We start from the raw sequence: 57,325 nt of genomic DNA, 5'->3' as shown, positions 1-57,325 counted from the left end.
TGATGCTTTTAATCGGGCATTTGCAAGTGATGATCGTGTCCTAACAGTTAAGGCAACAGTTGGCGATAGGTCATTTACCGCGGACGACATGGTTTCTGTGGAATATAATTCTGCTGCAATGACTGGCGAACAAATGGGGATTGGGTCAACTTTTGAAAATTCTGTCAAAATTTCGTTTGCCAATCTAGTGGAAGGAATTAAAGCGCAGGATAAAGTGACGGTCTCAATTGGTATTCAGTTACCAGATAAGAGCTTTGAGTATGCGCCATTGGGTGTCTTCTATGTTGATGGTGAGATTACGATGGATCGTAATAATCAGTTGACTTCAATCACCGCTGTCGATGGTATGTGTTGGCTTGAAGGGATGTATAGTCCTAAGGTTATAGTGCCAACTACACTGTCTGCTATGGCACTGGATATTGCCAATCAAGCAGGCGTACCTATTAATCAAAGTAACTTTGCAAAGCTTCCTAACATTACTATTAAGTCCCTGCCAAATGGTAAAACTTATCGGGTAGCGTTAGGGCTATTAGCAATGTTAATTCCAGGTTTTTCCTCTTTTGACCGCAATGGTCAGCTTTGCTTAAGAGATATTAATCAGAATAATTACCAAGTGGAACCGAGCAACTATGAATTCCAGGGACTCACTAAAAATGAAAATGCCTATACAATTTCAGGAATTACAGTCAATCCGCTAACCGAGACGACAGATTATTCCGCCACAAATACGGAGGTGACAGGGAGTGATACAGCAACATCCAATACGACTTTGCATGTTGGAAAAACTTCTGGTTCTCAGTTGGTCTTACAGAGTGATTTTATTGATGATCGTATCTTGAATAATATTTGGGGTGCTTTACAGGAGATTCAGTACTTTCCCTATACGTTGAATTGGTTTGGAAATCCTGCGGTAGAAGCAGGTGACTGGTTAACTGTATTTGACACCAAGGGTAACCAATTTATTATTCCTAATAATAGCTATACGCTGACTTTTTCGGGCGGATTAAGCGCCGTATCGAGTACAGGAGAAACGGTTACCTCACCGACTAATTGGGATTATCACGGTTCCTTAACGCAAACGATTAAGGATATTACTGAACGTCTGAACTCGACAGGAACTTATACCTACTACACGCCGACAACGCCAGCAACTGCGCATGAAGGTGATCTGTGGTATAAGACAGGGAGTACCAGCACGTCACTTTATATTTACAGTAATGGGCAATGGATGTTAGTAGTTTCCGATTTGACTGGTGCTCAAATAGAACAAAAAATTAATGCAGCACAAAATGACATCATTTCTGCTCGAAAGATTGCTGATGAAGCCAATGAATTGGCAAGTACGAATGCAAATGCGCTTCAAAGTAAAATTGGGACTGACGAATACAATAGTAAGATCTCACAGCTGACGAATGATATTAACTTGCGTGTTACAAAAGGGAACGTTATTTCTCAGTTGAATGTTGAGGCAGGGCAAACGTTAATCCAGTCTGGAAAGATTCTATTGGACGCACCAAGTGTCATTTTCTCTGGGAGTGCCTTTATTCCAGACGCAGCAATTAAAAATTTGTCGGCAAGTAAGCTATCGGCCGGTATATTGGATGCCAATGTAGTTAATGTAATTAACATGAACGCAAATAACATTACTGCTGGAATATTGTCAGGTAAAAATTTGAGTCTCAATCTTGAAACTGGAGAAGTAGAATTTCAAAGTGGAAATATTAAGAATGCTTCCAATAAGTTTAATATTGATATTGATAAAGGTACAGTTACGTCTGTAGGTGAGTCCGGAAGTGTTGTAACTCTTACGAATGGTGGGCTGAATTACTTTAAAAATTCCACAGATACAGAAATGGCAGGACAAGTTGGGTTGGGTTGGCATACTTTGAATACAGATATACCTAATTTAGTTTTCCAATCCGTGGGTAAAATTGTTTTAGCCGTTGAAAATCCAATTGTGACAAGCGGAACGCTGAATATTGACGAAGTATCAAGCCTTTCGATTAGTAAGGATACATTTGAAAGTAATTTAGAATATGGTTTTACTACCAGTAAAGCAAGTGTGTTCCATCCCAATATTCACTTCGAAAAATCCGGGTTCTCGGTTGCGACATATCCGTATTATTCATCAGTTATTGATTCTGAAGGTAATGCTCCTATTTCCCTTACTGTTTATAAAGGAGATGGTATTACTGATTTTGCGGGAATAACGATTAGCAATGGGACTCAAGCGGGGCCAATTGTTGATATAGTTGGAAAGGCTTCTATAACTGGTGCAACAAAAGTATATGGAGATACTCTTCTTATGGGCAAGCTTGGTACTCTGGGAGCTAAAAACGCCATTCATGTTACTCGCGATGGTGTACGTGCCACTCCAGCGTATGAAACTGCAGAAAGCTATCTAGGTGACATCGGAGAAGCTGCTACTGACGACACCGGTAAAGCTATTGTGCCAATCGAAGCTTTGTTTGGGGATACGGTAAATACAGCTATTGCGTATCAAGTATTTCTTCAGTCGTATAGTATCAATCATGTTTGGGTGTCATCACGTGATGAGACCTTTTTTACTGTTCAAAGTGATCAACCAAATGCACCATTTGTTTGGGAAATAAAAGCTAAGCGTCGCGGATATGAAAAGGATCGGCTGGTTAAATCGGCTGTTGATGTCAAAGAAATTGCAAAAGCGGAGGGTTATAAGGATGAATGAACAACAGAACCAAAAAGTAGACCAGAAAGATTTAATTATGAATCAAATTAGTATTAATGCAGGGAATGAGGTAGCTTCTCTGCTGAAACAAAATGCGCAACTAACTGTTCTTGCCGCTCAATTACAACAGGAAAATAAGAACTTGAAGGACGAAAATTCTACGTTAAAGTCAAAACCGGCAGATAAGGTTGTCTCTCCAGATGAAGAGAAGGAGGCTTAGCCATGGCACTGTCAATTACACAAGCTCTTACCATTTCTGCGACGACTAAGAATGAAGATGGCAAGGTGATTGCCAACTTTTATGCCAATGTCAGCCCTCAAGGCGCTAATAATAGTTTACAAATGACGGTAGTTGACCGAGATCTGTTTACGCAGAATATGGATACCGTTAAAGCTGACTTAAATACATTCATTGATGACTTCACTTCAAAATATACGACAGCTTAGGAGGTGACCGTATTGGCAATTGATTCTTCTTCTGGAATGGCCTCTGCTGGAACCAAATTGTTTTATTCTAAAACTGATGATGTTGCCCCAACTGAGGTCGCTGACGTCAAAACAACGCCAGAGGTTGGTGTACAGCCGCAACAGTTGGAAGTTACAAACCTTGGTGACGAAACGCAACAGTATGACTTAGGGATGAACAATTCCACTGCATTAGCATTCTCTGTCGTTTATAAGGGCCCAACATGGAATAAGATTTATGCTAATAGCGGGAATCGTGTCATTTATAATTGGAAATTAGTTTACCCTGATGGTATGTATATTACCTTCTCTGGTCCATTTCAGGTTACTGTTCAAGGATTGGATATTAATACACCACTTGCTTATACCATCAGCATTTCGCCGACCGTGGTTCCTAAATTCCATAAGTCAGCTAGTGACGAATCGAGTGGTGGCGAAGAGATAGGAGGTGATTCAATGGGATATCGGCCGATGTTCGTTAAGACGTTCAGCAGCGTTGCGGCTATGAACAGCTATGATGATTCAGATGATAGTTTAATTCAAGGAGACTTTGTTTTGGTCAATGGCACTGACGCCGACCGAGGCAAGGTCTACTTTTATAATGGTAGTAATTTTACGTTCTTTGCCAATATTATTGGTCCGCAGGGTGTTCAAGGCGTTAAGGGTGACCCGGGATTAAGCGTTCGAATGAAAGGTAAAGTTTCGTCATTGCCTGCGTTGGCAAACGAAGGCGAGTTATATTTCGTTGGGACGACGCTCTATTCCTATACAAATGGTCAATGGATTAACCTTGGGGACTTCAAGGGTGATAAAGGCGATAAAGGTGATATTGGTCCGACTGGTAAAGTAGGCCCGATGCCGGATATGACCGAGTATGCAACTGAAAGTGATGTTACTAAAGCAGTTAGTACCGCTACTTCTGATAGTGTTAAATGGGGTGACCAAGTGGGAGGACGGAACCTCCTACTTGGCACCGAAACATCGTATGTAGGTTCCTTTGCAGGTAGCGGCGATTCGTTCCCTGATTTGTACAAGTACAGCTTTGTTTCTGAAACAAATTCGGGGTTAACCACCGGTGACGTTGTAACTTGGCATTTCGACTGGTCAACGAATGCTACAGCCTATGGCGATTTTGGCCCTTATATCGTCGGTCAAAGCTATGACGTGATTAAATCGACAGGAATGAGCCATACAGAGGCTGTAACACCTAATTCTAGTATGAAAAGTGGGCATGCCTCAATTACTGTTAAATTGAAAGCACCAATTAATAGTAGCAGTTACCAGTTTATGCGGATGTATGTACGGAGCGGCTTTATTGGCACACTAACCATTTCTAATATGATGTTGGAGAAAGGCAATGTAGAGCATGACTATGTGCCAGCACTTGAAAACTTAATTGCCAGCTCGCAGACTATACCGCTTCCCAGTGGCACAGATTTGTACACATTGCTGGAAGGAGATAGAAGCTACTATGTTAACCAGAAGACTTTAGCTGCTACTATGATCAACTGTCCGACAGCATCAGCTTTTGTCTTAACGATACGAACGATTAGTCCAGGCAACTCTATTGGTGCGTGGAAGATTTTTTCACTGAGCCTTAAAGTATTAAATGGAGAAGAATGGCACGCAATTATTTCTACTGATGGTTCAGCTAAGCAGACAATTAGTATGCCATGGACACTAGAACCTAATGATGATAGTAAAGTCGTACATGTTACAGATACTTCTAATTGGCAAAAGGGTGGAAAGGCAACTGCTGATGATGGTAATCCGTACTTTGCGGTAAACGCTGGTGAAGACCTTTTTACGAAGTTATCGTCTGCTGGTAATGGATTTAGGACAGTCTATGTTAATGCTAGTGCAGTCAACAATCCTTCTGGTACCTCAATGCGTGGCACAACGTTGGCTGATAATAATGGAAATATTTGGATTGCAGATTTTACTACTTGGAGTGGCTACACATATCACATGGTGAAATGGGGAGCAACCAGCACTCCAATTGTCACTACGGTTGATTCCAGTAGCTATCAAGGAAAGATTTTAACCGCAACTGATGACATTTATAATCTTTCACCGGGAACATATTCAATCAACGGTTCGGCACCATTACATGCTCCAGCATTAATTGATAGTTCTGGAAAAATGTATGCGACGATTACAGTTAAGTTCACGGCAGGATATAAACAAGTTGAATATTGGGATGATTATGCAAATCATCGAATCATGATTAATTCTGGAAATTGGAACCCTTGGTTTGTTCCAAATACTTTCGGAAAGGATGTCATGATTGATCCGCACAACGGCACAATTCCAGTGAATGGAAAATATATCACGCCAGTATCATCCAATGATTTAACAAGTGCGATTGCGACAATGAAGGCATATGTAGATAGAAAAATTAAGAGTTAGGAGGGACTAGATGTTTATTTATATCACATATGATGCTGACGGCTATGTAACGGACTATAAATTAAAAGAGACAGACGGTTATACGCAAGTATTCATTCTGGATAGTTGGGTAAAGGATTTTGCAAGGTTTGCGACTAAGTATCGGTATGATTCTCAGAGTAAAGAATTGCTGGACCCAAAGAATCGACCAGAATCGAATACTATTGATATGCAAAAGGATATTACATCTTTGCAGACCACTAGCAAGCAAATGACGGCGTCGGCAACCACACTAGCTGTGGGACAGACAGATTTGAAAACAGGATTAGCTCAAGTACAGCAAGCGGTGACTGATTTAGCTATTCAGCAAGCTACTAACGCAACTGAAAAGCAAGTTTAGGAGGAGATGAAATTATGGTTCAACTTTATACATGGGCGTATAACGATTGGAAAACAATCGATAAGGACGGTCTAAAGAAGTTAGTTGGCATGATTGGTGGCATTACGGCTGCTGACTATAAAACGATTACGAATGAAGATTATGTGGCAGATACGGCGCCAACCGAAGCTACGACTGACACGAAGCGTGATACGTCGACAGCTGAAGCTTAGGTGCTTTCAATTTACAGTAAAAGGGGATGATAGCAATGCCGCCAGTACCTTTTGGGTGGGGACTTGTCTTACAATCATCAGCAAAAATGGTCAATAATCCGGTAGTTGAAGTATTTTTATGGGCTGTGATGGCCGACTTGCTGACAGGAATCGTAAAATCATTTTCACATCGATCTAAGGTTAAGGCCGATAGTTCGGTGGGGCTATATGGCATAGCCAAACATCTACTGATTATGCTGCTAGTTTTAACGATATATCCAATTTTGGACGTTCTGCAATTTGATTCTATTTCAAATGCGGTCGTCCTTTTCTATATCGCCGAATATGCAATCAGCATTATTGAAAACCTTGAAGTCATGGGATTTCCAATTCCAGAATTTCTTAAGACTCGGTTTGAAAAGATGGCAGAAAATGCAGGAAAGGAACGCGATGATAAATGAGTTATAAATTTGATTACACGTATTTGTTAGGTACCAGTCAAGGTTCCGGTGCCAAGGCACTACACAAATATATCATCGCCCATGACACGGGGAATGACAGTAACAAAGGACTCGGTTCGGGCAAGCGAGAAGCTTCTTATATGAAAGGTCATTGGCAAAATGCTTATACGCATGCTATTGTTGATGACCAAGGCATTTATATTGTTGGGACGCCAGGTTATGTCGCTTACGGTGCTGGGACCGTGGCTAATAATAATTCGCCGTTCCAAGTTGAGTTGGCACACGTTGATAGTCAGAAACGCTTTAACGAGTCTTACAAACGGTATGTATGGGTTCTACGGTTCTATGCTAAGAAGTATGGTGTTCCTCTGACACTAGATAAGTCTGGAGCTGGAATTAAGTCCCACAAGTGGGTGTCAGATAATATCTGGGGAGACCACCAGGATCCATATGGCTATTTAGCTAAGTGGGGGATCAGTAAGGCTCAATTTTCTAAGGATTTGAAGATCGGTATTGGCGGTTCTATTTTCACACCAGCAAAAAAGGCTACCTATTTAAAAGCAGCCAAGCAGGTAAAAGCTAAGACGAGTATCACGCGGTACCGCGATAAAGCCTTTAAGAATAAAGAATCGACCTTTAAGGCGGGGACCACTTTTGATGTTGCTAGTGTGGCTAAGTATGGAAAAATCACACGATTGAGACTAGCTAATGGGCTGTACATCACGAGTAACACAGACTACGTAAAGAAAACTAAGTAGCAGAAAAATCCACTCTGTCCGCATTGGATGGGGTGGCTTTTTCTAGTATCATGTATTGACGCTGCCCATTTAGTTTTTAAAATCTCCCACAGAATCTCCCACAGAGACGTGATAAACAATGATAAACAAGGAATATGAAAATTTAAGAATGCCCGTATAATAGGTTTTAAACGTATTAATACTTTTAAAGTTACCCCAAAATCAGTATAATATAAACATTCGATTATCGCCGTTAACGCGGTAGGCTTGGGGCGACTGAAACGTATGCAAAAGTTAAAATATTTAGATTATTGGCTATTGGTACCATACTTGGTACTCAGCCTCTTTGGAATTGTAATGGTGTATTCGGCTAGTGCCGACATCGGTAGTCAAAATGGGGGAAGTCCCGGAAGCTATTTGGTGAAGCAAGCCATTTATGTGCTGCTGGGGATGGTCATCGTGACCTTCATGTTTAAGATGAACTTGCGTAAGTTACGAGACAAAACAATCTTAAAATATGCTGGGTATCTGGCCTTGGCAGCGTTACTGCTCCTACTGGTACGCGGGCAGACGATTAATGGGGCAGCTGGCTGGTTTCGTTTAGGACCAATCGGGATTCAACCCGCTGAATTTGTTAAGTTTTATCTCATTGTCTGGCTCGCCAATGCGATTGACCAACGGCAGGATGAACTTATGGAAAATGGCTGGTGGGTAACGATGCTCCGACCGGTAATTATTTGTGCGGGAATCGTTGGCTTGATCTTTTTGCAACCCGACTTAGGTGGGGCGACGATTAATGGGGCCATTATCTTTGTGATGCTCTTGGCGAGTGGCTTTAACTGGCATCGGGCGGTCGCCTTTTTCGGCGGTGCATTTTTGCTGGTTGTCGCGGTGATCTTTCCCTTAGTGGTTAAAGTGTCTGAGCTGGGTTTTGCTAAAAACGTTTATCAGCTACAACGAATTGTGGCGTTTATAAATCCATTTAAACACTCACAAACGGTTGGTCAGCAGTTAGTCAATTCCTATTATGCGCTCAGTAATGGGGGTGTTTTTGGGGTTGGCTGGGGCAACAGTATTCAAAAGACTGGGTACTTGCCGGAGCCTAATACGGACTTCATCATGGCGATCCTAGCTGAAGAGTTAGGATTGATTACGGCACTCGGTGTAATTACACTGCTCTTTTTAATCATCGTGCGGACAGTACTTGTTGGTATCCGCAGCAGTTCAGCTTACGAGTCCTTGATTTGTTATGGGGCGGCGACTTATTTAACAGTTCAGACCCTATTTAACCTGGGTGGGGTTTTGGGCATGTTGCCAATTACTGGGGTGACATTTCCCTTTATCAGTTACGGAGGGTCCAGTACCTGGACACTGGCGCTGGTGATGGGCGTTATCTTAAATATCAGTGCCCGACAAAAACACTATCGAGCGACACGTTAGGTGACTAAACAGAATTTAATTAGGAGGTCAGCGAATGGCATTTGAAATTCAACCACGGCAGAGTTTGATCGTGTATACCTATAGTTTGAAACAGACACGGCAGTTGAAACGTTATGGCACAGTGATGTACGTCTCCAAAAAAATGCGTTATGTGGTCTTGTATGTCAACCGTGACGCTGTTCCAGACCTAACAGAGCAATTGAATCACCTACGTTTTGTAAAACGGGTGGTGGCATCAAAACGCCCAGAAATTAGTGAAACGTTCAACGGGGTCGCTGAAGAGGTCGCCCCAACAACGGCAGCAGAGGATGATGACGAATGAGAATTGTAGCGGGAGATTTTGGTGGCCGTCGGTTAAAGGCGGTTCCTGGAATGGCAACGCGGCCAACGACGGATAAAGTCAAAGAAGCACTGTTTAATATTATTGGACCGTATTTTGATGGTGGCCGGAGTCTGGACTTATTTGCGGGTTCCGGTGGTCTTAGTATCGAGGCGGTTTCACGAGGAATCGACCAAGCCGTTTTAATTGATCGACAGTATGCCGCCATTCAAACGATTAAAGATAACGTAGCCGTGACGAAGGCGCCGGAACGGTTTGACATTTTAAAACGCGATGCCAATCGGGCACTGGATGAATTAGCACAGCGGGGGGATCAGTTTAACCTGGTCTTCTTTGACCCGCCTTACGCGCAGCAGAAAATCGTCGACCAGATGACCAAACTACGCGAGCTGAATCTCTTGGCTACGGACGCTCGGGTCGTTTGTGAGACGGATCAGAAGGCACAATTACCTGACGATGTGCCTGGTTTTACGTTTATTGAACGCCGGGACTATGGTATTACCGAATTAACTATTTATGCATTAGGAAGTGAAACGGTATGACAATTGCAGTGTTTCCAGGAAGCTTTGATCCACTAACCAACGGACATTTAGACCTAATTGCGCGCGCAAGTCGCATGTTTGACCAGTTGGTCATCGCAGTCGGTCAGAATACGTCTAAGCAGGGCGTCTTTTCACCGGCTGAACGTGTGGCCTTTATTGAAGCTAGTGTGGCAACACTGCCAAATGTGAGTGTTCAGATTGAGCACGGACTGACCGTAGCCTTTATGCAAGAGATTCATGCGACAGTGCTGGTTCGTGGCCTCCGTAATAGCGTTGACTTCGAATATGAACAGGGCATTGCGGGGATGAATCGCACGCTGGATGCCAATATTGATACGGTTTGCTTGATGGCAGATCCCCAGTATCAATTTGTTTCCTCTAGCCTGTTAAGGGAAGTGGCCCGCTTTGGCGGTGATTTGACAAAGCTCGTCCCACCAGTGGTTGCCCAGGCGCTAAATGCTCGTCTAGAAAGAGAGGGGTAGCCATGCGCAGATGGAACCGGTGGGCTTGGCGGGAGATCATCTTGACGGCCGCTATCGTGGTGGCAATTTTAGCCTTTTTCTTTCTGCCCTTACCGAAGTACATTGAGGGACCGGGAGAAGCTAATGATTTAAAAACATTTGTAACGATTAAAAATCATCCCGATAAAGATAAGGGGAAGTTTATGATTACGTCCGTAGCGCTATCTCAGGCGCGACCGGCGACGTATTTGTACGCTAAATTTAATTCTTACTACAGTGTGGAAAGTGTAGATAGTGTGACTGGCGGCGAAAGCAACGCCACTTATGATCGTGTTCAGAATTTTTACATGCAGAGTGCGATTAATGAAGCTATCTACACGGCATATCGTGCAGCCAACAAGCCGGTTAAGCGGCAATACTTGGGTATTTACGTGTTGAGTGTTGATGCTAAGTCACCGTTTGCGAAGAAATTGAAGGTCGGCGATACGGTCACTAAAGTCGATGGTCACCATTTCAATTCGATGACTGGTTATCAACACTACATTCAAAAGCAGCGAGTTGGCAAACGGACGACGATTACCTATCAGCGTAATGGTCACGACCATGAGGAGACTGCTAAGCTGATGAAGTTGCCAACAAAGAAGGCTGGAATTGGCATTATCTTGACTGATAACGTCAAGGTGACTGCTAAGCCGAAGGTCAAGGTTGACCCTGGTGAAATTGGGGGACCTTCTGGTGGACTAATGTTTAGCCTTCAAATTTATAATCAGGTGACGGGCAAGAACTTACGTCACGGGCAAAAGATTGCTGGAACGGGGACCGTTGATGGTGACGGTAACGTTGGTGAAATTGGTGGTATTGATAAGAAAATTATTGCTGCCAAGCGGGCTGGTGCGACCGTTTTCTTCGCACCGTACGTGAAACCATCGAAGTTGTTACTCAAGTATGAGGAACACCACATGACCAACTACCAGTTGGCTAAGGCGACAGCGAAGAAGTATGCGCCGAATATGAAGGTTGTTCCGGTGGAGACGTTTAACGATGCCGTTAAATATCTGGAAGCCCATCAGTAGTTGAATAGGTTATCAAAAGTTAGAGCTGTGATTTTGGTCACGGCTCTTTTGCTATGATTATTGAAAAAAATCGTAATTAAAAAAATATTTGACTACCTTTTACGGAGTTAAACGTAAAGGGGGCAAATTCGGATGGCACGATTGATTGACTGGTGGCAGGAATTTTCATGGAAGCAACGTATTTTGGTGGTAGCGATGGGACTGGCGATTTTGAGCGTGGGATGGTGGCTAACGGTGGCACGGGCAAGTCCAGAACCAGTGTCAGTAGCAATTCCCCCCGCGACGACTAATAGCGTATCTGACAAGAGCGAGCGTCACTCAGTCCGCGCAACGGCTAGTTCTGGTAGTCAGGTCAGTTCACACGATACGCAGGTCTTTGTCGACGTCCAGGGTGCCGTGAAGCACCCTGGACTCTACCAATTTGGGCCGGAGATGCGGGTGGCGGATGCCATTAAGACCGCTGGTGGGCTTAACGGACATGCTGACCGCCAACAGATTAATTTGGCGACCAGACTGACGGATCAGCAGCAACTTTATATCCCGGCTAAGGGGGAGAAGGTGACGGAAGCGAGAGCAACAACGGCGACAAGTTCGGCCCAAGCCGCTGGCAGCCAGTCGGCAAGTCAGACCACGGCAGTCGTGAATTTGAATACGGCGACGGTGGCAGATCTGCAGCAACTGACCGGCATTGGTGAGAAAAAAGCACAGAAAATTGTCGACTTTCGAACCGCACACGGGGCATTTAAGACGGTCAATGATCTAACGCAAGTTCCAGGATTTGGTGAGAAAACGGTTGCTAACTTACAGGACCAGCTGACGACATAAAGCCGTGGTATACTTGAAAATAAATTTAGAAATGAGGGCGTTAGCATGAAACGAGAGAGAATTCCTTGGGATCAATACTTTATGTTACAAGCACTGGTGATTTCAACACGTAGCACCTGTAATCGGTTATCGGTCGGAGCAACCATTGTACGGGACAAACGGATCATTGCAGCCGGGTACAATGGCTCTGTTTCGGGTGATGACCACTGCCTGGACGAAGGGTGTTACCTGGTAGATGGTCATTGTGTTCGGACTATTCATGCTGAGATGAATGCCGTCCTACAGTGTGCTAAATTTGGTGAGGCAACGGATGGTGCTGAGATTTATGTCACGGATTTCCCTTGCTTGCAGTGCACGAAGATGCTGTTACAAGCCGGTATCCGAAAAATCACTTACTTACGTAATTATCACAATGATCCGTATGCTCAGAAGCTGATTGCGTTGAAACACGTGGAATTAAACCAGGTTGAAGTTGATCCGAAGCTACTCACGACCTTGTCATTTGATCAACCACAACACGATTAGTGACGCCGAATCACTTTTTCTTTATTAGTCTTAGTATTGCTGCTGTCAGCATCAGCGCCGGTGGTCATCTTTGGGGCGGCCTAGTGTTATTAGTCGTACTGTTAGTCCGGACTGCAAGGTTGGGTAATCGGGTGACCTTGGTGGTTGCGCTCGTAAGCCTGCTAATCTTTAGTGGGCATTTATGGGGAAGCAACCAACGACTTAATCGACGGCAGTTACCCTTATTGGCACCGGCACAGACGACTGAGCTGGCCGTACGAGTCCAGCCGGATGCAATCGTGATTCGAGGAGCGCTGTATAACGTGGTCGCCACTAAGGTGAGCAATGGAGAACGGGTGTTACTACGTGGTCGGTTGACATCGGGCGAGCAACTTCACCAGCTACAGCGGGTGCACCATGCCGAAATTTGGCAGATTACGGGCCAACAACAGCGTTTGCTACCGGCCACCAACTTCAATCAGTTTGATTCGGCAGCCTACTGGCGGCATCGTCAAGTAGTGACGGAAATTAAAGTGACTAGTTTGGCAAGGCGCACGCCAGCAGTGAGTCATTGGTGGCAGTGGTTTAATGACTGGTGGCATGCGCGTCGGTCACGGCTAATTCGCTACTGTGAGGAGCTACCAGGGGCTCTGAAGGTCTATGCGTTAGGCCTGCTACCGGGAGCTAAGGCGGCGGAGTCTATGGCGGAATTACAGGGGATGCAACGACTGGGGTTGCTGCATTTGTTCGCCATCTCAGGACTCCACGTAGCGTTATTGTTGACGGCCGCAGAGTGGCTATTAGTTCACTTACGTTTGCAACGAGAACATTGGGAATGGCTGCTCCTACTCAGTCTACCAGGATATTGGATTTTAGCCGGTGGGAGTAGTGGCGTCTTGCGCGCTTGTTTGATGCGCGGTCTACAATTAGCTGGTAAGCGGTGTGCATTTCATCTAAGTACGTTGGATACGTGGGCAGTGGCACTCGTGGTCGGCCTGTGGCTAAATCCAGGACTTCTGTTTGAACTAGGTGGTCAGTTGAGCTACGGCCTGTCTCTGGCGCTTATTTTGCTCCGTACAGAGACCTGGTGGTGGCGTCAGGCAGGATTGACGCTGCTAGGATTACCGAGCCTGTTAACGGGTGTTTTTCAGTGGCACAGCCTGACATTATTGGCAAATTGGGTCGTGGTGCCACTATTTCCAGTGGCTATCTTGCCAGTTACGTTGCTTGGTACGATCAGTAACGCTTGGTTCCCGAAAATCAGCCGTGGCTGTGCGCAGGTACTGAGCGGGGTTGATAGTGGCTTACAATGGATTGCGCAGTTACCGGGAAACGTGTTGTTTGGACGGCCGCTTTGGTGGGTTGCGTGGCTCTGGGTCGGTGGAACGTGGTGGCTATTTAGCCGACCAGCGAGAGCAAGACATCACTGGTTACAGCTGCTGGCGGTTAGTTATGTGGTGATGTTCGGTGTGATTCATTATCCGTTGACGGGAGAAGTGGCCTACTTTGACGTTGGTCAGGGCGACAGTATTCTGATTCGGGAGCCGTTCAACCGCCACATTTCTTTGATTGATACCGGTGGCAGGCTAACTTTGCCGCAACCCAGGTGGGCTGTCACACCACCAGTAACCTATAACGCAGAACGGACGAGTATTAACTATTTAAAGAGTCGTGGTATTGATCACGTGGATGACTTGTATCTGACACACCATGACGCGGATCACATTGGTGACTTGCCGGCCTTTTTGAAGAACATGCGAGTGAAACGGCTACTGGTTCCGACAGGAATGGCCGAGGAACCGGGGTGGACACAGCTTTTAGCAAATAGTGCAACACCAGTGCAGGTTCAACCGATTCAAGTTGGTAGCTTAGTTGGGTTGCGTGTTTTACATCCATTTGAAATGAAACCGGCAGATAATGCTGGCTCACTAGCTTTACAGGGAACCTTTGGCCACTTGAACTTTACGTTCATGGGCGACTTAGACCGTGCGGGTGAACAGAAAATTCTGATGGCGTCTCCGCAGCTGCGAACGGACGTGTTAAAATTAGGACATCATGGGAGTAAGACTGCTACGGCGCCGGCATTTATTTCGCAGTTACAGCCGCGTCTAGCGATAATTTCGGCTGGCCGCCAGAATCGGTATGGTCATCCCAATCCAGAGACCTTGGCAATACTTCAGCAAGCAGCTGTGCCGACAGTGAGTACCCAGACGAGTGGCATGATTCGCTACGTCTATACCAGTGGTCGACCAGGAATTTGGCAAACAAAATTGATTTCGAAGGGGCATACTCGTGACAATTAATGAACTCTTAAAAACGTTAGCAACGGGCGGACATTTGGCTAACGTTTACCTGATTTTAGGTCAGGCAGATTACTTACAACGTCGGCTCAAGGCGGGCTTCAAGGCCAGTGTACCGGTCGATGAACAGACAATGAATTTTGCAAGTTATGACATGGATACTGTGCCACTGGCGGTAGCCTTGGATGATGCCATGGCAGCGCCGTTCTTTGGCGAGCGGCGGGTGGTTTGCGTGGACAACCCGCAGTTTTTGACCGGGGAGACGAAAAAACAAAAAGTAGAGCACGATATTGATAGCTTGCAGACATACTTGGGTGCGCCAATGGACAGCACGGCACTAGTTTTCTTTGCACCGTATGAAAAACTGGATGGTCGTAAAAAAGTCGTCAAGCAGTTAAAAAAAGTGGCGACGACCATTGAAATTGGCAATTTTTCAGAGCGTGATGTCCGTCAATTTATTAATGACCAACTGAAACAGGACGGTTATAGCATGGCACCAGCGGCCTTAAATGAATTGATTCAGCGAACGGATGCGGATCTGACCCTGATGATGAGTGAACTTCCTAAGTTAGAACTTTTCACCCACCCTGAGAAGACAATCGACATGGCGGCGGTTACTGGTCTAGTGACGCAGACGTTGACCCAGAACGTTTTTGATCTGGTGAACAAGGTGTTGGCCAAGGACACAGCTGGGGCAGTGACCCTCTATCGGGAACTCTTGCAGGCTAAGGAGGAGCCGTTGAAGATCAATGCCATCTTACAAGGCCAATTCCGGCTATTGATTCAAACCAAGGTGTTGGCTAAGCAAGGCTTCAGTCAGGGACGTTTGGCGAGTGAACTGAAGGTTCATCCATATCGGATCAAGCTGGCCTTACAGATGCATCGGCGCTTTAAATTGACCGACTTGAACCGCGCGTACTTAGGTTTATTTCAGGTGGAACGACAGATGAAATCGACGGCGATGGCGCCCGAGATGCTCTTCTCATTGTTCATGACGCAATTTGCTGGCTATCGTGTACCGGCTTGATTTTTAAAATTAGACAAAAAAGGGGGTCGACCAAATTCATGGTCGACCCCCTGATTGCATCATCTAATCGCGTTGATTAATTGATTACTTAGCTAAACGTGCAGCCATCCGTGACTTGTCACGGGCAGCCTTATTGCGCTTGATTAAGCCCTTTGAAGCGGCCTTGTCAACTGCAGCACTAGCAGCGCGGAATAAGTCTTCTGCGTTGTCGGCGCCAGCCGTCTTGGCTTGTTCGAAACGCTTAACGGCAGTACGCATCGTACTCAGTTGAGCTGAGTTACGTTCGTTTGCCTTGACGTTCGTCTTTGCACGTTCGATTGCTGATTTGATAATTGGCATGAAAATTTCACCTCCGAATGAGAAATCCTAGTACCGGAAATCTTAATTTCAACGTATGTTATTATACAGAAGCCACGGGGGGAATGCAATAGGTTAGCACGATAAATGTAAAGTAATTTTACTTGATAGGCAATGTAGCGAAAACACTTGCTATTTAATCGTGACTCCCGTATGATAGATAACTGTGCTAAGCACAAACCCTTAACTTAGTTTATCTGGCGGCCACCGCCGACTTACTCAGTTTCGGGCACTTATATTGAAGGGTGGTATATTTACCATGGCTATTAGTCAAGCAAAGAAAAACGAAATCATCAAGCAATACGCACGTCACGAAGGCGACACGGGTTCTACTGAGGTCCAAGTTGCTGTTTTGACCGCTGATATCAACGAAATCAACGTTCATATGCAACAACACCGTAAGGACTTCCATTCCCAACGTGGTTTGATGAAGAAGATCGGTCACCGTCGTAACTTATTAGCTTACTTACGGAAGACTGACATCCAACGTTACCGTGAATTAATCAAGAGCTTGGGTCTGCGTCGTTAATTTGCCGCGCCACTCGGTCCATTTCCTTTATTGGAAATGGACTTTTTTGTTTGCCTTCAAGCAAGCTTGCCGTCTTGGTTCTTTAAAATGGCAAAGTATGGTAGAATGTAAGAAGTTTAATCATGGACGAATTTAGGCTATTTGGCCTACAAGAAAACGCTGATCAGTTACTGGTCAGAGATTGAATTGAAACTATCAAAGATACTTGAGGTGAACTTATGAGTGCAAAGATCAAGATTATCCCGTTTGGCGGTGTTCGCGAAAACGGTAAGAACATGTATGCCGTTGATGTTAACGGTGGAATTTATATTTTAGATTGTGGGTTGAAGTACCCGGAAAATGAGTTGTTGGGAATTGACGTTGTTATCCCAGACTGGGCCTATTTACGTGAAAACAAGGACCGAATTGTTGCGGTCTTTCTAACTCATGGCCATGCTGATGCAATTGGGGCACTCCCTTACTTTTTAAGTGAGTTCAACGTGCCCGTATTCGGTTCAGAAATGACGATTGCTTTGGCGAAAATCGACGTTGCAGCTGAGCCTAAGGTGAAGGACTACGATGACTTCCACGTCATCGATGAAAAGACGGAAATTGACTTTGGTGACGTGGTCGTTTCCTTCTTCTCTACGACCCATTCGATTCCAGAATCATTGGGGATCGACTTAAAGACCGACGAAGGCCAGATCATTTATACTGGGGACTTTAAATTCGATCAGACAGCTAAGCCAGGGTACCAAACCGACTATGCCCGTTTGGGTGCCATCGGTCAGGCTGGGGTCTTGGCGGTATTAAGTGATTCTGCTAATGCCGAAAATCCAGCGATGAATGCCTCAGAACAGACGATTGCGGAGTCTATCGAAGAAACGTTCCATTACCGGGACGGTCGGGTCGTTGTCGCCTGTGTGGCATCCAATATCTTGCGGATTCAACAGGTCTTTGACGCAGCCGCCAAGACTGGACGCAAGGTTTGCTTGACCGGACAGGATCTCGAAGCTATTGTGAATACGGCAATGAAGCTGGGAAAGTTGTCCTTTGACGACGATCTGTTGGTGACTACAGAACAATTGGATCAGTTATCACCGTCTGAAATCGTGATTTTGCAGACGGGTAAGATGGGTGAACCAATCAAGGCAATTCAACGGATGGCTAACAAGCAAGAAAAGGACCTGAATATCCAAGAGGGAGATTTGGTCTACATCACCACGACGCCTTCACATGCCATGGACACGACGGTTGCCCAAACGCGGGACATGATCTACCGAGCTGGTGGGGAAGTTAAGGCCATTTCTGATGAACTGAATTCATCAGGTCATGCCTACAAACGCGACCTTCAGTTAATGTTGAACCTCTTGAAGCCAAAGTATTTGGTGCCTATTCAAGGGGAATACCGGTTGTTAAATGCGCACGCTAATGCGGCCATGGAGTTAGGCATGCCAGCCGACCACATCTTCATTTTGGCTAAGGGCGATGTCTTGACCTATGCTAATGGTGAAATGGGCCTTGGCGAAGGTATCGATGTGAGTGATACCATGATCGATGGTATCGGTGTCGGTGATATCGGTAACATTGTGTTGCGTGATCGGAAGGTCTTGGCCGACGACGGAATCTTTATCGCCGTTGTCACGATTGATCGGAAAAAGAAACAGATTGTCGCTGATCCTAAGATCACGTCCCGTGGCTTCGTCTACGTTAAGGCCAATAAGGATTTGATGCAGGAAAGCGCCCAGATCATTCGCAAGGCCGTTCAAAATAACTTAGACAATAAGGAATTTGATTGGGGCCACTTAAAGCAGGATGTGCGGGAACACTTGAGTCACTATCTGTTTGAGCAAACGCACAGACGGCCAGTAATCTTGCCAGTTATCATGGAAGTTAACCAGCATCATCGGCGAACGAGTGGCAAGGAAAAGCCGGTCACTAATCAAGAGACACCCGTGAAGACATCAAAGTCTAAAGACAAGTCAACGCCTAAGAAAGATAAGAAAGATACGACAGATAAGGCCGCACATAAGCCACGTCGTAATCGGAAACGTCGTCGGACACCAAAACCAACGACAACGGATAAAGCATAATTAAATCTGACGGACCGAAAGCCATCTAGGCCTCGGTCCGTTTTGAGTCAAAGAAAAGAGGAGACGGTCATGTCAGAATTTACGAGTCCAGCTGCCCGTGAAAAAGCGTTTGCAGCCGCACAGACGGACTTTGCCGCCAAAAATTGGTCGTCAGCCGCTGCAGGCTTTGAACGCCTGTATGAAGATCAACAGACAGCTACGGTGAATCGCTATTTAGTTGCCAGCTTGTATCATGACCAACAGTATGCTGCTGCTGAACAGGTGGCCGCTGAACAGGACGGCATTTATTTGCAATCGGCTAAGACTTTTCAGCTCCGCTTAGATGTGGCTTTGCAAAATCAACAGTTTATTTTTGCTAGGGAATTTTGTGAACTCCCGGCAGCACAGGACTGGCGTGCCGGTGGCTTGGCCCAAATTGAAGCAGCTGAGGTGGCTAGTCAGGCAACGTTAGGCCGCACACAACGCGTGATTGCGAAACAATTTTATCACTTAGGGGACGTCTCATTTGCCGAACAACGACAACGGTTGGAACGGGCGCGTCAATTGCCGCTATTGCAGTTCATGCAGGGCGTACAGTATCTGCTGGTTGATCCGTTTTTACATCCACTAATGCGGGCGACCTTGCTTGAAGAATTATTACGATTACGAACAACCCAACCGGTTCAGTTGCATTGGTTGGATGAACAGGTTTACACTATACAGACGAAGGATCTGCGACCAGTAAATGCGAGTCAGGCTGCTGCTGAGATTCAACATTTCCTACAGGATCAGTTAGGACAAAGCGACCCGGTGTTGGCTGCCAACGTTCAACAGGTGGTGACACTTCAATTAATGATGCTTTATCCGTTTATTGATCGTGTTATCACCAAACCGGTCTTATGGGTGCGAACTTTAGCAGGGTTGCCCTTGCCTGATGAGGTGTCGGCGGATGATTTAAATCGAATTTCTGACTGGCAGAAACGATTAAATCACTATTCGGCGGAACTTTTTGGGGCAATTGGGGACGAAAAACACGAAAAACCGTAAATTCAGCGATTTTTTAGTTTACAAATAATTCTGCAGCATATATACTGGTCAAGGATTCTTTTTTGGGAGGGTTCCAGCTTTCCCTTTCCGAAAAGAAGTAGTATAATTTTACGCAAAGGGTGATTAATTTTCGTTAGAAGGTTAATTACGCTTGCGATAAAATACAGGAGGGTTTCATTAATGGCTGAAAAAGAACATTATGAAAGAACTAAACCCCATGTAAATATTGGTACTATTGGCCATATTGACCATGGGAAAACGACGTTGACTGCTGCAATCACTAAGGTACTTGCTAGCAAAGGTTTAGCAAAAGCCGAAGATTACGCTGACATTGATGCTGCTCCAGAAGAACGTGAACGTGGTATCACGATCAACACTGCCCACGTTGAATACGAAACTGAAAAGCGTCACTATGCGCATATCGATGCCCCAGGACATGCTGACTACATCAAGAACATGATTACTGGTGCTGCCCAAATGGACGGTGCTATCTTGGTTGTTGCCGCTACTGATGGCCCTATGCCACAAACGCGTGAACACATTTTGCTTGCTCGCCAAGTTGGTGTTGAATACATCGTTGTCTTCTTAAACAAGACTGACCTTGTTGACGATGACGAATTGGTTGACTTAGTTGAAATGGAAGTTCGTGAGCTGTTGTCTGAATACGATTACCCTGGTGATGATATTCCAGTTATTCGCGGTTCAGCTTTGAAGGCTCTTGAAGGCGACGAAGAACAAGAAAAGGTTATCCTTCACTTGATGGACGTTGTTGATGATTACATCCCAACGCCAGTTCGTGAAAACGACAAGCCTTTCTTGATGCCAGTTGAAGACGTCTTCACGATCACTGGTCGTGGGACTGTTGCTTCTGGTCGTATCGACCGTGGGACTGTTAAAGTCGGTGACGAAGTTGAAATCGTTGGTTTACATGACGACGTTTTGAAGACGACTGTTACTGGTCTTGAAATGTTCCGTAAGACGTTGGACCTTGGTGAAGCCGGGGATAACGTTGGTGCTTTACTCCGTGGGATTAACCGTGAACAAGTTGTTCGTGGACAAGTTCTGGCACAACCAGGCTCGATCCAAACGCACGAAAAGTTCAAGGGTGAAGTCTACATCTTGAGTAAAGAAGAAGGTGGCCGTCATACGCCATTCTTCTCAAACTACCGTCCACAATTCTACTTCCACACCACTGATATCACTGGTGTTATTGAATTGCCTGATGGCGTTGAAATGGTTATGCCTGGTGACAACGTGACGTTCACTGTTGAACTGATCCAACCAGCTGCCATTGAAAAGGGTACGAAGTTCACTGTCCGTGAAGGTGGCCACACTGTTGGTGCCGGTACCGTTACGGAAATTGACGACTAATTAATCTAATTAATTAATTGTACCGCGAGGCCCGAAAAGCTTATCTTTTCGGGCCTTTTTGTTTACCATGATTCAGTCGTGGTGGACTGGCTAAAATTCCTGAAATCGGGGCCGCTTTCATTTTCAGCCGATTTTAACTGGAAATTGGAAACAATCCCCCGTCATTCACGGACTTTCGGCAAAAACCATTTTACAATTTGGATAGCATAAGGTACACTAATACAGTATGCAATTGATAGAATTGTAAATAGTAATATCTTTCATTTCGGAGGGAAAATAATGGCTGCAAAGTGGGAAAAAAAGGGCACTAATCAAGGCGAACTGACCTTTGAAATTGCTCCTGATAAGATCAAAGAAGGCTTGGACAAAGCTTTCCAACAGACCAAGAAGAACCTGGCTGTTCCAGGATTCCGTAAGGGCCGTGTACCGCGTCAAATTTTCAACCAAATGTACGGTGAAGAAGCACTCTACCAAGATGCTTTAAACATTGTTTTACCAGAAGCTTACGATGCTGCTATTAAAGAAGCTGGCATCGAACCCGTTGACCAACCCCAAGTGGATGTTGAATCCATGGACAAGGGTAAGGCTTGGGTTCTGAAGGCCGTTGTAACGGTTAAGCCAGAAGTTAAGTTAGGCGATTACAAGGGCTTGAGCGTGACTAAGCAAAACACTCGGGTTTACCAAAAGGACATTGATGCTGAATTAGAAAAGCAACGTCAACAACAAGCTGAATTAGTTCTGAAGGAAGACGAAGCTGCTGCTAAGGGCGATACTGTTGTGATCGACTTTGATGGCTACGTTGATGGCAAACAATTCGACGGTGGTAAGGCTGACAACTACTCCTTGGAATTAGGTTCTAACTCCTTCATTCCTGGCTTTGAAGACCAATTAGTTGGTCACAAAGCTGGCGAGAATGTTGACGTTAAGGTAACCTTCCCTAAGGATTACCAAGCTGAAGACTTACGTGACAAGGAAGCAACCTTTAAGGTTACCATCCACGAAGTCAAAGAAAAGCAATTACCTGAATTGGACGATGAATTCGCTAAGGACGTTGACGAAGAAGTTGACAGCTTAGAAGAATTACAAGCCAAGACGAAGGATAGCTTGAAGGAACAAAAGACGACTGCTGCACATGACGCAATCGAAGACGAAGCCATCAGTGAAGCTGTTGACAACGCTGAAATTGCTGAAGTACCAGAAGCCATGATCAAGGAAGATATCGACCGTCAAATGGATCAATATTTGGCTAACATGCAACAACAAGGTATCGAACCTAAGATGTACTTCCAATTGACTGGAACGACTCAAGACGACTTGCGTAAGCAATTCACTGACGGTGCCGAAAAGCGGGTTAAGACTAACCTGGTTCTGGAAGCCGTTGTTGAAGCCGAAAAGATCGAACCAACGGAAGACGAAGTTAGTGCCGAAGTCAAGGACTTGGCTAGCCAGTACGGTATGGAAGAAAGTGCCGTACGGAGTGCCCTTTCTGATGACATGTTGAAGCACGATATCGCTATCAAGAGCGCTGTTGACTTGATTGCTGATTCCGCTAAGCAAGACAAGAAGAAGGATGCCGAAGACAACGAGTAATCGTTAACTTACGACAACTTGACCGGGATGACAGACGGCTGTTGTCCCGGTTTTCGTATAAATAAGTCCAGATTATCCGGGCCGAGGCGAAATAATTTTCTCGCGGCGTCAACTGTGGTATAGTACACGATTGATAGGTAATCTAGTTAGTTCGATGGGTTTACTGACCAAAGTAATGTGTCATTAATTAGGCTTAAGCCTGGAGAGAAAGGGTGAGTTTATTGTTTGAAAACACCGAAACGAATGGCCCAGTAACTTGTTCATTCTGTGGGAAATCGCAGGATCAAGTGCAAAAGATCGTTGCCGGACCGGGTGTTTACATCTGTAATGAATGTATTGACCTGTGTAAGGAAATTATCGATGAAGAGTTCAGCCAAGATACCGCGCAAGAAACTTTAGAGGTACCGAAGCCGGCAGATATCGTCAAGACACTTAATCAATACGTAATTGGCCAAACCGAAGCCAAGCGGACCCTTTCCGTTGCGGTTTATAATCACTATAAGCGGGTCAACGAAATGGCGCAGGCTGACGATGATGGTCCTGAATTACAGAAGAGTAACATCGCCGTTATTGGACCAACTGGTTCTGGGAAGACTTACCTGGCGCAAAGCCTGGCAAAGATTCTCAATGTCCCATTTGCCATTGCGGATGCGACGACATTAACTGAAGCCGGCTATGTCGGTGAAGACGTTGAAAACATTCTTTTGAAGCTCCTGCAAAATGCCGATTACGACGTTGACCGGGCTGAAAAGGGTATTATCTACATTGACGAAATCGATAAGATCGCTAAAAAGTCCGAAAATGTCTCGATTACGCGAGATGTTTCTGGTGAAGGGGTGCAACAAGCACTGCTGAAGATCTTGGAAGGTACGATTGCTAACGTGCCACCTCAGGGCGGTCGGAAGCATCCCCAACAAGAATTCATCCAAATTGATACGACCAACATCCTCTTTATCGTGGGTGGGGCGTTTGATGGGATTGATGGCATCGTTAAGCGTCGCTTGGGTGACCAGACAATCGGGTTTGGTGCCGACACCAAGGAACAGAATGTGCTGGCTTCAGGCGACAGCATGATGCAGCACATCATTCCAGAAGACCTCCTACAATTTGGGTTGATTCCCGAATTTATCGGGCGGTTACCAATTTTAACAGCCTTGGAGAAGTTAGACGAAAACGATTTAGTTCGAATCTTAACGGAACCCAAGAACGCATTGGTCAAGCAGTACGAAAAGCTGTTATCCTTGGATGGGGTGGAACTCCAATTCCAGCCCGCTGCATTGCGTGAAATGGCCAAGTTGGCAATCTCACGGAACACGGGTGCTCGTGGATTACGGTCGATCATCGAAGACGTTATGCGTGACATCATGTTTGATCTGCCAAGCCGTAACGACGTGGAAAAGGTTATTATTACCGCGCAAACGGTCACAGATCATGCGGAACCAGAATTGGTTTTAAAGGATCAAAAGGCGTCATAATTTTTGTGTCGAAAAAGATCAGCTGCGGCTGGTCTTTTTTTTAAATAATAATGACCAAATGAGTTTTCCCTTTTAGAATTAATTTAAAAGCAAGCCAAATACCGGATACACTGCTTTTGAACCGTTTTCCGAAGCAGCTGGGACGAAGAACGGCCTGCTGTGACCGGAAATTCTGTGTTAGAATGGTGAAAGATATTTTGGAGAGGATGGCACAACTAATGGAAGTAAATCACGTGGAATTAGTCATGAGTGCGGTTGATCCCGCGCAATATCCAACAACGGGGTACCCAGAAATCGCCTTTGTTGGGCGGTCGAATGTGGGAAAATCGTCATTGACCAACGTCCTCATCAACCGGCGTTCGTATGCGCGGACCTCAAGTCAACCGGGGAAGACGCAGACCCTCAACTTTTATAACGTGGAGGATCAACTCTACTTTGTCGATGTTCCCGGCTACGGTTACGCGAAGGTTTCCAAGTCGGAACGGGAAAAATGGGGGCAAATGATTGAAACGTACCTGACGCAGCGCGACCAATTGCGCGGGGTAATCTCGTTAGTTGATGCTCGTCACGCACCGACTGCAGATGACGTTCAGATGTATCAATGGTTAGCCTACTACGACTTGCCAACCTTGATTGTTGCCACTAAGAGCGATAAAATCGCGCGTGGTAAATGGAATCAAGCTGTGAGCCAGATTAAGAAATCTATGGGCCTACAGAACACTAACAACATCATCATGTTCTCCGCACCCAAAAAGATTGGTAAGGATGCCGTCTGGAATTGGATCGAAGAACAAGCCTTTGGGGAGGAATAAATTTGGAATTTAATGATTATCAAAAAGCTGCTAACCGGACACTGTATGGTAATGAGCAGGTGCTAACGAATTGTGCATTAGGTTTAGCGGGTGAATCCGGCCAAGTCGTTGAGTTGGTCAAACGCTATACCTTTCATGGGAAGGATCTTGATCACGACGCGCTCGTCAAGGAAATGGGCGATGTGTTGTGGTATCTGAGTCAGATCGCCCAGTGGGCAGACATCGATTTTGATGAAGTGGCTCAAGATAACATTAAGCGACTGAATGAACGTTACCCACACGGTTTTCAACCAACGCGCTAATTAAAAAGGGACCCACGGCAATGTTGTCGTGAGTCCCCTTTATTTAATCTGTCGCGTGGTCTTTGTTGAGTTTGGTCTGGTCTTCCTTAGTCAGACCTTTGGGCCGCTTGTCGTCCTTGTGGGCGTCTTGACGCTTGAGAAACTTGTCGCGTTTGACGTCGGTAGGATCCATTTGCGCAAATTTGCCGAACATGGAGTCCAGATCATCTTGTCGTTTAACTTTAAGTGCCAATTCAGCCACCTCCTTGCTTGTTTGCAGTTATCATAGCAGAATTACGGTCGTTTGTCATTTTTCAGTTTAATTTTGAAAGGTGGCCGGTTAAATTTGCAGTGTTGCTTGGGTAGGTAGGTTAGGGAGTGAATTGCTTGCACCAAACACGCATTCGGCTTATACTTTATAAGCTATTTAATGGACGAAACGGGAGGGATGCGCCTTGGCATCAGAGTATTTAGAACACAAGCTGGCATTATTGCCGGGACTTCCCGGCTGCTACCTCATGAAAAACATCAACAGTCAGATTATTTACGTGGGGAAGGCTAAGAATTTAAAAAACCGGGTCCGCTCATATTTCAAGAGCAGTCATACCGGAAAGACGGCGCAGTTGGTCAGTGAAATCGTGGACTTTGAAACGATTATCACCTCGACTGATAAGGAAGCCTTTTTACTTGAAATTACGCTGATTCAAAAGCACCAACCGTACTTTAACATCAAGCTTAAACGAGGAACTGGGTATCCCTACATTAAAATTACCAACGAACGCGATCCACAACTCATTTTGGTCAGCAATATCAAGAAGGATGGGGCGTACTACTTTGGGCCTTATCCCAACGTATATGCGGCCGAAGAGACGATTCATTTTCTCCAAAAGGTCTATCCCTTGCGGCGATGCACCGGTTATCAAGGCCGACCGTGTCTGTACTATCACATGGGGCAGTGCTTGGGCGCCTGTTTTAAGGAAGTTCCAGAAGAGGCGTACGCCAAGCAGATTCGTAAGATCAAGTCCTTCCTAAATGGTAATGTGGGCCGGGCTGAGAAAGAATTGACGACCCGAATGAACAAGGCCGCGGCCGATATGGCCTACGAACGGGCCGCGGACTTGCGAGACCAGATCCGCTATATTGAGGCTACGGTCGAAAAGCAGAAGATTATTTCCAACGACAGCACGCCACGGGATATCTTCAACTTTTATTTGGACAAGGGCTGGTTGTCGATCCAAGTTTTCTTCATTCGTCAAGCGCGGTTGATGAAACGAGAGAAGCGCTTGTTCCCAATCGTGAACACTGCCGAAGAGGAATTGGCTAGTTTTATCGTGCAATTTTATCAACGTAAGAACACGGTCTTGCCACGGGAGATTTTAGTGCCTAGTAGCATTGATGGGGAGGTCATTGAAGAGATTCTGCACGTCCCCGTGCGAACGCCACAACGGGGCACCAAGCGGGACTTGCTTGAAATGGCCGGGAAAAATTCGCGCCTGGTTTTGGAAGAGAAATTCCGTTTGCTGGAGCTAGATGAAAGCAAGACCACGGGGGCCATGAAAGAAATCACCGATGCCTTGGGCATTGCACCAGGGCATAAAATTGAAGCGTTTGACCACTCACACATTCAAGGGGCTGATTTGGTTTCGGCAATGGTGGTCTTCGTAGATGGTCAACCCAATAAGAAGTTGTACCGAAAGTATAAATTGCGAACGGTCGACCATGCCGATGAAACGGCTAGCACATTGGAAGTTATTCGGCGCCGGTATACACGTTTGCTGAAGGAACACGGTCAGATGCCGGATCTGATCTTGATGGATGGTGGCGACATTCAGATGAACGCGGTTAAGGAAGTGCTCGAAGACGAGTTAGACCTACACATTCCGGTCGCAGGGATGGTCAAAAACGATCATCATAAGACAGCTGACTTACTGTTTGGTCCGGACGACCATCATATTCAGCTGGATCCCAAAAGCCAAGGTTTCTACCTGGTCCAGCGAATTCAAGATGAGGTTCACCGATTTGCGATTACCTTCCATCGTCAAGTGCACTCGAAGCATTCGTTAAGTTCACGCCTAGATTTGATTCCTGGTGTTGGGCCAAAGACGCGGAATAAGTTGTTGCGTAAGTTTGGGTCCACTAAAAAGATCAGTGCGGCAAGTATTGATGATTTACGCGGCCTAGGCATTAGCAAAGAGGTTGCCCAGACCATTCACATTACGTTAGCAGCGGAGACGGCGGAGATCAAAAGTCCGCGCACCCCATCACAACTTTGACGTAGCACCGATTTGTCGGTATACTAGCAGGAGTCGAATTGAGAAAGCAGCGTAGGCTGGTTTAGAAAACGAGGAATAAAAATATGTTTGTAGATCAAGTTAAAATTAGCGTTAAGGCCGGTAACGGTGGTGACGGAATGGTTGCCTTCCGGCGTGAAAAATTCGTGCCCAATGGTGGCCCAGCTGGTGGTGACGGTGGCCGCGGTGGGAACATCGTTTTTGCCGTTGATGAAGGCTTACGGACGTTGATGGACTTCCGGTATCAACGGAAGTTTAAGGCCAAGCACGGTGGCAATGGGGGCATCAAGCAGATGACCGGCCGTGGTGCTGAGGACACGATTATTCACGTGCCCCAAGGAACGACGATTATCAATGCCGAGACAGAACAAGTCATGGGCGACCTCGTAGCACCCGATGATTCCGTCATCATTGCGCATGGTGGCCGTGGTGGTCGTGGTAATATTCACTTTGCATCACCAAAGAACCCCGCTCCAGAAATTGCGGAAAACGGGGAGCCAGGACAAGAATTTGAAATTCGTCTGGAATTAAAAGTGTTGGCCGATGTTGGTCTAGTGGGCTTCCCATCTGTTGGTAAGTCAACGTTACTGGCGACGGTTACTAGTGCCAAGCCAAAAATTGCGGAATACCACTTTACCACGTTAGTCCCTAACTTAGGGATGGTGCGGTTACCAGATGGTCGTGACTTTGTGATGGCTGACTTACCTGGATTGATCGAGGGGGCCGCTACTGGTGTCGGATTGGGTTTCCAATTCTTACGGCACGTTGAACGGACCCGGGTCATCCTCCATTTGATCGATATGAGTGGGCTGGAAGGCCGTGATCCGTACGAAGATTTTGAAAAAATCAATCAAGAATTGATGACGTACGATCCAGATATTCTCAAACGGCCCCAAATTGTGGTGGCAAACAAGATGGACATGCCGGATTCAGCGGATAACCTAGCTAAATTCAGGGAAGACTTGAAACAAGATGAGTTATTGGCTCAGGCACCAGAGATTTATGCGGTGTCCGCGTTGACACATGAAGGCTTGACGCCCTTACTGCAACGGACAGCTGACATGTTGGCTGAAACGCCACAGTTCCCAGTCAAGCAACCAGAGGTGGCAACGAAGGCTGAGTATGACTTTACGCCAGAACCTGAATTTACCATTACGCAGGATGCGAATGGTACTTGGGTCTTGGGTGGTGAAAAGCTCTTGAAGCTGTTTAAGATGACTGACATCAACCACGATGAAAGTCTACTACGGTTCACACGCCAGATGCGTGGCATGGGCATTGACAATAGCCTACGGGACCATGGCGCCAAGAACGGTGACCTGGTTCAAATCGATGATTTCACCTTCGAGTACATGGCTTAATGTGCCGTTTAGGGTATTAAAAAAGACGTTTCCAGTTGGTAAACTTGGAAACGTCTTTTTATACGCCTACGGAATCATGATGGTTGTATTTGGGCAATCCCTAGAGATCCAAATTGAGCCACCCAGTAGGCTTTACGACTTGCTTCTGCTTAGCGTAAGCACCGGCAAACGCAATCTTAACGCTGCTGAAGCTAGGCTTGGTCTTTTCACTGGCTAGGCCGGTAGCGAAGGTGGCCAACTTGCCCTTAGCGGGGATCGTCTTCCCGGCGCTGGCATCACTCAACTGGTTAGAGGCGTTCAGCTGCTGACTGGCTGATAAACGGATGGCTTTGATACCGTCGGTGGTTAAACTCTGTTTTCCACGGTTATAAATGGTAAACTTAACTTGAATTGTGTAATAAGGGCTGTCGAGCTGGGCTAAGTTTAGTGCCTGTGCTGCCATGCGTTTAGCGGCGGCGGTTTCGGCCGTATTTTTAATCACGCGCACCGTAGTGACCTTATAGGTTAGTTGGCCACTGCGAATAGTGGTCTGCGGATGGGTGACTTGGTTTAAGGTGAGCTTAGTGCCGACTTTGTCATAGGTGTATTGGCCGCTACGGGTCAGATTGCCGGATTTGACGTAACTGGCACTTTTGGTCTGCGCGGTATCTGGGTGATACGTCTGGGCTTCCTTGGAGGAAGAGGCGGCCGTAACCGCAGCATCTGGGTCGGCTGCTTGGTAGTGGCTGGACTGACTACTACTATCCTTAAAACTAGCCGTACTCTTCTGTGCACCGGATTGACAGCCAGTGAGGCCGAAGGCGAGTAAACTTAATCCTAGGACTAATGAAATTTTAAATAATCGCATGAAAAACACTCCTTTTAACCGAGTAAAATTTTGTGAGGAACTAGTCGGTAACCATATAACCGTAAGGGTTCGGGGTCAGTAGCCATAAACAGATTAGTTTGAGGATCTACCTGCTGGCAGCGCGTGCGAAATTGATCCAACGTGAGCGCCGGCCCAGTACCTGACAGTAAGCGTAATTGGTTGGTGCTAGCCACGACCTGCAGATCCGTAATGGGGATGGTCGTGGTGCTCTCCCAGTAGAGTTTTAGTGCGGGATGTAGATCAATCGTCGAAAGGTTAAAATCAATAAGTCGCATGTTGAAGCCTCCCTCGTCACCTCGATTATACCGAACTTTGTCGCGGAACCCTAATGATATTCACACGGGGGTTGGCGAAGATGCTAGTTGCGGTTTGCACGAAAATCCCCTAAAATAGTGGACGGACTCTAATTATAGAATAGGAACGAAAAAATATGGAAATTGAATTTTTAGGAACGGGCGCCGGTTCACCAGGAAAGTTTCGAAATGTGACCAGTACTGCGTTACGCTTGCTAGATGAACGTAACTCGGTTTGGTTATTCGATGTTGGTGAGGCCACGCAGCATCAAATCTTGCGGACAACTTTGAAGCCCCGTAAGATCGACAAAATCTTCATTACACACTTGCACGGTGACCATATTTTTGGCTTACCTGGGTTATTGAGCAGTCGGTCATTTCAAGGGGGCAACGCGCCACTGACCATTTATGGACCTAAGGGAATTCGGGATTTCGTTGAAGTGAGTTTACGCGTCTCCGAAACTAAGTTGTCCTACAAGATTCATTACCAAGAACTGACAAACGATGGGTTGATCTTTGAGGACCCTAAGTTTCGGGTCTACGCCCAGCATCTGGATCACCGCATCACGTGTTTTGGCTATCGTATCGTGGAGAAGGATCACCCCGGCGAATTGCAGGTTGAAAAGTTACGGGCCGCCCAGATTCCATCCGGCCCAGTCTATGGTCAGCTGAAGGCTGGTCAGACCGTGACCTTACCGGATGGCCGGGTCATTAATGGTCAGGACTTCTTGGGCCCTGCACAAAAAGGCCGCGTGGTTGCTATCTTAGGTGATACCCGGCAGACGCCAAATGCGTCGCGGTTGACGCAAGACGCCGATGTCTTGGTTCACGAAAGTACGTTTGCGAAGGGTGAAAGTAAGTTAGCCCGGTCGTACTATCACTCCACTAACATTCAGGCAGCCGAACTGGCAAAGCGCACACACGTTAAGATGCTGTTGCTGAACCATATTTCAGCACGGTATACGGGTAAGATGGCTGTTGAACTGCAGCAACAAGCACGTGAGGTCTTCAAGAATACCCGCGTGGTGAAGGACTTTGATCTCGTCACGATTCCGTTTCAAAAAATGATTCCAGAGGATGCGAAGTAGCATGAAAAATCAATGGCGTATTGTGGTTACCCTGTTATTAGTCATCGTGGTGGCAGTCTTTGCCATCCTAAACGTGGAAAGCGTGCCAGTTTCGTTTGGCTTTACGACGGTCCGCTGGCCGTTGATCTTACTGTTACTGGTCTCCATCTTAATTGGGGCCGTGCTCATGATCTTATTTTCAACGATCACGACCTTTCGGCACAATCAGGCCTATAAGGAATTGGAAAAAACCAGCGATGAGCAATTGCGGAAACGCAATGCAGAAATCGAGCGGTTAACGAAACGACTACAGAATTCGAATACGAAACAAGAAGTCGGTCAGCAGGCAAAACGGATTCAAGAACTGGAAGCACAGGTCACTGAGCTCCAAAGTAAGTTAACAGCTAAATAGAAGTAGAACTAGAAGAGTGGCGCGTGACGTACCGCTCTTCAATCATTTTAGAGAGGATGGTTTGCTGGTGATTGCTGCACAATATCAATGGAACATTAAAAACGTTGACCAGCCGTCAGCGGATGCCCAACAGGTGGCCCAGGCGGTCGGAATTTCTCCGATTGTGGCGCAAATCTTGTGGAATCGGGGCATTCGGACGGAAGCAGATGTGACGGCCTTCTTGAATCCCGGGCCCGAACAGTTACACGACCCCAGTCTGTTACATGATATGGCCAAGGGGGTGGCACGAATCGAGGAAGCCATCGGGGCTGACCAGCAGATAACAATCTATGGCGACTATGATGCTGATGGTGTGACCAGCACGTCCATTTTATATGAAACGCTGAATGAGATGGGGGCTAAGGTCAATTACTACATCCCGAATCGGTTTAGTGACGGGTACGGGCCAAACGTGGCTGCTTTTCAGAAGTTGATTGCGGCTGGTACCCAACTATTTGTGACCGTAGACAATGGGGTGTCGGGAAATGCGGCCATTGCCGCTGCGAATGAAGCGGGCGTGGACGTCGTCGTTACGGATCACCACGAATTACCGCAAGAATTGCCCGCTGCGTACGCCATTATCCATCCCCGATATCCAGGAGCCGAATATCCCTTTGGGGGCTTGTCGGGCGCAGGAGTGGCATTTAAAGTTGCCCAGGCTTTACGTGAGGAAATTCCCCAAGATGTTTTGGATCTTGCCGCCATTGGAACGGTTGCCGATCTGGTACCGCTGGTCGATGAGAATCGGGTATTGGTCTACTTTGGCTTGCAACTGTTGAAGCAAGACGAACGGCCAGGGTTACGTTCGCTGATGGCGGGCGCTGGCATCAAACCGGAGGAACTTACCGAACAGTCGATTGGGTTTGGAATTGCGCCACGGTTAAATGCACTGGGTCGACTAGATGATGCGAGTCCGGCCGTTGAGTTGCTGACGACCGTGGATGACAGTCGGGCGTCTGAGCTGGCCCAACAGACGGAGCAAAAGAATCGCCAACGTCAAGAGCTGGTGCAACAGATCAGTACGGCCGCGTTGGCTCAGGCAACGGATGACCAGCATAAGAATCGGCCGACCTTGATTATTAGTGGTCAGAATTGGCACGAAGGCGTGTTGGGAATCGTAGCCAGCAAGCTCGTGGAAGCAACTGGAAAGCCAACCTTGGTCTTGAATGTGAATGCAGATGGTCGAGCCAAGGGGTCCGGTCGAAGTGTGGATGCGTTTAACCTCTTTACGGCTTTAGATGGCCACAGAGACCTGATGACGGCTTTTGGCGGCCATCACATGGCTGTGGGGCTAACGGCGCCAGCGGACCAATTAGAGGCCTTAGCAACGGCTCTGGATCAGGAAGCAGCCGCCCAGAAATTGACGGAGAGTGGTCCCAGTGAGTTGCCAGTGGCAGCTTCACTTAAGGTGGGGGCGGTCACGCCGAAGCTTTATCAGGAATTGGCTAAGTTGGCACCGTTTGGGACGGATAACGTGCAACCGCTGTTTGCTTTTGAAACTGCCACGTTGGCTCAGGTGAAAACCATCGGTCAGGATCACAGTCACTTGAAATTCCAGTTGCAAGAGGATGGTGCCAGTTTAAACGCCATTCAGTTTGGCGCCGGCAAGTTTGCGCCGCAATTGATGGCAGCGCCAGAACAAGCGGCCATATTGGGTGCCATTGAAGATAATGTTTGGCAGGGACGGCATTCGTTACAGCTGATGGTCAAGGACCTACGGCTGACGGAAGAGCCCGTCACGGATGCCAGAACGATGCAACTGCATCAAGCGATGTTCAAGCAACCCGGAACGTACGTCTTTTTCCATCAAAAAATCTATCAGCAGTTAGTTCGGCAACTACCGGTAACGGCAAAGACGGTCGTTTACGATGGGTCAGCCTTAGCACCGTTGGACACCGAGACGCCACTGTTTATCGTGGATTGCCCGGATACGACCGGCGATTTGACCGCCGTTTTACAGCAGTTGCAACCGCAAAAAGTAACGGCTTATCTCTATAAGAAAGAAAGTCTTTCGCAATTAGGGATGCCAACTCGCGCGCAATATGCTAAACTGTTTAAGTTCGTTGCTACACATCAACAAGTCGATGTGGGACACCAGCTGACGCAACTCGCAACCTTTTTGCAAATTCCACGGACGCAATTAGTCTTCATGATCCAGGTCTTCTTCGAGTGTGGTTTTATTACCATCGCGCATGGGATGATGAACGGTGTGGCGAACCCGGCGCATAAGGAGCTTTCTGCAGCACCGAGTTACCAATTACGACAACAGCAGATGCGGACGGAACAGGAACTCTTATTCTGCTCGTCTGCAGAGTTGATCCAGCGTCTGCATGCCCCATTGAACTAATATAAAGGAGCTACTTAAACTTATGGCAACTGATTTTACGAAATACATTGCAAGCGTTCCTGACTATCCCGAAAAGGGCATCATGTTCAGAGACATTTCCCCATTGATGGCTGACGGCCAAGCCTTTCATGCTGCTACCGACGAAATCGTCAAGTATGCTAAGGGCATGGGTGTTGAAATGGTTGTGGGACCAGAAGCACGGGGCTTCATCGTTGGCTGCCCAGTTGCTTATGACATGGGAATTGGGTTCGCCCCAGCCCGGAAGCAGGGAAAGCTCCCTCGCGAAACGGTCAAGGCGACCTACGACTTAGAGTACGGCACGTCCGCGCTGTACATGCACAAGGATGCCATCAAACCAGGCCAAAAAGTCTTGGTCACTGATGACTTACTGGCAACTGGTGGGACCATTGGTGCTACGATTCAGTTGGTCGAAGACTTGGGCGGTATCGTTGTCGGAACAGCCTTTCTGATTGAATTGAGCGACTTACACGGCCGCGACAAGCTGAAGGGTTACGACATCTTTAGTTTGATGAAATACTAAAAAAATAAGCGACTGTTCTCTTTGTTCCGGTAAACGGATGGGAGACAGTCGCTTTTTGAGTGGTGTGGTTAGGGAAAATATTAAAAATTATCGTTTTGATGGCTGATTTTGCCGGGAAATTGGCTATTCTGCAATTAGTCCACGTCGTTGAATTATTAGGCCAGAGAGGGTCAGGGCGACCGCAAACAAAGCGAGTAGCCAAATGACTGGCGTCCAGGAGTGGGTAAATTGTTGGAGATAGCCGAAGAGGATGGGCCCCACCGCAGCTAGCAGGTAGCCGGCTGATTGGGCCATGCCGGAAATAGCGGCAGTTTGGTACGGGTTCGTCGTCTTTTCCGTGAAGAAGAGGATGGCGAGATTGAAGGCGACCCCGGATCCCAGCCCGGTAATGAGACACATGATGGTTAGAAAGACTAATGAGTGTGTGGGCAGGATAAAGGTCAGTGGGGCAATAACGTAACCGAGGGTCATGATGGCTAAGAGAATGCTGACACCATGTTTTTTACTGAAGAGGTAGGGCACCATAAAGGATAGTGGCAGTCCGCTAAGTTGGAGTAAGGTGAGTAGGTTACTAGCGCTTAGCGTTGAGACACCGTGAGTCGCTAAAATGCTAGGTAGCCAAGTAATGATGGCATAATACACGAGTGATTGTAGGCCAAAGAAAAGGGTGATCAGCCAGCCTAGGGGTTGATGCCAAACACTCTGGTAGTGGGGAACCTGCGCCTTTTGTGCGGCAGTTAAACCAGCTTGCCGTTTGGCCTTTAAATTGGGAAGCCACGTCAGCAGAGCCAGAACACTCAAAACGGAAAGAATGCTCATGGTGGCGCCGAGACTGATGTGCGAGATCAGGAGTCCGGACAAGGCGGTTCCAATCGCACCAATGAGTAACATGGATAGCGTGTATAGACTGGTACCGAGCCGTAGATTGGTTGCCATGTGGTCCTTGATAAGTGCGGGCACGAGAACGTTTCCACTGTCAATCCCAATGCCGATGAGAAAGGTCCCAACGAATAAGGCGGGGACGGTGGGGATAATTCGTAGGTAACTCCCAATAATTAGGAGGAAGAAGAGCAGAAACACCGTTAATTCGTTTCCCCAACGTTGGGCTAGCCGGACGATGATTGGTGAGAAGACGGCAAAGGTGATGAGTGGAATCGACGTGAGCAGGCCGGCCATAGAGCTAGGTAGCGCAAACGTCTTTTCAATGTGGGTCAGTAGTGGGGGGATGATGGTGATGGGCAACCGCAAGTTTGCGGCAATCATCATCATACTAAAGAGAAACCACTGACGATGAGGCTGTGTATCATTCAAAAGAAAGTCCTCCTAAAAAAGTCAATACTCCATTATAAGCTGGTTAGGCTGGCTTTGAAAAGAGCAGTCCACGAAAAAACAGAGTGACCGGGATCACTCTGTTTCCGACAATTAAGCTGTAGCTGGTTTCGGGGGGGATAAATCAAGTTAAATGAGATGCATGTGGTCGAGGCGGTGAGGATGAGGGCCCTCACCGAGGATGGTCGACCGACAATAGAATAATCCGTAGTGGTGGCGGGCGGCCCCAGCGAACGGGGTCGTCAGGGACGGACAGTGTGAATCTGAAAAAAGAGAGCGGTACCGGTGACATTAGTCATGTTCATGGCAACATCTCCATAATTATTAACTAATTATATTGATTAGTTAATAACTGAATTATGCCTGAACTTAGACGGATGTGCAATGAATATGCCTATGACTAAAAAAGCCGACAACTTGCTGAGCTGTCGGCCAGGTGAGCCATTATTGATTCTTACGTGAGAGATAATAGCTGTAGAGTGCAATAACTAGGGCGACCGTAATGATGACCAGCAAAATGATGCGCAAAGTAACGACCTTCCTTCACGATAAAAAATAAGTTGATCTTAGCAAAGAGTTAGGGGCGACGACCGAGGTAGTGAAAATCAGGGTCCCGGCCATTCTTGTAACAGGCAAATGATTTAGCCAACTCGTTGTGAAAGATGACCAGTATGGCTGGCGTTGCCCAAGTTGAAGCCGCCCAAAAGACGGTGTCATCGGGCTCACGATTGTCATTGGGATAACGATAGTATCCTCGTTGGTCGTCCCAAATGGTACCTTGCGTGTTTAACCAGTCTTCAGCTAAGCCAGCTTGAACGACTGCAATGACGTCTTGATTGTCGTGGATAAGGGCGGCTAATGTCTCCCAGTCAAGCTGCCAGTCATGGCGCTTGGGTGTCTGCTGGCGAGTGCCTAGGGGGGTATGCCGCAATGCAATTGGGGTGAGATCAATAAAATCCATGTGTATCTGACCTTCTTTAGGATTATACTAAGATTAGTGTAACCGATTACAGAATAAGCTTGCAACTATCTTAGTGACTCTCAGCCAAATCACTGAATTTGAAACTAACAAACGGTGATTTCGTAGGTCGAATAGAGAATCGAAGGAACAATTAAACCGACAATAGATGCCAAATAGCAACGACGCATAAAATTTTGAAACTGCCTAATTATTATAGTATTCATAAGAAATAAACATTTTTGTAATGGCTTTGTCTTATTAAGAGTTTACACTGGGGCTAAGTTAAAACAGAAAGGAGTTTTACACATGAGCGATCTTTTTATCAGTTACCAGTCTAACGACCCGCTAGCTCGTTCGTTTCAGGTTCAACTCCAGAAATGGGCGCAGCAAGAATGGGAGTTTCCAACGATCAGTTTTCATGAACAGCAGCCACCAGTTAAGTTTAACGGTCGACAGTCGGGACGACTCCGCCGAGAAGTCCATCGGGAAATCAAACAGTCGCACCAACTGTTAATCATCATTAGTCGGGGAACATGGCAATCAGAATGGACGGATTGGGAAATTTTAATGGCCAGAAAAGAGGACAAACAAGTTTTAGCGGCCAAGTTGGATAGTACAAACATGATGCCACTGGCGTTGATGGACAGTCAGCCCATTTGGATTGACCCCTTTCGACCGGAAGATTTGGTGCAACGGATTATTTAATTTATTCAACCACTTGCATTTATAGTCATTATTGGTAAAATATATAGAGTAATGACTTGGAGAGTTGGCAGAGTGGTAATGCAACGGACTCGAAATCCGTCGAACCGGCTAATACCGGCGCGCAGGTTCAAATCCTGTACTCTCCTTAAATTGAAGAACTTTATCTTTCCAAAACGTCGTCAACCGTTGAGTTGGCGGCGTTTTTGTTTTGCTGAGGACGCTTTAAATTGGTGTAAAACGATAATTCGGTGCACTTTTTGGTGCACTTTTACGAAAATAACGCTAAAATTACTTATTTGGAGAAAATAAAGTGCACCATTTGGGTGTGAAAAGTGGTGTCAATCCCTTTGATACCAAGGGATTACCAGAGTGCACCAAAAGCACATTTTAGCCGATTTTTATCGAGTTGATGAGAAAACAATTCGGCGTGACGAACGGAAGGAGATTGATGATCTCTCAATCATGATGTTTGGCATTGATGCTTTAAATGACATATCCAAAACGCGCCGAATGAGTGTCCACAAATAGCCGAATAAAAGGATTACTATAGTAACATTGAGATAAATTAAATTTGATTGCGTATTGCGGTGGCGGAATAGGTAGACGCAACTGGATTTAGGGATAAGAGGCTTTGATGGTTCCTATGTTCGGTCTGAAAACTGTAAGGTGCAAATCCTTACCCGCGATGTTGCTGTGATTAAATCACGGTAAAGAGTAATGTCAAGTTGAGAAGGCCCAAAACAGGCTAGAAATACCACGACGGTGAGAATTAAGTCTTGGCACTATCTGTATGGCTGTAGTCGGTATGCGGAAGGTTCGAATCCTTTCAGTCATATTATGTTTAGTCTTTGAGACTGGACGTTACAATAATTAATATATATCTCCTTCAGACTGACCCTAGCAGTAATGCTGGGGTTTTGTTATGCTTAAAATATAATATGTTTGATAATTGGAGGAGATAGTATGTCAAATTTAGTTCAGCGTCAAAAGCAAATTGCATTTTATGAACTTCAACAAGGAAAGCACAAGTTTGATTTGAAAAGTAAAATAGACCATATTTTTCAGCTATTCGTTAAGAAAAGTTATGACGACATTGATGAATTGACGATTGAAGATGTGCGGTATTATATTTCAGCAATCCAAAAAATCCCCATGAATAAGCTTATTAATTATGGAGAAGATACAGTAGATTATTATTGCTTCGCAATTAATATTGCAAAGGTTGACTCCGCCCAGCAGATTAAATACGGAGACTTATCAAAAGTGGTTAGCGATAGAGAAGAAGTCGTGGATTTGTCGGATGATGATGTGGATATGAATCAAGTTGGTCCACTAGTTGATTCACAGTTTATAGTTGACCCATTCTATTCTGTGGTAGCGGCCGGGAGAACCTCTGGAGGGGTCAATTTGTGGGCGTTAAAGAAGTTCTCACAACAGATATTTGATACACAAGGATTAAGGTTAGCATTTATTCCTGATAAAAAGGGGATAAAGGATTTAGACGATATGACAATTATTACAGCTGTTGACTACAAAGTATCTAAGACTGAGGATGCGAATGATCAGAAAGACGATGCTAGGTCAGAAATGGGAGATATAGCTCTTGCGAATGAGCTGGAAGCAGATGAGTTTGAAGTTAGAATGAAGTCTGTTAGTCTAAATAAAGAGAAGACAAAAAGCAGAATTAAGCGTTTTGTGGACTCTAAACTTGGGGTGGATGAGTTTGATGACGTGAAGTCAATTAAAGTCGAAGGAATCAAAAACGGCCAAGAAGTACTTTTTGATTTGATTACGAATAAATTGAACTATAGAGGTTACATTGAGTTTGATGCAGCTGTGGGAATGACGATTCGTGATAACTTTAATTACTTAGCTAAGGCTTTTGCAAGTGAAGTTGAATTCATCCAGAAAACAATAGCATTGAAGGTGTACGAGGATGATGATAAAGGCACGGATTCGTAGAAATAAATTTTCTATTTTAATTTTCGTAGTAACATTTTGCGCAATACTGATTTTAAAAGTGTCACCAAGTAAGATGCCAAACTATCAGGATTCTATTTCAAATGTAGTTTCCTTCTCTAGTTTGGCTACGGCCATATTCATGGCAGCACTAGCATTTGTCCCAAAATTGAGTGCGGGTTGGTTACGTAAGCTGGGTACTGATAGGAAGTTTTTGGAGAGAATAATTATTGCAACTTTTCTATACTTTATTACATCTGTACTGGCAATCATTATAATTAGCGTTTTCCCAGATATGGCAAAGTCGTACATAAGTATAATGAGCGTTGCACTTATGTTTGGCTGCTTGTCAGCAGCAATTAGTGAGAGTATATATATTTTCAAAATTATTTTCGTTACCAATTAATTTTTCATTGAAGGAGGCCTGCAAAATGCAGAAACTAACAGTAAAACAGCAGAAGTTTGCTGACGAATATATTATTAGCGGTAATGCAACGCAGGCCGCTGAACTAGCAGGTTATGCGAAACGAAGCGCCCATTCAATAGGAGCTGAGAACCTGCAAAAACCTGCAATTGCTACTTATATCGAATCGCGTCGTAAAGAGATATCCGATGGCAAGATTGCCGACCGGTAGGAGATTCTGGAGTATCTTACTGCTACAATGCGTGGCGAAGAGACGGAATCGGTTGTTACGGCCAAGGGAATCTACATTGATGTGGAAGTTGGTGCTAAGGATCGGGTTAAAGCGGCTGAACTTCTCGGTAAGCGTCTAGCTATGTGGACGGAGAAACGCGACGTAACCGCAACAGTCGGTCCCATGCAAATCACCGACGACATCCCCGCTGGGAGTGATGAAGATGGCTAGAATCAGCCTTGCTAATTCGATGGCACCGAGCTTCTACCAGCTGCACCAAGACATCAAGCACCGTCAACATTCGAATTATTGGTTATCAGGAGGACGTGGGTCAACCAAGTCCTCCTTTATTTCGCTCGAAATTGTGTTGGGTGTCATGAAGGACCCGGACGCCAATGCAGTAGTCATGCGACGGTACGCTTCTAACCTACGTGAGTCAGTCTACGACCAATACCTTTGGGCAATTGATACTCTGGGCGTCTCTCATCTGTGGTCAGACTCAGTGAGCCCTATGCAGCTAACTTACATCCCCACCGGGCAGCAGATACGGTTCAAGGGGGCCGATAAGCCGGAGAAAATTAAGTCACAGAAGTTCCGGCACGGTTACACGAAGTTTAAGCACTTTGAAGAAGTGGCCGACTTCAAGGGATTCAAAGAAATCCGGAATATTAACCAGTCACTTAACCGGGGTGGCTCCGATATCGTGACTTTTTACAGCTACAACCCGCCAGCTTCAGTCAATTCATGGGTCAACCAGGCTAGAGAAGAAGAGGGACACCGTGAGGACACTTTGGTACACGAAAGTGATTACTTGTCAGTACCAAGAAGCTGGCTTAGCAAGGAATTTTTAGCCGATGCTGAACAGCTCAAAAAGGACAATCCGAAGGCCTACGCTCACGAATATCTGGGTGAGGTTACTGGGACGGGTGCCGAGGTCTTCAACAACTTAACTATCCGAGAAATTACAGACGAAGAGATTTCACATTTTGATAAAATCTATCACGGCATGGACTTTGGGTTTGCCCATGATCCATTAGCCTACGGGGATGTGTACTGGGATTCAGCACGTCGCCGTATTTTTCTGTTTAATGAAATTTATCAAGTCGGTATGACTAACCGAGAGGCAGTGGAAGCTATCAAGAAGCTTAATCCGATGAATGAGGTTATCACCGCTGACTCTGCTGAACCACGGACTATCGCTGAGTTCCGGGACTATGGATTGAACGTTGTTGGTGCTCGCAAGGGACCTGGTAGCCGTGAACATGGCTTCAAGTGGCTGCAAGACTTACGAGAGATTGTGATTGACCCTGTGCGGTGTCCAAACACAGCTCGCGAGTTTACCAGCTATGAGTTGGCCCGTGACCCTAACGGCAACTTCAAAGCTGGCTACCCTGATGGCAACGATCACTCAATTGATAAGACTAGATATGAACTCGAATCACTTATGAAGAAGGGAGGTTTCAGACCTTGGAAGTAGAGACAATGAAGAAGCTACTAAAGAACACCGACGGCCGGCGAGTTAAGTTTGCCAATCAGTTCGACAAGTCCCTTCACTATTACTTTAATAAGAACGACATCACTAATCGTAACAACGGCGAGTCTAAGTTGAATGAAGCTGGCAAAGACGAGCCGTTACGACGGGCCGATAATCGCGTATCGAGCAACTTTCACCAACTATTAGTGGACCAGGAGGCTGGTTATGTGGCTACTGTGCCACCAACTATTGATGTGGAGAATGACACGCTCAACGATGAGATTAAAGACACACTAGGAGACAACTTCAATCTCCGTCTTAACCAAATGGTAGTGGATGCCTCCAACGCCGGAGTAGCTTGGTTGCACTACTGGATTGATGAAAGTGACCAGTTCCGTTATGGTATCGTGCCGCCTGATCAAGTAGTGCCAATCTACTCCAGCGATTTAGACCGCAAGCTATTGGCCCTACGACGCAGTTACAAGCAACTTGACCCCAAGACAGGTAAGTACTTTAAGGTTCATGAATATTGGACCGACAAGGACGTGACCGTGTTTAAGTCCGAAGCCAATGACTACAGCGACCTGTCTCTGTATGATGATCGCTTCACTCTCTATGATGTGACGAGTGGGGATGAGACTGGCACCGGTGCTGTATTGACTCATAGCATGGGTCGGATTCCCTTTATCGCTTTCCCTAAAAACAAGTATCAACGTCCAGAATTGCTGAAGTATAAAGGTCTGATTGACGTTTACGACAATGTGTACAACGGCTTTGTGAACGATGTTGATGACATCCAACAAGTTATCCTAGTGCTTACTAACTACGGTGGTGAGTCACTCTCTGACTTCATGAAAGCACTCAAAGAAGACCATGCTATTAAGATGGACAGTGTAGGTACCGGTGATAAGTCAGGCGTTGATAAGCTGACCATTGATATTCCTGTGGAAGCCCGCAATGCGCTGCTGGAAGTCACCAAGTCAGACCTATTTGTTGAAGCACAAGGGATTGACCCCGTGGACTTCAAAGAGATTGGCAATGCTTCAGGGACGGCGATTCGAGCGCTCTATGGTCATTTAGAGTTGAAGGCGTCTATTACTGAATCATACTTTAGAGACGCTCTCACGGAGTTAGTCCGGGCCATTCTAACGTGGCTTAAAGTATCTGATGCTGATAGTCGGAAGATTAATCAGACTTGGACACGAACGGCTATCCAGAACGACTTGGAACAAGCACAGATTGTGGCACAGCTTGCTCAATACACTAGTGACGAAGCCATTGCCAAGGCTAATCCGATTGTGGATGATCCACAGCAGGAACTCCAAGACCGGCAAGACGATATCGTTAAGCATGATGGCTACGATAATCCCGACGCTCTCGATAATGTAGGCGGTGAGGACGATGACGAAGCTTAGTTACTGGGAACGGCGCCACCTTCAAACTAAAGCCAAAGAAATTAAGAATGCTGAGGCCTATGAAAAGGCGCTTCAACCAGAGCTTAATGGCTTATACCGTGAGCTACATGCTGAGATGGAAAAGTGGTACGTCCGGTATGCCAACACCAAGGGTATCGACAAAGAAGAAGCCAAGAAAGCTATGGCTGGTATTAACACCAAGCATTGGCAACTCACTCTCAAGCAATTTGAGGAACGAGCCAAGTCTGGTGGATACCAAGACCAGCTGGATGCCGAGTATTTCCGCAGCCGAGTTGCTCGATTACAAGACTTGGAACAACAATTGCGACAACTAACGCAGTCGTTTGCCAATCATCGTACCGAGGTTATGCGTGAGGCGTTAGCTGACCAGTATGACGACACATACATGCGGACCACCTACAACATTCAAGCTCAAAAGGGTGCCTTTACCGCGAATTTCGCTCACTTTAACGAGGCACAGTTATTGATAGCTACTTCTCAACCATGGGGGGAAGATGGCAAGGACTTCTCTAAGCGAATCTGGAAGGACTACCAACAAGAACTTCCGAGTTACCTAATGGACACTGTTCTTCGTGGTACGGTGTTTGGCTGGAGCCCACAGAAGGTCACTCAAATGTTTCATGCTCGTTTTCAGGATGTTAAGCGAAATGATATTCATCGATTAGTGGTTTCTGAAATGGGACATGTTGCTGAAGAAGCAGCTTTTCAGAGTTACGAAGAAAACGAAATTGAACAATATGAGTATATGGCTACGCTCGAAAGCCATACCTGTGACACTTGTGGGCGCTTAGATGGTCAGATATTCAGAACGGATAAGCGAATTGTTGGTATCAACTACCCACTGATTCATGCGCGGTGTCGCTGTACGACGGTTCCTTATATTAAAGACTTACCCGGTGTTACTGAACGTTGGTCACGGGACCCTGAGACTGGCAAAGACAAGATGATCAAGGACATTAAGTTCAACGAATGGAAGCGGATGGTCATTCGTGAACGTGAAATGGCTTCCAGCTCTGGTGAATATGGGGCTAACCTGAATTATGTTCGCAGTCAAGCCTTTGCAGATAAACTAAAGCGAAGCCCTAGAACGGCAGCCATAAGCGATTCAGTGGCAACAGTTGCTAGACATATGCTTCAACATCGTAATGGGACACCGTTTGAAGATTACTACTTGCTAGATGGTGAGACTGGAAGAACAATTGCTGTGTCTAACCAAGCAAGAAAAACTAAAGGTGTTGTGTACAACGGCCAAGTCAAACAGGCTTTCAAGGATGGACGAAATGGACAATATGTTTCCATTCACAACCATCCATCGGGTTTTCCGCCATCGCTAAGTGATATTGCCACTTTATCGTTGAAATCAAAGGAAGGCACAGTTGGTTTAGGATTAACGATTGGATACGATGGGAGCGTTTATTGGTATACGAAACCAGGAATAAAGATGCCTGTTAATGCTAATACTAGGTACAACAATTTGGTTAAAAAGAATATCAAATTAGGGTATAATGAAACCAAGAGTCAAGAGATAGCTTTAACTGAATTCTCTGATAAATATAAATTCAAATTTGGAAAGGTAGGGGATTGAACATGATTAGTGAGGATAGAAAACGATGGATACTAGATATGCATCATAAAACTAAATTAACTGATTTTCCTAGCTTTGAATTTGAAGATGACAGTGGCAAATATCCTAAGTGGATTGATGAGTTGAGTGCTGAGGAATTAGATTGGTATTCAGATTATGTTGATTCAATGACTGAAGCAGAATATATAAATAGTTTAGCTAAGTAGCCTAGCACCCGACAAAATGTTGAGTGCTATTTTTATACCCATTTTGTCCCCAGCATGACGTAAAACTGCTTTTTGTTTTACCTTGATTTGTGGTCGCACCACGTAAATCTAGCGAGAGAGGATGTTTGAAATGAAACGAGAAGCACTAGAAGGAATTGGGTTGAACGAGGACCAGATTAAGTCAGTATTGTCGTTGAACGGGGCTGATATCAATAATGCTAAAGCACAGTCAAGTAGTGATATTGATTCACTTAAGCAAGAGACAGAATCATTGAAGGCCCAGATTGCCGACCGTGATAAGGACATCAAGTCACTCAAGAAGGACGCTGGTGACAATGAAGGCTTATCTAAGCAGTTAACCGACCTTCAGGATAAATACAAGACTGACACCGAGACTCTAACCAATCAGCTAAGCCAAACCAAGTTGAATGGCGCGCTGACCACAGCGCTGACTGGTGCCAAGGTTCGTAACCCTAAGGCTGTGGAAGGATTACTTGATATGGATAAGGTCAAACTCACTGATGAAGGCAAGCTGGAAGGGTTAGACGACCAGCTCGGTACACTTCGTAAGTCTGACGGATATTTGTTTGATGAAGGGTCTAAAGGTGGCTATGAACCTAAGGGTGGCAATGGTTCTGACGATAATAACCAAGTTCAAACTTTAGTTGATGCATTTAAATAAAAGGAAGAAGGAATAATTTATGGCAACAGTTAACTACGCTGACGCTTATCAACAAGCGGTTCAGCAAGCATTTTACGATGGGCATTTATTCTCAGCCAATCTGTGGAACTCTCCATCTAACAGTGTTGTCAAATTCGATGGCGCTAAGCATATCAAGGTACCAGTTTTAAGTATTGATGAAGGGCGTCGGGACCGTGCACGACGGACGATTACTCAACCTAATGCAAATTACTCTAACGCCTGGCAATCTTATGAATTGAAGAACGAACGGTACTGGAGTACGTTGGTTGACCCATCTGATGTTGATGAATCCAATATGGTTATCTCTATCGCCAATATCACCAAGCAATTCAACCTTGACGAAAAGATGCCGAAAGCTGTTGGTGACCAGTTTGCGAGTGTCGGGGAAGAACCAATCTTCTATCACGTCAAAGAAGTTAACACGGACCTGACTGCACTGTTGGTAGCTGATGAGACCGGCACCCGGCCAAATGGCTACCAAGGCCAGATTCTCCCAGTTACGCCGAATGACGCGTTGAGTTGGGCTGAGATTACTTCGGTGGCTGTGCCAGCTAAGGATGATGAGACTGATGATCACTTACGGGACCGGATTCTCTCTCCGGACGCCTACAACGCGTATGGCGGGAACATTGCGGACTATCTCGACATGCTTAGTAAGATTGAGTCTGTGGGTGCCGGTCAGATTTACCCAACTTGGCGTGGTGGTAGCACGGTCAAGCTAGTCATTGTGGATAATGATTTGCGTGCTGCGAGCCCGGAATTGTTGAGTCAGGTCAAAGAGGCTATCGACCCGGTAGACGCTGAAGAACAGGGTTACGGCCTAGTGACAATCGGTCATGCAGTTACGGTGGTTGCTCCCACAGAGGTAAAGATTGCAATTGAAACGACTGTGTCAACGGCAACGATTACAACGTTGGCGGCAGTTAAGCCACAAATTTTAGCTGGAATTGAGTCCTATTTCGACCTACGCCGAAAAGCTTGGGACGATGTGAATCAGAAGACTGGGCGGGGCTATTCTTTGACGGTTTACCGACGACGATTTGAAAAGCCTTGAAGCTGCGTCTTGGAAGCTAGTAGTAAATAGCAATGCAACAACTTTTTATCGTTTGGTCAACGGAATTTTGTATCTTAGTGGATATGCTGATATTGGTGGAAACTATGGCAATGTAGATAGCGCTCTTAAAGTTGCAGATTTACCAGCAGAACTGCAGGGTAAAAACTGGATTGTAAAATCTAACATGATAAAAGGACTTACCAGTGGTGACTATGCATTGTCGGCTAGTCTTGATTTAAGTAATTCACAAATTATCGTACGTGGGTCTGCACCTAACGGGTGGACAACAGAGGGAATTGTTATTTTTAATTGCACGTACACACAAGGTTAAGGAGAAAAAATAATGGCAACTTACTATGTAAAGCCAGATTCAAAAACTGAATTTCCTTATAAAGACACTTTACCAGCACTAGAATCTGCTGAAGGATTGGTAGCTGTTGATATTTCGGCTACTTCGGTGCAGTATTTCACCCGTTACTGGTGGATGTACCGATTAATGGACAATGGCCGTGTTGAAGCGCCTGGCAATCTTCCCAGTTTGGATATCGATTATCTGACTGGACTAGTTGATAAGCAGGCTGAGACCATTGAAAGCTTAAAGGATATCGCGGCCCAGCTAGGCGGTGCCCAAGCAGTAGCCGCCGTTGATTTAGATAGTGTTAAGACAGCTACGAGTGAGCTTGGCGGACAGTTTTCACAGTTTATGGTGGCCAATACCACATCAACAGAATAGGAGAAAGTAATCATGAATTACACATTAATCAAGATGTTCTACAGTTGGGGTAAACTAACACCGACAATTGACTGGTACCGGGAGAATGATTTTATTGACGACAAGCAATACAAAACAATTACAGGCACTGCATACAAAGCACCGGCTACTGACGAGACAGGGAAGTAGAGGTGCTTTTAATATGGATAGCAAACTGTACGATCATTACAAAAAGAATCAGTTCTGGTTCTGGTCCGCCGTTGAGACGTACGCCATTGCGATTGTTTTCATCATTCAAGTTAACTTTTTTGACTTGAAACCGCCAGCACATACCATGCTGGGCGTTCTAGATGATCCGGTATCGATTTTTCTAATTGCAGTTATCGGGACGTTTGCGATGGTTTATTCAATCTGGGACTTCCACTGGTTCTACGCCCGGCCAATTATGATTGGGTGCCTAGTCTTTGTGTGGATGAGTTTCTTTTTGGGATTCTTGGTTCACGACATGGAAATGGGAACTCTGATTAGTCCGGGTGCTGTTTTGACTGGTGGGGTGATTTGTCGGATTATCAGTTACGCTTTTACAGGGGATGATTAAAGTTGAGCGACAAGGTATTTACGGCCATTCTCTCTGCAATCTCTGCTATTGCGGTCGGCTATGTGCCAGTGTGGGTGGCTCGGATTAACGCCGGAAAGCCGCCAACTAAAAATGATGAGATTAAGCGATTGAAACGTGAGAATGACCGATTAAAGCGAGAGAACGAAAAATTGAAGAAGCGAGGTGAGTAGCATGGATTATATCCAGCAACTCAATTTAGGAACGGCGACTGAACTGGCATTGACCACTTTAGTCGTTTTTGTTTTGACACAAGCAGTGAAGCAGACAAAGGTGCCTAACCAATGGATGCCATGGCTATCGATGGCGATTGGAGTAGTAGTTGGCCTGCTGTCGGTACTTGTGACGGCTGACCATAACTATCTGTCGGGAGCCGTTATGGGGCTTCTAGTAGGTGGCTTTACGTCCGGTCTGTTTGATGGATTCAAGGGATTTCAGGTTAAAGGGGATGGCAAATAATGGGATATAGTTTGAATCATAGTTATGAATTGGCAGCCAATGCGGGTGACAATCGAAAGACATCGCCCCAATATATTACTGCTCACGACACAGGGAATGATAGTAATAAAGGTGTAGACTCAGGGAAGCGTGAAGCCAGTTACATGTGTGGCCACTGGCAGAATGCGTACACTCATGCGATTGTGGACGACCAAGGTATTTATATTGTGGGGACACCAGGGTACATCGCTTACGGTGCTGGTTCACCCGCTAACGAACGCAGTCCATTCCAAGTGGAGTTAGCTCATGTAGATAGCCAGAAACGGTTTAATGAAAGCTACAAACGATACATCTGGGTGATTCGATATTACGCAAGCAAGTACAGTATTCCACTGACTTTAGATGGTTCCGGCAATGGAATTAAGACTCACAAATGGGTGTCTGATAACTTGTGGGGAAATCATCAGGATCCTTATGGGTATTTAGCTAAGTGGGGTATCAGCAAGTCTCAATTTGCTAAGGACCTAAAGACTGGTGTCGGTGGGAGTTCATCCACGCCAGCAAAAAAGGCCACCTATTTGAAGGCAGCCAAGCAAGTTAAGGCTAAGACTAATGTGACACGGTACCACGACAAAGAGTTCAAGAAAAAAGAACTGACTTTTAATTCGGGGACTGTCTTTGACATTGCTAGCGTAGTCAGCTATGGGAAGATTACACGGCTGAAGCTAGGGAATGGGCTATATATCACGAGTAACACCGATTACGTGAAGAAACTTAAGTAGCAGTGAAGCCACTCTATCCGATTGGGTAGGGTGGTTTTTTCTATCGAATATAAAATATATGTAACTAGTAAACTTTAATGAGTTAGTTTCATTTTTACCTGTATAATGTTCCTTTTTCATAGGAGCCTTTAACACATTTTAGATTCAGATAATGACCTTTTTTAACAATTTTGTATATGACATTCCCACCCTTAAAGGTTCCAGCTGGTTTTGCATACCCCTTTAGAAAGTAAGCACCTTTTGAATACTTATAATGCGAATGAGAGACCATAGTTGTTGGCATGCCACTTTCTCCAACGAAGAAAGATTTTTTTTTGGCTGAAAATTCTACCGGATGTTCTACATGGGTTGATGACGTCCAATAGCCACCTCTTAAAACTTTAGGTGTTCCTTTTTTCCAACTTGAAGCAGAAGCGATTGTAAGTGGATTAGTTAATCCGACTCCTAAGATTGGTAGGCTTAAAATGAGTAGAAACTTATTCATTTTCATCTGTATTCCTCCATTCATGATATCTAAAGTATACACTTAAGGTTCGCCAAATAATAGTTGCAGACTATGTGGTAAATTTAAAAAGCAATGTTAGAAGAAAAACTAAATTTTAACAGGGGCTGGGTGACACTATAAGAGAAGAAACATGAAAAAGGTATGGTTATCCTTGTATTATGTAATTCACCCGCCTAGGTGGTGCACAAATGGTGCACTTTTGAATTTATGTTGGTTGGAATGCTGTGGTATCAAGTGATTCCAAATCGACTTGAATTCCTGTACTCTCCTTAGATTATATTTGCGTATCTTACTTCTTGGCGGGAGGGGATGCGCTTTTTATTTTGAATTAACTTAGTCTGTGTAATCGAGAATGACTTTGTATGAAGAGAACTTTTTGTTAGTCATAAATTCAAATTGATTAGTTTGTTCCTTACCCCAGTCATTAGCAGAGACATACTGCGTATCAATTGTAGTTTTCTTAGAGTCCATCAATTTCACCTTAATACTGAAGTTCTTGAACGAATAGCCAGATGAGTTCTTAACTTTAGCATCATATGTGTAGGTGTATCCATCGTCTTTTGTCTGTTTGAACTTAATGGACTTGAGCAGGGTATTAACGGCTTCGGTTTTCTTATTTTCTGTGGTAACAGCATCACCGTTTCGGGTTAATTCAGTTAAGTCATTTTTATATTTGTCGGCAACTTTCAGTTTATGCTTCTGATTAATCTGTACAATCATCTTAGTACGCGTGTTGTACGCCTTATTCCACTTGTTGAAGAAAGAGAATTTGTCGTAGCTGTTCAATGCAGTTTTCTGATCATCCAAGGCATTAATATAGGTCAGGGCTTGCTCGTGTAGTTTGTTGTCTTTGAACTTCTTATTTTCGTAAGGTTTCACAACTTTAAGTTCTGCATTGAGAGACTTAGTTAAAGTATCCTCGGAAGTTTTGTCGGTGCTCTTTACATTATCAGTGATCGCCCAGCGCTTTTGGAGACCATTTTCTAATGCGGAGATAAAGTCACTATCATAATATTTTGTCCTAGCTTTCTGGTCACTACAAGCGACGAGTGAAAATCCAGCAAGGGTCACTGCGATAAGTGTAAATATACGTTTCATTTTTATTTCTCCTAGAATGGGGGTATGTATTTGCAGCTTTTAAAGCCATCAGCAGGTTGGGCGGAGGTTATTTGAATACTTCAGCACCATACTTTTGTACCATCTCTTTACGCCACTGGGTGTAGTTCTTGTAAGTAACATATTCATTTTTCCCAGTTTTAGGATTCCGTACTACTCTTTCGTCTGATACTGGCAACCCAGAAATGTGGGGAACAATTTCACATCGACATCCATCATGAAAAGGCGGGAGGTTAACCCCAGGTTTGGCATGAGATGTCTGGAATACCTTTCCATCCATCTCACCACATTTTGCACAAGTTGTTATATCAAGTGAACCAAGAATTTCATAAGTATTGGCACCATAATCTGTAAGTTCCGCCAGAAAGTGCTGGGTAAGTCCTACCTGGTTTCTGGAATGATCTAGTTTCGACTGCATTTCTTCAACGGATTGGTTCAGGGCATTAGCTACGCTGATTATGCCGTCTTTAGAATTACTTTTGTGAGCCCACACTAAGTGACTGTACTTCTTTAAAAGTTTGTCACCAGCAGACGTACATACGAGAGATCTACTTGGAATAGCGGCTGAGTACAGATCCTCGTCGATATTATCAGTGATACGGTGAATTAACTCAAGCTTTTTTCCTGATAGTTTTTGACCGTTGTTCCTTAGAATATCTTTTAGTTCAGGTACTCGTAAGGATTTTAATGATTCGGAAGGTGATGCAGTTGTTAGGTAACCTAGTCTGATAAGTTTCTGCCTGTCTATAGCCGCATTGAGGCCATAATCGTATTCGAAATAGGCGGGTATGCTAGCGTGTTTGCTTTTATGGTTGGACCATTCCAGAAGAATGATTTCTCCAGGAAGCAAATCTTCTTCAAGGGGTTGCATTAGTCGTTTGTCTATCTGCATTGAGGGGAAATTCTGGGCTTGTGCCTCGAACTCTTTCATATCTCTGTCAGGAGAAATGTAGGGTTCAACAGTTTTTTCATCGGAATTAGTAGTTTCCTTATTTTGATTGGATAGTTGTTTTTGAATCCAAGAAAAAAATCCCATTTATTAAAAACCTGTCCTTTGTTTAGATTAGAGTACTTTTAATTAGTTCTTCGCGGTATATCTTTTCAAAGTGGACAAACTGATAAATATATCAACGAATTCGCTTACATTTATACGCTCCCTGCCACATCTTGTTAAGCAGTAGGGGAGATGGGTATTAGCGACTTGATGGGTTCGCTAGAGAAACTTAATTACTGGTACGGAAACTACTGTCAATTAGGCGACACACAAAGTGTAGCCGCTAAAGTCACGTAAACGAACACTTACTTTCCCCAAGGACTCTCGCTAGACTTCGAAATACCTTTAGCTTGCTTAATTGCCTCAGCTAACGCCTTAGAAACTTCAGCGGGGGTCTTGGCTGTCAGATCCTGTTGTTTGAGCCATTCGTAAGCAGATGCTTCATAAATATCATCTGGAAAACTCATTTACCGTCACCACCTTTATTTTGATTATAGCAAATTCCAGCAAAAAACCACCAACCGAATTCGATTGGTGGTTCACTATTTACCAGTTATTTACTTCTTAGCAGTGGTGGCAACCTTTTGGTGAGCGGCAACTGCTAATTCTGGGAACCAAATTGCAATTTCGTGGTGCGCATTTTCCCTGCTATCTGAGGTGTGCACGATATTGCGGAGAATGCCATCTGGGTAGTCGTGGGCGAAGTCACCACGGATGGTACCGGGCTGGGCATCGTTGGGATGGGTCTTGCCAGCGAGGTTGTGAACGGCCTTGACGACGTCCGTGCCACTGACGATGATGGCAACCATTGGGCCTTCCATCATGTACGTCTTGATTTCCTCGTAGTATGGCATCTCTGCTTGGTACCTGTAATGTTGATCTAATTGGGATGAAGTTGCGTTGAGCACCTTCAAAGCCGTAATTTGATAGCGCTTACTTTCAAACCGTGAAATAATCTCCCCAATGTGACCTTCTGCGACCCCATCGGGTTTTACCAATACTAAAGTCTTTTCTGAATTTGCCATGAGTGAAACCTCCTTGTGATTTTTGGGTAAATCGTAAATCAAGGACCTGTTGTTCAATGCATAACAAGTTGCTACCTTAAATTGTAGATTAAACGGTTTCTAACGTCAATTAAATTATTAAAAAATACCAATCGAATTTATCGACTGGTGTTCGTGAACAATATTAAGCAGGGTCACCCATGATCATCCACAGGATCAAGTAGGCGATAATTCCAGGGAACGCTGGCGTAATGGCGAGTAAAACGAACAGAACACGAGCAATGCCAACGTTCCAATCAAAATGGTCAGCCAGACCGCCAATGACGCCTGCAAAGACCCGATTTGAGGCGGAACGATGAATATTTTTCATGATGGCTTCCTCCCTAGGTAATTAAGATTGAAAATCAACTTTGTTGAAAAAGTCAACGTGGATATCATCATCAGTAATCTCGAGTTTCGTGATACTCCCGTTGATAGTCGCAATGCCTTCATCAAGTTCGGGTGCGTAGCGGTCAACGATGGAACGAATCGTCATCCCATGAGAAACGACTAGCACTTGATCGCCGTCCTTAGAGTTAGCCCGTAGTTTGTCAAAACCACGGTCCAGTCGTTCCCAAAACATGGCGTTACTTTCGGCTTCGCCATAAAGGTCAGCTTGGTGAATCAAGTCACGGGCTTTTTCCAGCCCGTAAGTCTTGAGGACGTCAGATTCTGAGGTCAATTTGACCTGTGCACCGACGAACTGCCACATCTGGTTTAAGTCGTTTCCTTCAAAGTAACCGTGGCATTGTTCCCGGAACTCTGGATATTGGTAGGAGACAATATTCATGTTTTCGGGATTTTCGCGGAGGGCGATGCTGGCAGTTTCAATTGCGCGACCGGAGTCACTGCTGTAAGCAGCAGCAAGCGGAATATTTTTAAGCTGTTTACCAGCCCGTGTAGCATCGGCACGCCCTTTTTCCGTCAGTGGTGAGTCGATCCAACCCTGAACTTTGTTATAGTGATTCAACATCGTTTGACCATGACGCACGAAATAAGCGGTAATTTTCTTCATCTTTCGGAACTCCTTCGTCAACTTCGTAAGTGGTTACATCCCTAGTATAGCAAGCAATGAGAGGGAACGCTAAGATTTTGCTACGGGAAAATCAAATCCCTTAGAATTTTTTTGATAAATCAAGGGACGAGGAAGAAAAAGCGTGCTATCTTTAAGGCATAGGAGATGATGCGCATGAGTACTGAAAGCAGTTATCGCTACACGGGGGAGTCACCTGTTGACCTAAGTCAGCTCGCGACGCGGGTTAGCCGTGTTCCAGAACAGGCCGTCATGACGACCGCATTAGAGGCAAACGTTGCGACCCTGAGTGATTTACAGGCCAGACTGTATTCGCAACGTCAAAATGGCATTATTATCATTCTACAGGGGATGGACACCGCCGGTAAGGATGGACTGATTCGGCACGTCTTTAGTGGTCTTAACCCAGCCGGGACCAGTGTTGTTAGCTTTAAGCAACCGACTCATCTACAGCTGGATCATGACTTTCTCTGGCGAATCAACCAAGCGTTACCACAACGAGGCCAGATTCGTATCTTCAATCGGTCGCAGTATGAGGATGTTTTGATCAGTCGTGTCCATCCGGAAATGCTGTTAAGTCAAAATTTGCCTGGCGTGAAGACGCTTGACGATGTGGATGATGCCTTCTTTGATAAGCGGTACCATGATCTCCGCCACTTTGAAAAGTATTTACGGCATCAGGGGTTTATTACCATCAAGTTTTTCTTGCATCTATCACGCGAAGAACAAACGCATCGCTTTGAACGGCGGATTGAAGTTCCCAGCAAGAATTGGAAGTTTTCACCGAGCGATATGCAGGAGCGGGCTTTCTGGCAGGATTATCAACGGGCCTACACTCAAATGCTGGAGAACACGGCGACTAAGAAACAGCCATGGTACCTGATTCCAGCAGACGATAAAGGGGTTGCCCGATTAATTGTTTCCAATATTTTGGTCAAACGGTTACAAGATTTGAACCCGACTTACCCAACGGTTGATCCAGCTGTCCAACAAAAATTAAAGACCACCCTGAAACAGCTACAAGAGGGTGAGTTGTAATTAGCAAAAAGGGGAGAGACAGCGAGTCTCTTCTTTTTTTAACAGCTTCAATTGTATTATACAATTGAATAACATTTGCTAGCTATCCGTTTAAAATGGTATGGTTAGCGTATAATTTCAACGGAAAACGTACAGGAGGAATCAGGGCATGACGGTAGTAGGAATTGATAAGATGGGGTTTTATACGCCCGGAATGTATGTCGATATGGCGGAGCTTGCCACTGCACGAGGTGAGGATCCCAATAAGTATTTGATTGGCATTGGTCAGTCAAAGCAAGCCGTAATTCCACCAACCCAAGACGTTGTCACCATGGCAGCTAATGCGGCTGAACAGATCTTGACACCGGCACTTAAAGCAGAAATTGGTATGGTATTGTTCGGTACCGAATCTGGTATCGACAACTCCAAGGCAACGGCCGTTTATCTGGCCCACTTGCTGGGATTACCACAAAATACACGAGCTATTGAGTTGAAGCAAGCCTGCTATGGTGCCACGGCAGGCCTGCAATTGGCGGCTGACTATGTCCGGGTGCACCCACAGGCCAAGGTGTTGGTTATCGGCGCTGACATTGCCCGTTATGGTCTGCGGACGGCCGGTGAAGTGACGCAGGGAGGCGGTGCGGTGGCCATGTTGGTGACTGCTGATCCAACTATTTTGGCATTGGATACCATCAGCAGTTATCATACCGAAGATGTCATGGATTTTTGGCGGCCAACTTATCGGACCGAAGCGTTAGTTGACGGTAAATATTCAACCAACGTCTATCTGGATTTCTTTAAGACGGTTTGGACGGGTTATCAACAACAGACGCAGCGAACAATTGCCGACTTTGCGGCCTTTGCCTTCCACATGCCATTTACTAAAATGGGGCGTAAGGGATTGCGGCAGATTTTACCGGAAGCCACACCGGAACAACAGACCCAGTTGACGACTGCTTTTGAAGCTAGTCAGGCGGATAATCGCAATGTGGGTAATCTGTATACGGGGTCGCTTTATTTGAGCTTCCTGTCATTGCTTCGGCACGGGCAACTGGCTGCTAATTCACGCATTGGGTTCTTTAGCTACGGTTCCGGTGCCGAGGGCGAGTTCTTTAGTGGGGTATTGCAGCCTAATTTCCGTGATGGTTTTGTCGAAGAACAGTTGGCGCAGCAATTGGCTAATCGGCGCCGGGTTTCGGTCGCGGAATATGAACAAATTTATGCGGCCCAGCTCAGTAATGACGGTCGTGACGTTCAACTCGCAGTGGGAGAGGAGACAGCAACTTACTATCTGGCAGGACGGCAACATGAGCAGCGGCAGTATCGCAAACAGTAAAACTAAAAGGTGTTCGGTTTTCCATTTAGGAAATCTGAGCACCTTTTTTTGGTTCTAAGCCTTAGGGTGTGTCTGATGCGGTGTTGCCGTCGCCAAGCCACTTTTCAGGGCGGCCCCAATTGCTGGAATTTGGCCGAGGTCGGCAATGTGGTCATTGGGAACCACTACCACATTGGCCGGTGACTTAGCTAAGTCGCTGAAAGCCGTGATCGACTGGTTTTCGAAGAATCCCGGTTGTGCGTTGCCCAAACTAGAGTTGACCGTGTCGATCCGGTACTTCTCAGCATCGGCTCTGGTCCGAGTAGCGGTAGCTTCGGCAGTCGCAGTCGCCATTAGGGCATCGTTCTTGGCCTTCGTCGTCAACTCAATGGATTTGGCTTCACCTTCCGCCTTGGCGATAGTGGCGATACGTTCCCGATCGGCAGTCAGTTGTTTATCCATAGCCGATTGAATGGCCTTAGAGGGGGTCAACTCGTCAATGTTGGTTCGGTCGACGTTGATGCCATAGGTATCGGTCAAGTCGCCGATGGCGGTAGCTAACTCCTGGTTGATTTTCGCCGTTGAGCCCAGGGCCTCGTTTAAATCCATGCGACCAATGATGTCGCGGAGGTGGCCCCGAACTAATTGTGCCATGGATTCCACGGAGTCTGTGTTTTCGTATTGGTATTTGACAGAGTTAGTGACGTGGTAGTTCAACGTGAGACTGGCCGAAACATCGGCGTTATCCTTGGTGATCACCGAATAATTCGGCAGGGCCAGTGGTGTCATGGCTAAACTGACCGTCTGAATTCTTTGAAACAATGGCAGATAAAAATGAATTCCGGGGGTGACGCTCCGTTTGTACTTGCCTAACGTTTCGACTAACCCCTCATTATTTTGACGTACGATTCTAATTCCGAACATCTGAATTCCCCCTAGATTTTTTTAAGCGTTAAGATGTTGCCATTACTCTCCGTAATCGTATAGCTGGCAGTGGAATCAGGCTTTGCAGGTGATTCGAGAAGATACCGATAGTAAATTCCAGCAACTAACACGAGGCCAGATTTGGTGTCGAGCTCCTTGCCAGAAAGCGAACGGCCAATCAACTGGCGCT

The 57,325-nt window shown here is 45.6% G+C and carries 64 protein-coding genes, 1 tRNA gene and 1 pseudogene (2 of these 66 only partly in view); 51 read left to right on the top strand and 15 right to left on the bottom strand.

Annotated features, from left to right (window positions below; all coding sequences use genetic code 11):
- The 17 genes from FAY32_RS09600 to holA all read left to right on the top strand — a co-directional run.
- A protein-coding gene (locus FAY32_RS09600) for a hypothetical protein (RefSeq protein ID WP_143463221.1) crosses the window boundary here: on the top strand, positions 1–2,707 show its 3' portion. Its footprint begins 14 nt before the window's first position; the window shows 2,707 of its 2,721 coding nt (coding positions 15–2,721); its start codon lies beyond the left edge, outside the window; the stop codon is at positions 2,705–2,707.
- Positions 2,700–2,927: a hypothetical protein gene (locus FAY32_RS09595; RefSeq protein WP_143463220.1), complete on the top strand. Its 228-nt coding sequence runs from the start codon at positions 2,700–2,702 to the stop codon at positions 2,925–2,927. Before FAY32_RS09600 ends, FAY32_RS09595 begins: the two co-directional genes overlap by 8 nt.
- Positions 2,928–2,929: 2 nt before the next feature.
- Positions 2,930–3,154, top strand: a complete 225-nt coding sequence (locus tag FAY32_RS09590; RefSeq protein ID WP_143463219.1) for a hypothetical protein — start codon at positions 2,930–2,932, stop codon at positions 3,152–3,154.
- A 12-nt stretch (positions 3,155–3,166) separates the two neighbouring features.
- The gene (locus FAY32_RS09585) at positions 3,167–5,581 is read left to right on the top strand and encodes a hypothetical protein (protein WP_143463218.1); all 2,415 of its coding nucleotides are present in this window, start codon (positions 3,167–3,169) and stop codon (positions 5,579–5,581) included.
- Positions 5,582–5,591: 10 nt separating this feature from the next.
- Positions 5,592–5,960, top strand: coding sequence for a hypothetical protein (locus FAY32_RS09580; protein ID WP_143463217.1), 369 nt, complete (start codon positions 5,592–5,594; stop codon positions 5,958–5,960).
- 14 nt (positions 5,961–5,974) lie between these two features.
- Entirely contained in the window at positions 5,975–6,172 is a 198-nt protein-coding gene (locus FAY32_RS09575) for a hypothetical protein (protein ID WP_143463216.1), read from the top strand.
- Positions 6,173–6,207: 35 nt separating this feature from the next.
- On the top strand, positions 6,208–6,612 hold the full coding sequence (locus tag FAY32_RS09570; protein WP_158727576.1) for a phage holin family protein: 405 nt from the start codon (positions 6,208–6,210) through the stop codon (positions 6,610–6,612).
- The gene (locus FAY32_RS09565) at positions 6,609–7,370 is read left to right on the top strand and encodes a DUF5776 domain-containing protein (RefSeq protein WP_143463214.1); all 762 of its coding nucleotides are present in this window, start codon (positions 6,609–6,611) and stop codon (positions 7,368–7,370) included. Before FAY32_RS09570 ends, FAY32_RS09565 begins: the two co-directional genes overlap by 4 nt.
- Positions 7,371–7,634: 264 nt before the next feature.
- The gene (locus FAY32_RS09560) at positions 7,635–8,789 is read left to right on the top strand and encodes an FtsW/RodA/SpoVE family cell cycle protein (protein WP_143463213.1); all 1,155 of its coding nucleotides are present in this window, start codon (positions 7,635–7,637) and stop codon (positions 8,787–8,789) included.
- A gap of 34 nt (positions 8,790–8,823) precedes the next feature.
- On the top strand, positions 8,824–9,111 hold the full coding sequence (locus FAY32_RS09555; RefSeq protein WP_143463212.1) for a YlbG family protein: 288 nt from the start codon (positions 8,824–8,826) through the stop codon (positions 9,109–9,111).
- Complete coding sequence (gene rsmD / locus FAY32_RS09550) at positions 9,108–9,671, top strand: 16S rRNA (guanine(966)-N(2))-methyltransferase RsmD (RefSeq protein WP_143463211.1); 564 nt, start codon at positions 9,108–9,110, stop codon at positions 9,669–9,671. Before FAY32_RS09555 ends, rsmD begins: the two co-directional genes overlap by 4 nt.
- Entirely contained in the window at positions 9,668–10,153 is a 486-nt protein-coding gene (gene coaD, locus FAY32_RS09545; protein WP_143463210.1) for a pantetheine-phosphate adenylyltransferase, read from the top strand. The genes rsmD and coaD overlap by 4 nt, the downstream gene beginning before the upstream one ends.
- Before the next feature lie 2 nt (positions 10,154–10,155).
- Positions 10,156–11,205 (top strand): SepM family pheromone-processing serine protease, encoded by a 1,050-nt coding sequence (locus FAY32_RS09540; protein WP_143463209.1) that lies wholly within the window; start codon positions 10,156–10,158, stop codon positions 11,203–11,205.
- A gap of 132 nt (positions 11,206–11,337) precedes the next feature.
- The gene (locus FAY32_RS09535) at positions 11,338–12,030 is read left to right on the top strand and encodes a helix-hairpin-helix domain-containing protein (RefSeq protein WP_143463208.1); all 693 of its coding nucleotides are present in this window, start codon (positions 11,338–11,340) and stop codon (positions 12,028–12,030) included.
- A 45-nt stretch (positions 12,031–12,075) separates the two neighbouring features.
- On the top strand, positions 12,076–12,555 hold the full coding sequence (locus tag FAY32_RS09530; protein ID WP_143463207.1) for a ComE operon protein 2: 480 nt from the start codon (positions 12,076–12,078) through the stop codon (positions 12,553–12,555).
- Positions 12,555–14,837 carry a DNA internalization-related competence protein ComEC/Rec2 gene (locus FAY32_RS09525; RefSeq protein WP_143463206.1) on the top strand — a complete coding sequence of 761 codons (2,283 nt, stop codon included), beginning with the start codon at positions 12,555–12,557 and terminating at the stop codon, positions 14,835–14,837. Before FAY32_RS09530 ends, FAY32_RS09525 begins: the two co-directional genes overlap by 1 nt.
- Positions 14,827–15,861 (top strand): DNA polymerase III subunit delta, encoded by a 1,035-nt coding sequence (gene holA, locus FAY32_RS09520; protein ID WP_143463205.1) that lies wholly within the window; start codon positions 14,827–14,829, stop codon positions 15,859–15,861. Before FAY32_RS09525 ends, holA begins: the two co-directional genes overlap by 11 nt.
- 84 nt (positions 15,862–15,945) lie before the next feature.
- Here holA and rpsT read toward each other — a convergent pair whose 3' ends face one another.
- Entirely contained in the window at positions 15,946–16,200 is a 255-nt protein-coding gene (gene rpsT / locus FAY32_RS09515; protein WP_143463204.1) for a 30S ribosomal protein S20, read from the bottom strand.
- 277 nt (positions 16,201–16,477) lie between these two features.
- Here rpsT and rpsO point away from each other — a divergent pair, with 277 nt between their 5' ends.
- The 8 genes from rpsO to FAY32_RS09475 all read left to right on the top strand — a co-directional run bounded on the left by rpsO (position 16,478) and on the right by FAY32_RS09475 (position 25,395).
- The gene (rpsO, locus tag FAY32_RS09510) at positions 16,478–16,747 is read left to right on the top strand and encodes a 30S ribosomal protein S15 (RefSeq protein ID WP_048735866.1); all 270 of its coding nucleotides are present in this window, start codon (positions 16,478–16,480) and stop codon (positions 16,745–16,747) included.
- A 218-nt stretch (positions 16,748–16,965) separates the two neighbouring features.
- Positions 16,966–18,819 carry a ribonuclease J gene (locus tag FAY32_RS09505; protein ID WP_143463203.1) on the top strand — a complete coding sequence of 618 codons (1,854 nt, stop codon included), beginning with the start codon at positions 16,966–16,968 and terminating at the stop codon, positions 18,817–18,819.
- 69 nt (positions 18,820–18,888) lie between these two features.
- Positions 18,889–19,845 (top strand): hypothetical protein, encoded by a 957-nt coding sequence (locus FAY32_RS09500; protein ID WP_143463202.1) that lies wholly within the window; start codon positions 18,889–18,891, stop codon positions 19,843–19,845.
- Between the two features lie 180 nt (positions 19,846–20,025).
- The gene (tuf, locus tag FAY32_RS09495) at positions 20,026–21,216 is read left to right on the top strand and encodes an elongation factor Tu (RefSeq protein WP_143463201.1); all 1,191 of its coding nucleotides are present in this window, start codon (positions 20,026–20,028) and stop codon (positions 21,214–21,216) included.
- 279 nt (positions 21,217–21,495) lie between these two features.
- On the top strand, positions 21,496–22,806 hold the full coding sequence (gene tig, locus FAY32_RS09490) for a trigger factor (protein WP_143463200.1): 1,311 nt from the start codon (positions 21,496–21,498) through the stop codon (positions 22,804–22,806).
- Positions 22,807–23,027: 221 nt separating this feature from the next.
- Complete coding sequence (clpX, locus tag FAY32_RS09485) at positions 23,028–24,281, top strand: ATP-dependent Clp protease ATP-binding subunit ClpX (RefSeq protein ID WP_143463247.1); 1,254 nt, start codon at positions 23,028–23,030, stop codon at positions 24,279–24,281.
- Positions 24,282–24,499: 218 nt separating this feature from the next.
- Entirely contained in the window at positions 24,500–25,093 is a 594-nt protein-coding gene (gene yihA / locus FAY32_RS09480) for a ribosome biogenesis GTP-binding protein YihA/YsxC (RefSeq protein WP_143463199.1), read from the top strand.
- A 2-nt stretch (positions 25,094–25,095) separates the two neighbouring features.
- A complete protein-coding gene (locus FAY32_RS09475) occupies positions 25,096–25,395 on the top strand; it encodes a nucleoside triphosphate pyrophosphohydrolase family protein (RefSeq protein WP_048735873.1) in 300 nt (99 codons plus the stop codon).
- Positions 25,396–25,438: 43 nt separating this feature from the next.
- On the opposite strand, the gene FAY32_RS09470 is transcribed toward FAY32_RS09475, so the two are convergent.
- Positions 25,439–25,627: an SPJ_0845 family protein gene (locus FAY32_RS09470; RefSeq protein WP_143463198.1), complete on the bottom strand. Its 189-nt coding sequence runs from the start codon at positions 25,625–25,627 to the stop codon at positions 25,439–25,441.
- 202 nt (positions 25,628–25,829) lie between these two features.
- On the opposite strand from FAY32_RS09470, the gene uvrC reads away from it, so the two are divergent.
- Positions 25,830–27,647, top strand: a complete 1,818-nt coding sequence (gene uvrC / locus FAY32_RS09465) for an excinuclease ABC subunit UvrC (protein ID WP_143463197.1) — start codon at positions 25,830–25,832, stop codon at positions 27,645–27,647.
- A gap of 83 nt (positions 27,648–27,730) precedes the next feature.
- Positions 27,731–29,026, top strand: coding sequence for a GTPase ObgE (obgE, locus tag FAY32_RS09460; RefSeq protein WP_143463196.1), 1,296 nt, complete (start codon positions 27,731–27,733; stop codon positions 29,024–29,026).
- Positions 29,027–29,126: 100 nt separating this feature from the next.
- On the opposite strand, the gene FAY32_RS09455 is transcribed toward obgE, so the two are convergent.
- Both FAY32_RS09455 and FAY32_RS09450 read right to left on the bottom strand, forming a co-directional pair.
- Complete coding sequence (locus FAY32_RS09455) at positions 29,127–29,873, bottom strand: hypothetical protein (RefSeq protein WP_143463195.1); 747 nt, start codon at positions 29,871–29,873, stop codon at positions 29,127–29,129.
- Between the two features lie 14 nt (positions 29,874–29,887).
- On the bottom strand, positions 29,888–30,169 hold the full coding sequence (locus FAY32_RS09450; RefSeq protein ID WP_143463194.1) for a hypothetical protein: 282 nt from the start codon (positions 30,167–30,169) through the stop codon (positions 29,888–29,890).
- 155 nt (positions 30,170–30,324) lie between these two features.
- On the opposite strand from FAY32_RS09450, the gene rnz reads away from it, so the two are divergent.
- The 4 genes from rnz (at position 30,325) to FAY32_RS09430 (ending at position 34,593) form a co-directional block, all read left to right on the top strand.
- The gene (gene rnz, locus FAY32_RS09445; protein ID WP_143463193.1) at positions 30,325–31,275 is read left to right on the top strand and encodes a ribonuclease Z; all 951 of its coding nucleotides are present in this window, start codon (positions 30,325–30,327) and stop codon (positions 31,273–31,275) included.
- Between the two features lies 1 nt (position 31,276).
- Entirely contained in the window at positions 31,277–31,666 is a 390-nt protein-coding gene (locus FAY32_RS09440) for a lipopolysaccharide assembly protein LapA domain-containing protein (RefSeq protein WP_143463192.1), read from the top strand.
- Positions 31,667–31,733: 67 nt separating this feature from the next.
- Positions 31,734–34,052, top strand: a complete 2,319-nt coding sequence (gene recJ / locus FAY32_RS09435) for a single-stranded-DNA-specific exonuclease RecJ (RefSeq protein ID WP_143463191.1) — start codon at positions 31,734–31,736, stop codon at positions 34,050–34,052.
- 22 nt (positions 34,053–34,074) lie between these two features.
- A complete protein-coding gene (locus FAY32_RS09430; protein WP_143463190.1) occupies positions 34,075–34,593 on the top strand; it encodes an adenine phosphoribosyltransferase in 519 nt (172 codons plus the stop codon).
- A 123-nt stretch (positions 34,594–34,716) separates the two neighbouring features.
- Here the strand turns inward: FAY32_RS09430 and FAY32_RS09425 are convergent, their stop codons facing one another.
- The gene (locus FAY32_RS09425; protein ID WP_225428327.1) at positions 34,717–35,904 is read right to left on the bottom strand and encodes an MFS transporter; all 1,188 of its coding nucleotides are present in this window, start codon (positions 35,902–35,904) and stop codon (positions 34,717–34,719) included.
- 595 nt (positions 35,905–36,499) lie between these two features.
- Positions 36,500–36,883: a hypothetical protein gene (locus tag FAY32_RS09420; RefSeq protein ID WP_143463189.1), complete on the bottom strand. Its 384-nt coding sequence runs from the start codon at positions 36,881–36,883 to the stop codon at positions 36,500–36,502.
- A 306-nt stretch (positions 36,884–37,189) separates the two neighbouring features.
- On the opposite strand from FAY32_RS09420, the gene FAY32_RS09415 reads away from it, so the two are divergent.
- From FAY32_RS09415 to FAY32_RS09335, 18 genes and pseudogenes are all read left to right on the top strand, one after another.
- Positions 37,190–37,588: a TIR domain-containing protein gene (locus tag FAY32_RS09415; RefSeq protein WP_143463188.1), complete on the top strand. Its 399-nt coding sequence runs from the start codon at positions 37,190–37,192 to the stop codon at positions 37,586–37,588.
- A 58-nt stretch (positions 37,589–37,646) separates the two neighbouring features.
- A tRNA-Ser gene (locus FAY32_RS09410) sits at positions 37,647–37,734 on the top strand.
- Between the two features lie 817 nt (positions 37,735–38,551).
- On the top strand, positions 38,552–39,550 hold the full coding sequence (locus tag FAY32_RS09405; RefSeq protein ID WP_143463187.1) for a hypothetical protein: 999 nt from the start codon (positions 38,552–38,554) through the stop codon (positions 39,548–39,550).
- The gene (locus tag FAY32_RS09400; RefSeq protein WP_143463186.1) at positions 39,525–39,953 is read left to right on the top strand and encodes a hypothetical protein; all 429 of its coding nucleotides are present in this window, start codon (positions 39,525–39,527) and stop codon (positions 39,951–39,953) included. Before FAY32_RS09405 ends, FAY32_RS09400 begins: the two co-directional genes overlap by 26 nt.
- A gap of 25 nt (positions 39,954–39,978) precedes the next feature.
- Positions 39,979–40,413: pseudogene (locus FAY32_RS09395) on the top strand (terminase small subunit).
- On the top strand, positions 40,406–41,659 hold the full coding sequence (locus FAY32_RS09390) for a PBSX family phage terminase large subunit (protein WP_143463185.1): 1,254 nt from the start codon (positions 40,406–40,408) through the stop codon (positions 41,657–41,659). Before FAY32_RS09395 ends, FAY32_RS09390 begins: the two are co-directional and overlap by 8 nt.
- Entirely contained in the window at positions 41,650–43,071 is a 1,422-nt protein-coding gene (locus tag FAY32_RS09385) for a phage portal protein (protein WP_143463184.1), read from the top strand. The genes FAY32_RS09390 and FAY32_RS09385 overlap by 10 nt, the downstream gene beginning before the upstream one ends.
- Positions 43,058–44,677: a minor capsid protein gene (locus FAY32_RS09380; RefSeq protein ID WP_143463183.1), complete on the top strand. Its 1,620-nt coding sequence runs from the start codon at positions 43,058–43,060 to the stop codon at positions 44,675–44,677. Before FAY32_RS09385 ends, FAY32_RS09380 begins: the two co-directional genes overlap by 14 nt.
- A gap of 2 nt (positions 44,678–44,679) precedes the next feature.
- Positions 44,680–44,883, top strand: coding sequence for a hypothetical protein (locus tag FAY32_RS09375; RefSeq protein WP_143463182.1), 204 nt, complete (start codon positions 44,680–44,682; stop codon positions 44,881–44,883).
- 130 nt (positions 44,884–45,013) lie between these two features.
- On the top strand, positions 45,014–45,565 hold the full coding sequence (locus FAY32_RS09370; RefSeq protein ID WP_143463181.1) for a phage scaffolding protein: 552 nt from the start codon (positions 45,014–45,016) through the stop codon (positions 45,563–45,565).
- Positions 45,566–45,584: 19 nt separating this feature from the next.
- On the top strand, positions 45,585–46,640 hold the full coding sequence (locus FAY32_RS09365) for a baseplate J/gp47 family protein (protein WP_143463180.1): 1,056 nt from the start codon (positions 45,585–45,587) through the stop codon (positions 46,638–46,640).
- Positions 46,627–46,971 carry a hypothetical protein gene (locus FAY32_RS09360; RefSeq protein ID WP_143463179.1) on the top strand — a complete coding sequence of 115 codons (345 nt, stop codon included), beginning with the start codon at positions 46,627–46,629 and terminating at the stop codon, positions 46,969–46,971. The genes FAY32_RS09365 and FAY32_RS09360 overlap by 14 nt, the downstream gene beginning before the upstream one ends.
- 12 nt (positions 46,972–46,983) lie before the next feature.
- Complete coding sequence (locus tag FAY32_RS09355) at positions 46,984–47,373, top strand: hypothetical protein (protein WP_143463178.1); 390 nt, start codon at positions 46,984–46,986, stop codon at positions 47,371–47,373.
- A gap of 12 nt (positions 47,374–47,385) precedes the next feature.
- Positions 47,386–47,541, top strand: coding sequence for a hypothetical protein (locus FAY32_RS14640; protein WP_158727575.1), 156 nt, complete (start codon positions 47,386–47,388; stop codon positions 47,539–47,541).
- A 13-nt stretch (positions 47,542–47,554) separates the two neighbouring features.
- Positions 47,555–47,950, top strand: coding sequence for a hypothetical protein (locus FAY32_RS09350; RefSeq protein WP_143463177.1), 396 nt, complete (start codon positions 47,555–47,557; stop codon positions 47,948–47,950).
- 2 nt (positions 47,951–47,952) lie between these two features.
- Positions 47,953–48,141 (top strand): hypothetical protein, encoded by a 189-nt coding sequence (locus FAY32_RS09345; protein ID WP_143463176.1) that lies wholly within the window; start codon positions 47,953–47,955, stop codon positions 48,139–48,141.
- 1 nt (position 48,142) lies between these two features.
- The gene (locus tag FAY32_RS09340) at positions 48,143–48,427 is read left to right on the top strand and encodes a holin (protein ID WP_225428326.1); all 285 of its coding nucleotides are present in this window, start codon (positions 48,143–48,145) and stop codon (positions 48,425–48,427) included.
- Entirely contained in the window at positions 48,427–49,188 is a 762-nt protein-coding gene (locus FAY32_RS09335; protein ID WP_143463174.1) for an N-acetylmuramoyl-L-alanine amidase, read from the top strand. Before FAY32_RS09340 ends, FAY32_RS09335 begins: the two co-directional genes overlap by 1 nt.
- A gap of 94 nt (positions 49,189–49,282) precedes the next feature.
- On the opposite strand, the gene FAY32_RS09330 is transcribed toward FAY32_RS09335, so the two are convergent.
- The 7 genes from FAY32_RS09330 to FAY32_RS09305 all read right to left on the bottom strand — a co-directional run bounded on the left by FAY32_RS09330 (position 49,283) and on the right by FAY32_RS09305 (position 53,861).
- Entirely contained in the window at positions 49,283–49,678 is a 396-nt protein-coding gene (locus FAY32_RS09330) for a hypothetical protein (RefSeq protein ID WP_143463173.1), read from the bottom strand.
- Positions 49,679–50,026: 348 nt separating this feature from the next.
- Positions 50,027–50,791, bottom strand: a complete 765-nt coding sequence (locus FAY32_RS09325; protein WP_143463172.1) for an FxLYD domain-containing protein — start codon at positions 50,789–50,791, stop codon at positions 50,027–50,029.
- 67 nt (positions 50,792–50,858) lie between these two features.
- Positions 50,859–51,845, bottom strand: coding sequence for a minor capsid protein (locus FAY32_RS09320; RefSeq protein ID WP_143463171.1), 987 nt, complete (start codon positions 51,843–51,845; stop codon positions 50,859–50,861).
- Between the two features lie 263 nt (positions 51,846–52,108).
- Positions 52,109–52,270 carry a hypothetical protein gene (locus FAY32_RS14635; protein WP_158727574.1) on the bottom strand — a complete coding sequence of 54 codons (162 nt, stop codon included), beginning with the start codon at positions 52,268–52,270 and terminating at the stop codon, positions 52,109–52,111.
- Between the two features lie 90 nt (positions 52,271–52,360).
- On the bottom strand, positions 52,361–52,828 hold the full coding sequence (gene ndk / locus FAY32_RS09315; RefSeq protein WP_143463170.1) for a nucleoside-diphosphate kinase: 468 nt from the start codon (positions 52,826–52,828) through the stop codon (positions 52,361–52,363).
- 163 nt (positions 52,829–52,991) lie between these two features.
- Positions 52,992–53,177, bottom strand: a complete 186-nt coding sequence (locus FAY32_RS09310; protein ID WP_143463169.1) for a PspC domain-containing protein — start codon at positions 53,175–53,177, stop codon at positions 52,992–52,994.
- Between the two features lie 21 nt (positions 53,178–53,198).
- On the bottom strand, positions 53,199–53,861 hold the full coding sequence (locus FAY32_RS09305; RefSeq protein ID WP_143463168.1) for a histidine phosphatase family protein: 663 nt from the start codon (positions 53,859–53,861) through the stop codon (positions 53,199–53,201).
- 174 nt (positions 53,862–54,035) lie between these two features.
- Here FAY32_RS09305 and FAY32_RS09300 point away from each other — a divergent pair, with 174 nt between their 5' ends.
- Positions 54,036–54,917: a PPK2 family polyphosphate kinase gene (locus tag FAY32_RS09300; RefSeq protein WP_143463167.1), complete on the top strand. Its 882-nt coding sequence runs from the start codon at positions 54,036–54,038 to the stop codon at positions 54,915–54,917.
- A gap of 148 nt (positions 54,918–55,065) precedes the next feature.
- Positions 55,066–56,232 (top strand): hydroxymethylglutaryl-CoA synthase, encoded by a 1,167-nt coding sequence (locus FAY32_RS09295; RefSeq protein WP_143463166.1) that lies wholly within the window; start codon positions 55,066–55,068, stop codon positions 56,230–56,232.
- Between the two features lie 54 nt (positions 56,233–56,286).
- Here FAY32_RS09295 and FAY32_RS09290 read toward each other — a convergent pair whose 3' ends face one another.
- Both FAY32_RS09290 and FAY32_RS09285 read right to left on the bottom strand, forming a co-directional pair.
- On the bottom strand, positions 56,287–57,135 hold the full coding sequence (locus FAY32_RS09290; protein WP_143463165.1) for an SPFH domain-containing protein: 849 nt from the start codon (positions 57,133–57,135) through the stop codon (positions 56,287–56,289).
- Positions 57,136–57,146: 11 nt separating this feature from the next.
- Positions 57,147–57,325, bottom strand: the 3' portion of a protein-coding gene (locus tag FAY32_RS09285) for a toxin-antitoxin system HicB family antitoxin (RefSeq protein WP_143463164.1). 151 nt of this gene lie beyond the right edge of the window; only the last 179 of its 330 coding nucleotides appear in the window; its start codon lies beyond the right edge, outside the window; the stop codon is at positions 57,147–57,149.

This window comes from Levilactobacillus enshiensis, from assembly GCF_007115095.1.
Lineage (GTDB): Bacteria > Bacillota > Bacilli > Lactobacillales > Lactobacillaceae > Levilactobacillus > Levilactobacillus enshiensis.
The sequence above is the reverse complement of the archived record's forward strand: the minus strand, read 5'-3'. Positions and strand labels throughout refer to the sequence as shown.

Bases quoted from the DNA above. Each gene is read 5' to 3' on its own strand.
- FAY32_RS09295 (WP_143463166.1), top strand. From the start codon at position 55,066: ATGACGGTAGTAGGAATTGATAAGATGGGGTTTTATACGCCCGGAATG.
- FAY32_RS09330 (WP_143463173.1), bottom strand. From the start codon at position 49,678: ATGAAAATGAATAAGTTTCTACTCATTTTAAGCCTACCAATCTTAGGA.
- rsmD (WP_143463211.1), top strand. From the start codon at position 9,108: ATGAGAATTGTAGCGGGAGATTTTGGTGGCCGTCGGTTAAAGGCGGTT.
- FAY32_RS09455 (WP_143463195.1), bottom strand. From the start codon at position 29,873: ATGCGATTATTTAAAATTTCATTAGTCCTAGGATTAAGTTTACTCGCC.
- obgE (WP_143463196.1), top strand. From the start codon at position 27,731: ATGTTTGTAGATCAAGTTAAAATTAGCGTTAAGGCCGGTAACGGTGGT.
- FAY32_RS09305 (WP_143463168.1), bottom strand. From the start codon at position 53,861: ATGAAGAAAATTACCGCTTATTTCGTGCGTCATGGTCAAACGATGTTG.
- FAY32_RS09595 (WP_143463220.1), top strand. From the start codon at position 2,700: ATGAATGAACAACAGAACCAAAAAGTAGACCAGAAAGATTTAATTATG.
- FAY32_RS09380 (WP_143463183.1), top strand. From the start codon at position 43,058: ATGACGAAGCTTAGTTACTGGGAACGGCGCCACCTTCAAACTAAAGCC.
- FAY32_RS09400 (WP_143463186.1), top strand. From the start codon at position 39,525: ATGATGATAAAGGCACGGATTCGTAGAAATAAATTTTCTATTTTAATT.
- rnz (WP_143463193.1), top strand. From the start codon at position 30,325: ATGGAAATTGAATTTTTAGGAACGGGCGCCGGTTCACCAGGAAAGTTT.
- FAY32_RS09325 (WP_143463172.1), bottom strand. From the start codon at position 50,791: ATGAAACGTATATTTACACTTATCGCAGTGACCCTTGCTGGATTTTCA.
- FAY32_RS09430 (WP_143463190.1), top strand. From the start codon at position 34,075: ATGGCAACTGATTTTACGAAATACATTGCAAGCGTTCCTGACTATCCC.
- FAY32_RS09500 (WP_143463202.1), top strand. From the start codon at position 18,889: ATGTCAGAATTTACGAGTCCAGCTGCCCGTGAAAAAGCGTTTGCAGCC.
- FAY32_RS09530 (WP_143463207.1), top strand. From the start codon at position 12,076: ATGAAACGAGAGAGAATTCCTTGGGATCAATACTTTATGTTACAAGCA.
- coaD (WP_143463210.1), top strand. From the start codon at position 9,668: ATGACAATTGCAGTGTTTCCAGGAAGCTTTGATCCACTAACCAACGGA.
- yihA (WP_143463199.1), top strand. From the start codon at position 24,500: ATGGAAGTAAATCACGTGGAATTAGTCATGAGTGCGGTTGATCCCGCG.
- rpsO (WP_048735866.1), top strand. From the start codon at position 16,478: ATGGCTATTAGTCAAGCAAAGAAAAACGAAATCATCAAGCAATACGCA.
- FAY32_RS09340 (WP_225428326.1), top strand. From the start codon at position 48,143: ATGGATTATATCCAGCAACTCAATTTAGGAACGGCGACTGAACTGGCA.
- FAY32_RS14640 (WP_158727575.1), top strand. From the start codon at position 47,386: ATGAATTACACATTAATCAAGATGTTCTACAGTTGGGGTAAACTAACA.
- FAY32_RS09375 (WP_143463182.1), top strand. From the start codon at position 44,680: ATGATTAGTGAGGATAGAAAACGATGGATACTAGATATGCATCATAAA.
- FAY32_RS09575 (WP_143463216.1), top strand. From the start codon at position 5,975: ATGGTTCAACTTTATACATGGGCGTATAACGATTGGAAAACAATCGAT.
- FAY32_RS09420 (WP_143463189.1), bottom strand. From the start codon at position 36,883: ATGGATTTTATTGATCTCACCCCAATTGCATTGCGGCATACCCCCCTA.
- FAY32_RS09540 (WP_143463209.1), top strand. From the start codon at position 10,156: ATGCGCAGATGGAACCGGTGGGCTTGGCGGGAGATCATCTTGACGGCC.
- FAY32_RS09370 (WP_143463181.1), top strand. From the start codon at position 45,014: ATGAAACGAGAAGCACTAGAAGGAATTGGGTTGAACGAGGACCAGATT.
- tig (WP_143463200.1), top strand. From the start codon at position 21,496: ATGGCTGCAAAGTGGGAAAAAAAGGGCACTAATCAAGGCGAACTGACC.
- tuf (WP_143463201.1), top strand. From the start codon at position 20,026: ATGGCTGAAAAAGAACATTATGAAAGAACTAAACCCCATGTAAATATT.
- FAY32_RS09300 (WP_143463167.1), top strand. From the start codon at position 54,036: ATGAGTACTGAAAGCAGTTATCGCTACACGGGGGAGTCACCTGTTGAC.
- FAY32_RS09440 (WP_143463192.1), top strand. From the start codon at position 31,277: ATGAAAAATCAATGGCGTATTGTGGTTACCCTGTTATTAGTCATCGTG.
- rpsT (WP_143463204.1), bottom strand. From the start codon at position 16,200: ATGCCAATTATCAAATCAGCAATCGAACGTGCAAAGACGAACGTCAAG.
- FAY32_RS09560 (WP_143463213.1), top strand. From the start codon at position 7,635: ATGCAAAAGTTAAAATATTTAGATTATTGGCTATTGGTACCATACTTG.
- FAY32_RS09565 (WP_143463214.1), top strand. From the start codon at position 6,609: ATGAGTTATAAATTTGATTACACGTATTTGTTAGGTACCAGTCAAGGT.
- FAY32_RS09535 (WP_143463208.1), top strand. From the start codon at position 11,338: ATGGCACGATTGATTGACTGGTGGCAGGAATTTTCATGGAAGCAACGT.
- FAY32_RS14635 (WP_158727574.1), bottom strand. From the start codon at position 52,270: ATGAGTTTTCCAGATGATATTTATGAAGCATCTGCTTACGAATGGCTC.
- FAY32_RS09310 (WP_143463169.1), bottom strand. From the start codon at position 53,177: ATGAAAAATATTCATCGTTCCGCCTCAAATCGGGTCTTTGCAGGCGTC.
- FAY32_RS09590 (WP_143463219.1), top strand. From the start codon at position 2,930: ATGGCACTGTCAATTACACAAGCTCTTACCATTTCTGCGACGACTAAG.
- ndk (WP_143463170.1), bottom strand. From the start codon at position 52,828: ATGGCAAATTCAGAAAAGACTTTAGTATTGGTAAAACCCGATGGGGTC.
- FAY32_RS09390 (WP_143463185.1), top strand. From the start codon at position 40,406: ATGGCTAGAATCAGCCTTGCTAATTCGATGGCACCGAGCTTCTACCAG.
- FAY32_RS09290 (WP_143463165.1), bottom strand. From the start codon at position 57,135: ATGTTCGGAATTAGAATCGTACGTCAAAATAATGAGGGGTTAGTCGAA.
- FAY32_RS09355 (WP_143463178.1), top strand. From the start codon at position 46,984: ATGGCAACTTACTATGTAAAGCCAGATTCAAAAACTGAATTTCCTTAT.
- FAY32_RS09365 (WP_143463180.1), top strand. From the start codon at position 45,585: ATGGCAACAGTTAACTACGCTGACGCTTATCAACAAGCGGTTCAGCAA.
- FAY32_RS09320 (WP_143463171.1), bottom strand. From the start codon at position 51,845: ATGGGATTTTTTTCTTGGATTCAAAAACAACTATCCAATCAAAATAAG.
- FAY32_RS09415 (WP_143463188.1), top strand. From the start codon at position 37,190: ATGAGCGATCTTTTTATCAGTTACCAGTCTAACGACCCGCTAGCTCGT.
- FAY32_RS09555 (WP_143463212.1), top strand. From the start codon at position 8,824: ATGGCATTTGAAATTCAACCACGGCAGAGTTTGATCGTGTATACCTAT.
- FAY32_RS09335 (WP_143463174.1), top strand. From the start codon at position 48,427: ATGGGATATAGTTTGAATCATAGTTATGAATTGGCAGCCAATGCGGGT.
- FAY32_RS09580 (WP_143463217.1), top strand. From the start codon at position 5,592: ATGTTTATTTATATCACATATGATGCTGACGGCTATGTAACGGACTAT.
- FAY32_RS09570 (WP_158727576.1), top strand. From the start codon at position 6,208: ATGCCGCCAGTACCTTTTGGGTGGGGACTTGTCTTACAATCATCAGCA.
- FAY32_RS09405 (WP_143463187.1), top strand. From the start codon at position 38,552: ATGTCAAATTTAGTTCAGCGTCAAAAGCAAATTGCATTTTATGAACTT.
- FAY32_RS09505 (WP_143463203.1), top strand. From the start codon at position 16,966: ATGAGTGCAAAGATCAAGATTATCCCGTTTGGCGGTGTTCGCGAAAAC.
- FAY32_RS09350 (WP_143463177.1), top strand. From the start codon at position 47,555: ATGGATAGCAAACTGTACGATCATTACAAAAAGAATCAGTTCTGGTTC.
- FAY32_RS09450 (WP_143463194.1), bottom strand. From the start codon at position 30,169: ATGCGACTTATTGATTTTAACCTTTCGACGATTGATCTACATCCCGCA.